The 40,684-nt window shown below is 66.9% G+C and carries 35 protein-coding genes; 19 read left to right on the forward strand and 16 right to left on the reverse strand.

Translation table 11 applies throughout. The features are described from left to right. Positions 1-222: 222 nt before the first annotated feature. Positions 223-1,302 (reverse strand): TM2 domain-containing protein, encoded by a 1,080-nt coding sequence (locus ACFQ50_RS18550; protein ID WP_377997108.1) that lies wholly within the window; start codon positions 1,300-1,302, stop codon positions 223-225. Between the two features lie 414 nt (positions 1,303-1,716). Beyond that, positions 1,717-2,133 (reverse strand): ester cyclase, encoded by a 417-nt coding sequence (locus tag ACFQ50_RS18555; protein WP_377997109.1) that lies wholly within the window; start codon positions 2,131-2,133, stop codon positions 1,717-1,719. A gap of 182 nt (positions 2,134-2,315) precedes the next feature. Between ACFQ50_RS18555 and ACFQ50_RS18560 the strand changes: the two genes are divergently transcribed. From ACFQ50_RS18560 to ACFQ50_RS18590, 7 genes are all read left to right on the forward strand, one after another. After that, on the forward strand, positions 2,316-2,606 hold the full coding sequence (locus ACFQ50_RS18560) for a YegP family protein (protein ID WP_377997110.1): 291 nt from the start codon (positions 2,316-2,318) through the stop codon (positions 2,604-2,606). A 113-nt stretch (positions 2,607-2,719) separates the two neighbouring features. Continuing rightward, positions 2,720-4,495 (forward strand): RecQ family ATP-dependent DNA helicase, encoded by a 1,776-nt coding sequence (locus ACFQ50_RS18565; RefSeq protein WP_377997111.1) that lies wholly within the window; start codon positions 2,720-2,722, stop codon positions 4,493-4,495. A gap of 139 nt (positions 4,496-4,634) precedes the next feature. Continuing rightward, entirely contained in the window at positions 4,635-5,342 is a 708-nt protein-coding gene (locus tag ACFQ50_RS18570) for a FadR/GntR family transcriptional regulator (protein ID WP_377997112.1), read from the forward strand. A 242-nt stretch (positions 5,343-5,584) separates the two neighbouring features. Continuing rightward, positions 5,585-7,000 carry an aspartate ammonia-lyase gene (locus ACFQ50_RS18575; protein ID WP_377997139.1) on the forward strand — a complete coding sequence of 472 codons (1,416 nt, stop codon included), beginning with the start codon at positions 5,585-5,587 and terminating at the stop codon, positions 6,998-7,000. A gap of 206 nt (positions 7,001-7,206) precedes the next feature. After that, a complete protein-coding gene (locus ACFQ50_RS18580) occupies positions 7,207-8,487 on the forward strand; it encodes a dicarboxylate/amino acid:cation symporter (protein WP_377997113.1) in 1,281 nt (426 codons plus the stop codon). A gap of 195 nt (positions 8,488-8,682) precedes the next feature. Continuing rightward, entirely contained in the window at positions 8,683-9,438 is a 756-nt protein-coding gene (locus tag ACFQ50_RS18585; protein WP_377997114.1) for an ArsR/SmtB family transcription factor, read from the forward strand. Between the two features lie 161 nt (positions 9,439-9,599). Beyond that, a complete protein-coding gene (locus tag ACFQ50_RS18590) occupies positions 9,600-10,796 on the forward strand; it encodes a TerC family protein (protein WP_377997115.1) in 1,197 nt (398 codons plus the stop codon). A 21-nt stretch (positions 10,797-10,817) separates the two neighbouring features. Here the strand turns inward: ACFQ50_RS18590 and eda are convergent, their stop codons facing one another. From eda to ACFQ50_RS18620, 6 genes are all read right to left on the reverse strand, one after another. Continuing rightward, positions 10,818-11,447: a bifunctional 4-hydroxy-2-oxoglutarate aldolase/2-dehydro-3-deoxy-phosphogluconate aldolase gene (gene eda, locus ACFQ50_RS18595; protein WP_377997116.1), complete on the reverse strand. Its 630-nt coding sequence runs from the start codon at positions 11,445-11,447 to the stop codon at positions 10,818-10,820. Further along, entirely contained in the window at positions 11,440-12,825 is a 1,386-nt protein-coding gene (locus ACFQ50_RS18600; protein WP_377997117.1) for a mannitol dehydrogenase family protein, read from the reverse strand. The genes eda and ACFQ50_RS18600 overlap by 8 nt, the downstream gene beginning before the upstream one ends. A 68-nt stretch (positions 12,826-12,893) precedes the next feature. After that, positions 12,894-13,835, reverse strand: a complete 942-nt coding sequence (locus ACFQ50_RS18605; protein ID WP_377997140.1) for a PfkB family carbohydrate kinase — start codon at positions 13,833-13,835, stop codon at positions 12,894-12,896. Between the two features lie 38 nt (positions 13,836-13,873). Next, positions 13,874-15,085: a D-mannonate dehydratase ManD gene (manD, locus tag ACFQ50_RS18610; protein ID WP_377997118.1), complete on the reverse strand. Its 1,212-nt coding sequence runs from the start codon at positions 15,083-15,085 to the stop codon at positions 13,874-13,876. Between the two features lie 86 nt (positions 15,086-15,171). Then, positions 15,172-16,206 (reverse strand): L-idonate 5-dehydrogenase, encoded by a 1,035-nt coding sequence (locus ACFQ50_RS18615; protein ID WP_377997119.1) that lies wholly within the window; start codon positions 16,204-16,206, stop codon positions 15,172-15,174. Beyond that, entirely contained in the window at positions 16,203-17,624 is a 1,422-nt protein-coding gene (locus ACFQ50_RS18620) for an MFS transporter (RefSeq protein ID WP_377997120.1), read from the reverse strand. Before ACFQ50_RS18620 ends, ACFQ50_RS18615 begins: the two co-directional genes overlap by 4 nt. Before the next feature lie 143 nt (positions 17,625-17,767). On the opposite strand from ACFQ50_RS18620, the gene ACFQ50_RS18625 reads away from it, so the two are divergent. Continuing rightward, positions 17,768-18,499 (forward strand): GntR family transcriptional regulator, encoded by a 732-nt coding sequence (locus ACFQ50_RS18625; protein WP_377997121.1) that lies wholly within the window; start codon positions 17,768-17,770, stop codon positions 18,497-18,499. 84 nt (positions 18,500-18,583) lie between these two features. Here the strand turns inward: ACFQ50_RS18625 and ACFQ50_RS18630 are convergent, their stop codons facing one another. Next, on the reverse strand, positions 18,584-19,129 hold the full coding sequence (locus ACFQ50_RS18630; protein ID WP_377997122.1) for a YceI family protein: 546 nt from the start codon (positions 19,127-19,129) through the stop codon (positions 18,584-18,586). A 321-nt stretch (positions 19,130-19,450) separates the two neighbouring features. Between ACFQ50_RS18630 and ACFQ50_RS18635 the strand changes: the two genes are divergently transcribed. After that, positions 19,451-20,188: an HNH endonuclease family protein gene (locus ACFQ50_RS18635; protein ID WP_377997123.1), complete on the forward strand. Its 738-nt coding sequence runs from the start codon at positions 19,451-19,453 to the stop codon at positions 20,186-20,188. A 7-nt stretch (positions 20,189-20,195) separates the two neighbouring features. On the opposite strand, the gene ACFQ50_RS18640 is transcribed toward ACFQ50_RS18635, so the two are convergent. Continuing rightward, a complete protein-coding gene (locus tag ACFQ50_RS18640; protein WP_377997124.1) occupies positions 20,196-20,492 on the reverse strand; it encodes a hypothetical protein in 297 nt (98 codons plus the stop codon). A gap of 143 nt (positions 20,493-20,635) precedes the next feature. Further along, positions 20,636-21,847 (reverse strand): formaldehyde dehydrogenase, glutathione-independent, encoded by a 1,212-nt coding sequence (gene fdhA / locus ACFQ50_RS18645; RefSeq protein ID WP_377997125.1) that lies wholly within the window; start codon positions 21,845-21,847, stop codon positions 20,636-20,638. A 396-nt stretch (positions 21,848-22,243) separates the two neighbouring features. On the opposite strand from fdhA, the gene ACFQ50_RS18650 reads away from it, so the two are divergent. After that, positions 22,244-22,546 carry a DUF1540 domain-containing protein gene (locus ACFQ50_RS18650; protein ID WP_377997126.1) on the forward strand — a complete coding sequence of 101 codons (303 nt, stop codon included), beginning with the start codon at positions 22,244-22,246 and terminating at the stop codon, positions 22,544-22,546. Positions 22,547-22,694: 148 nt separating this feature from the next. Next, a complete protein-coding gene (locus ACFQ50_RS18655) occupies positions 22,695-26,510 on the forward strand; it encodes a TM0106 family RecB-like putative nuclease (protein WP_377997127.1) in 3,816 nt (1,271 codons plus the stop codon). Here the strand turns inward: ACFQ50_RS18655 and ACFQ50_RS18660 are convergent. Beyond that, complete coding sequence (locus ACFQ50_RS18660) at positions 26,503-26,805, reverse strand: acylphosphatase (RefSeq protein ID WP_377997128.1); 303 nt, start codon at positions 26,803-26,805, stop codon at positions 26,503-26,505. The genes ACFQ50_RS18655 and ACFQ50_RS18660 overlap by 8 nt on opposite strands. A 159-nt stretch (positions 26,806-26,964) precedes the next feature. Then, the gene (locus tag ACFQ50_RS18665) at positions 26,965-27,819 is read right to left on the reverse strand and encodes a glycosidase (protein WP_377997129.1); all 855 of its coding nucleotides are present in this window, start codon (positions 27,817-27,819) and stop codon (positions 26,965-26,967) included. 256 nt (positions 27,820-28,075) lie between these two features. On the opposite strand from ACFQ50_RS18665, the gene ACFQ50_RS18670 reads away from it, so the two are divergent. After that, positions 28,076-28,375, forward strand: coding sequence for a hypothetical protein (locus tag ACFQ50_RS18670; RefSeq protein WP_377997130.1), 300 nt, complete (start codon positions 28,076-28,078; stop codon positions 28,373-28,375). Between the two features lie 55 nt (positions 28,376-28,430). Here ACFQ50_RS18670 and ACFQ50_RS18675 read toward each other — a convergent pair whose 3' ends face one another. Continuing rightward, positions 28,431-28,715 (reverse strand): DUF2630 family protein, encoded by a 285-nt coding sequence (locus ACFQ50_RS18675; protein ID WP_377997141.1) that lies wholly within the window; start codon positions 28,713-28,715, stop codon positions 28,431-28,433. Positions 28,716-29,028: 313 nt separating this feature from the next. Between ACFQ50_RS18675 and ACFQ50_RS18680 the strand changes: the two genes are divergently transcribed. From ACFQ50_RS18680 to ACFQ50_RS18690, 3 genes are all read left to right on the forward strand, one after another. Beyond that, positions 29,029-29,922 carry a glucose 1-dehydrogenase gene (locus tag ACFQ50_RS18680; RefSeq protein ID WP_377997131.1) on the forward strand — a complete coding sequence of 298 codons (894 nt, stop codon included), beginning with the start codon at positions 29,029-29,031 and terminating at the stop codon, positions 29,920-29,922. A gap of 227 nt (positions 29,923-30,149) precedes the next feature. Further along, a complete protein-coding gene (locus tag ACFQ50_RS18685; RefSeq protein ID WP_377997132.1) occupies positions 30,150-31,124 on the forward strand; it encodes an aldo/keto reductase in 975 nt (324 codons plus the stop codon). Between the two features lie 75 nt (positions 31,125-31,199). After that, on the forward strand, positions 31,200-31,562 hold the full coding sequence (locus ACFQ50_RS18690; RefSeq protein ID WP_377997133.1) for a DUF6457 domain-containing protein: 363 nt from the start codon (positions 31,200-31,202) through the stop codon (positions 31,560-31,562). A gap of 72 nt (positions 31,563-31,634) precedes the next feature. On the opposite strand, the gene ACFQ50_RS18695 is transcribed toward ACFQ50_RS18690, so the two are convergent. Then, positions 31,635-33,938 carry an FdhF/YdeP family oxidoreductase gene (locus ACFQ50_RS18695; protein ID WP_377997134.1) on the reverse strand — a complete coding sequence of 768 codons (2,304 nt, stop codon included), beginning with the start codon at positions 33,936-33,938 and terminating at the stop codon, positions 31,635-31,637. Between the two features lie 316 nt (positions 33,939-34,254). Here ACFQ50_RS18695 and ACFQ50_RS18700 point away from each other — a divergent pair, with 316 nt between their 5' ends. After that, positions 34,255-35,064 (forward strand): CPBP family intramembrane glutamic endopeptidase, encoded by an 810-nt coding sequence (locus ACFQ50_RS18700; RefSeq protein ID WP_377997135.1) that lies wholly within the window; start codon positions 34,255-34,257, stop codon positions 35,062-35,064. A 92-nt stretch (positions 35,065-35,156) separates the two neighbouring features. Then, positions 35,157-35,780, forward strand: coding sequence for a hypothetical protein (locus tag ACFQ50_RS18705; RefSeq protein ID WP_377997136.1), 624 nt, complete (start codon positions 35,157-35,159; stop codon positions 35,778-35,780). A gap of 3 nt (positions 35,781-35,783) precedes the next feature. Here ACFQ50_RS18705 and ACFQ50_RS18710 read toward each other — a convergent pair whose 3' ends face one another. After that, positions 35,784-36,752 (reverse strand): adenosine deaminase, encoded by a 969-nt coding sequence (locus ACFQ50_RS18710; protein ID WP_377997142.1) that lies wholly within the window; start codon positions 36,750-36,752, stop codon positions 35,784-35,786. A gap of 186 nt (positions 36,753-36,938) precedes the next feature. Between ACFQ50_RS18710 and ACFQ50_RS18715 the strand changes: the two genes are divergently transcribed. Further along, positions 36,939-39,641, forward strand: a complete 2,703-nt coding sequence (locus ACFQ50_RS18715) for an ABC transporter (protein ID WP_377997137.1) — start codon at positions 36,939-36,941, stop codon at positions 39,639-39,641. Positions 39,642-39,846: 205 nt separating this feature from the next. Then, positions 39,847-40,524, forward strand: a complete 678-nt coding sequence (locus ACFQ50_RS18720; protein ID WP_377997138.1) for a transglycosylase family protein — start codon at positions 39,847-39,849, stop codon at positions 40,522-40,524. Positions 40,525-40,684 lie beyond the last annotated feature (160 nt).

The raw sequence follows: 40,684 nt of genomic DNA on the forward strand, positions 1-40,684 counted from the left end.
CCATGCCGTGATAAAAAAAGAATAATTTCTCATTTGATTACAAAATCTTATTTTTGTGAACCCAACTGGGTAGCTGCAGATGGCGTTCTCAGCGCTGGGAACGCCCTGTACTGCTACCCAGTTGGGCCCTCACCCGACAACGACGGCGGCCGCCCCCATTCCGGGGACGGCCGCCGTCGGCATATGCGCCGCGCGGGAAACGTCAGCGCGGATGCGGGAAGGTTACTTCGCGGTGATGGTCCAGTCGCCGTCGGAGTTGACCTGGATGAAGCCCGGGGTGAGCTTCACGGTGCCGCTGTAGTCACCGATCTTGTTCACGGCCAGCTCCGGAACCTCACTGCCGAAGCCCTGCACTACGAAGTTGCTTTCGCCCTTGTTGGTGATGGCTGCCTTGTCGGTGGCCACGTCCCAGTACAGGACCCTGTCGCCGTGGCCGGTGACCTTGTCCGTGGAGGAGGGAACGCTGTCGATGTCCTCGATTTTCAGTGTCCAGGCGGAATCGGCGCTGACGTTGAACTCCGTGGTGGGCGCGCCCGCGCTGGTGTCCACGAGGTGCGAACCGGCGTAGGCGCCCGTGGTGTTGACCAGCAGTATCTCGGCGCCGTTGGTTTCCAGGACGGTGTTGCCGCTGCAGGCCTTGCAGGTGAAGGTCACCACGGCGGGAAGTCCCTTGAGATCAACCGACTTGACGGCGTCGCCCGTGCCCGTCAGCGTCCGGGCCTCCAGGTGCTGCCGGTCTTCCCCGGCAGCTGCTTCCTCGGTGGTCTCCGGCGCCGCCGGTGAACCCGCGGCGCTCTCCTGGGTGACAGGTGCGGCCGAGATGATCGGCGGGGTGGCGGCCTCCCGGACCACAGCCGCAGCGGCGATCCCGCTGAACACGCCAACCACCAGGTTGACCACCAGAAGGACCACCGTGACCACAACGGCCACCGTCTTGTGCTGCGCATACCCTGCCAGCGGCCGGCCGTTCTTGTCCGTCTGCTTCCCGGCCAGCGTCATGATCAGGTCCACGAGCGACCAGACGCCAACACCGCCCAGCGTCAGCAGCTTGGCAATGCCCGTGCCGATCTTGCCGAGGTAGAAGCGGTCCACGCCCAGGCCGCCAAGGAGCAGTGCGAACAGCCAGGTGACCAGGAAGGACTTCTGCGGTTCTGCCCCGTACTGCCCGGGGAACGCCCCGTACGGCCCCGGATACGCCTGCCCAGCGTTCTGCCCGTCCAGCAACTGCCCGTTCGCATACTGCGGCGCGCCGTAGGTGGTGTAGTCGGAGGGCGGCGGCGGGGTTGGGCCGGGGTGGCTCATTGCGGTCCTTTCAGGGCAGGCGACAGCAGGGGTCGCCGAGGTGGCGGAGTGAGAAAGAGGTGGGCAGTGCGGAAGGGGGTGGTGCGGAAAAGGGGTGGGTCGAGCGGATAATCCCCCTGCCAAACCATCGCCCGGGTGGGCGGAGATTTGCGGTGGATGACACGTCGCGTGACAGCGGGCACACGGCTTCAAAAAGCCCGTTACTTACGGCTTTATGGTTTGCACATCTGCTGCTGTCCCCCAGTTTGACGCTTTGGCGTCACCGCCCCCTGAAGGGATAATACAGGGCTTCCGGAGGGCAGGCCGGGACGCCACGGCGCGTCCCCAAAGACGCGCCGGAAAGACGTTCGACGACGGCGGCGGCCGCCCGCCGTCGTCGTGCTTTAGTTCCCGAAACGGGCAGCTGTTGCGGCCCTACTTCGGCGCAGCTCCGATCTGCTGCATGAGGCTCAGCGTGTCCGTCGATCCCCAGTGCTCGGCGACCTTGCCGTCCTGCACGCGGATGATGTCGATGCCCGAGAATTCCACCGACTTGCCAGTGGCCGGGATCCCCGCGAACTCGCCCTGGTGCGTTCCGGTCAGGATCACGTGGGCCGCCTCAAGGTCCCCGTCGGCGAGCGCCGGCTCGCTGGTCTTGACCGCGAGGTCCGGGAACGCCGTCCGCACCGCGTTCACATAGAACTTCACGCCCTCCTTGCCCGGGGGCTGGCCGGGAAAGCCCTCCTCGTGGTCGACGACGTCGTCCGCCACCATCTCGTCGATGATCGCCAGATTTCCGCCCGTCAGCACCTCATCGTAAAAACGCTTGATCAGTCCGTTTCCGCCAGCCATCTCCGTCTCCTTTGAGGTTGTGGCTCTATATGGCAGTTGCATTGTCCTCCTGCCCGGAGGGGGCTTCAATGGCCGGTTGCTTACGGAATCCGGCGGCCATCCCGGGGCTCCTTCATGGCGGGAAAGGTCCAAAATGAGGTATGGGGACATGCCAGAACCAGCAACGAACGAAGGGGTTTGCCATGGCCGGCTACTTTGAAATCACCGATGCCCCGGACGGAGGCTTCCGCGTCAGGCTTCTGGACGGGACGGGAACGCTCGTGGCGGTCTCGGTCAAGTACCCCACCAAAGAGGCTGCCGTCGCAGGGATTTCCTGGACCAGGGAGGTGGCCGGGACCGGCCTCATCCGCGACATGAGCCGGGGCGGCCACGGGGAGATCATCATCCCCAAGTCCAGGGTTGCCCATGCGACCACCAGAATCCACTCCCATACCCGGTTCCAGACCACGGCCAGAGGGGTCCATTCCCGCTGACCGGACGAGCGCGGCCTGGCCAAGGGGGACATGACGGCGGCCGGACCTCACACTAGGGTGGGTTCCACGGCTGAAGACACCCGGCCTCGGAACGCCCCTACGGAGCTGCCACCATGACCGACGCCCTCGCCCCCAGTGCCGGAAGCCCCAGCGACGGAAGCCCCAGCGACGGAAGCCCCGCAGCCGAAGCCACCCTGCGCCGCATCGCCGCCGACAGGCTCGGCCTCCCCCACCTCCGGGACGGCCAGCTCGCCGGGATGACTGCCCTGGCTGCCGGCCGGGACGTGCTCGCGGTGATGCCCACCGGCTACGGCAAGTCAGCCATCTACCAGGTGGCCGCCCTGTTCCTCCACGGCGGCCACGAAAGGACGAAGCACCCCGACGACCCCGCGGCCGACAGGGCAAGGCGCGGTCCCGCCGTCGTGGTTTCCCCGTTGATTGCGCTGCAGGAGGACCAACTGGACGGCCTGCTGGAGGACCTGGGCGGGGAGTCCGCCGTCGCCATCAACTCGGGACGGAAGGACTCCGAGGTTGAGGACGCGTGGGAGGCGGCCGGGCGGGGTGAGGCCGCGTTCCTCTTCCTCGCCCCTGAGCAGCTGGCCAAGGTCGAGACGGTGGAGCGGCTGGCGGCCATGGACGTTGCGCTGTTCGTGGTGGACGAGGCCCACTGCGTCTCTTCCTGGGGGCACGACTTCCGCCCCGACTACCTGCGGCTGGGCGAGGTGCGCCGGCAGCTCGGCCATCCTCCCGTCGCCGCGCTGACCGCCACCGCCTCTCCCCCGGTCCGCGACGAGATCCACCAGCGCCTGTGCATGAAGGATCCGCTGGTGCTGGTCCACGGCTTCGACCGCCCCAGCATCCGGCTCGGCGTGGTGCGGCACGTCGGGGACCGGGACAAGCAGCGTGCCGTGGTGGAGCAGGCTGCCGAACTTCACGCCGGGCTCAAGGGTCCCGGCCTGCTGTACGCCGCGACGCGCAAGGACACGGAATCCTACGCGTTGGATCTGACCGGGCGCGGGCTTCGGGCCGAGGCTTACCACGCCGGCCGGAAGCAGAGCGAGCGGGACGAGGTGCACGAGCAGTTCCTCGACGACGAACTGGATGTGGTGGTGGCCACCACCGCGTTCGGCATGGGCATCGACAAGCCCAATGTCCGCTTCGTGATCCACGCCGACATCCCCGAGTCCCTCGACGCCTACTACCAGGAGATCGGGCGCTCAGGCCGCGACGGGCAGCACGCCTCCGCCGTTCTCCACTACCGGCCGGAGGACCTCGGCCTGCGCAAGTTCTTCGGTACCCACAAGCCGGACGAGGACGCGCTGCTCACCGTCCTCACCGCCCTGCGTGCTGCGGACGGTCCGGTCACCCAGAAAGCGCTCGCCGAGCAGACCGGCATCCCGGCCCGCCGGCTGACCGGGCTGCTGAATCAGTTGCAGGAAACCCGCTCCGTGAAAACCGGCAAGCGCGGCGTCCGGCTGGAAGCCGGCGCCAGGCTGCCCAAGGTGGTGGAACACGCCGTCGAACTCGCCGAAGCACGCCAGCGCGTGGACCGCTCCCGGATCGAGATGGCGCGCGGCTACGCGGAGACGGACGCCTGCCGGCGCCAGTTCCTGCTGGGCTACTTCGGCGAGGACCTGCCCGAGCCTTGCGGCAACTGCGATAACTGCGCCGACGGTTCCGCGTACGAGGAGGATTACGACGGCGCCGCGGCGGCCGCTGGCGGGGAACCGTTCCCCCTCCAGGCCGCCGTGGTGCACAAGGAATGGGGCGCCGGCATCGTGATGCGGCACGAGGAGGACGTGATCACCGTGCTCTTCGAGCAGGAGGGCTACAAGACGCTCTCCCGCGGGGCCGTAACGGACGGGAAGCTGCTGACCCTGGCGACGTGACGCCGTCGTACGCCTTTCCCCGCCAAGTATGTATCAGATCAGGGCGTTTTCAGCGCTGGGAACGCCCTGATCTGCTGCTTACTTGGGTCTCCACGGCAGCACGTTGACAGGCCCTCGTGACGCGTGCCATATTGATTGCATGAACCTGTTGGACAGCTGGACAGTTGGACAAGAAAAAGTAGTGCGGGTCGGTGCGGCCGAGGCCGTGTTCGCATCTCTTCGAAACGCCATTGAAGCCGGCAAGATCCCTGTGGGTGCGCGGCTGGATTCCGAGGCTTCCCTGGCCCAGCTCTACGGGGTAAGCCGATCCATGGTCCGTGAAGCACTGAAGTCGTGCAATGCGCTCGGTCTGACGGCAACGTTCACGGGCAAGGGCACCTTCGTCATCGCGGACCGGGTTGTGCAGGACCTGAAGCTCGGCAAGTATTCCGCCCGGGACCTGGTGGAGGCGCGGCCCCACATTGAAGTACCTGCCGCTGCCCTTGCCGCCGAACGCCGGACTGCCGAAGACGTGGAGGCACTACGCGAAATTCTCGAGGCCATGTCGGACGAAGACGATCTCCAGCAGTGGATCCTTCTTAACGCTGAATTCCACGCCACCATCGCCCGGTGCAGCGGCAACGGCGTCTTTGTGGGCGTCCTGACGGACATCCGCGAAGCCATGGGCGACCAGTCGAATACCCTGAACCTCGTAGCTGACCGGCGCAAGGAATCCGACCGGGAACATGCCCGCATTTTCGCTGCCATTGAACGCGGGTCCGCGCAAGAAGCGTCGAGGGCCATGACGCGCCACCTGCACGGGGTGGAGTGCGCGTTGGGCAGCCTTGTGCCCGGCGGCGAGAACTGACCGACGATCGCCGTCTCTGATACGTCCGCGCTGCCCATGCTGCGGCCTGACCGCGGCCGGCGGTAGCCTCAATTTGGATTGCCCCAGGGCCACTCAGCTGCCGGCAATGGCCATGCCCGGTCGCTGCGCAACTCGAAACGCTACTGTTCCCGCATTTGCGCTCGGCATGCCATAGACCATGCCCACAGCACACCTATTTTGCCGTCCAATCCCGTCAACGAAGCCGTGAGGACCCCTTGACCATCACCATCCCCGCCCCTGACCTGGCTGTCCGTTCCGAGCATGATCTGCTCGGTGACCGCGATATCCCCGCCGGCGCGTACTGGGGCGTGCACACCCTCCGCGCCGTGGAGAACTTCCCCATCACCGGGCAGCCGCTCTCCACCAACATGCACCTGGTCCGCGGCCTCGCCGCCGTCAAACTCGCCGCCGCCCGCACCAACCTCGAACTCGGCCTCCTGGACCCCGGACGGGCCGCAGCCATCGAAACCGCCTGCACCGACGTCATGAACGGGCACCTGGCCGACCAGTTCGTCGTCGACGTCATCCAGGGCGGCGCCGGAACATCCTCAAACATGAACGCCAACGAGGTCATCGCCAACCGGGCACTGGAAATCCTCGGCCACCCCAAGGGCGACTACGCACGGCTGCACCCCAACGACCACGTCAACCTCTCCCAGTCCACCAACGATGTCTACCCGACTGCGGTGAAGCTCGGCACCATCTTCGCCGCCCGGGAACTCCTCTCAGCCCTCGCCGAACTCGAAGAGGCCTTCGCCGCCAAAGCCCTCGAATTCCGCACCGTCGTCAAAATGGGCCGCACCCAGCTCCAGGACGCCGTCCCCATGACCCTCGGCCAGGAATTCGGCACCTACGCCGTGACCATCGGCGAGGACCGGCAGCGGCTGGCCGAGGCGGACCTGCTCATCCACGAGATCAACCTCGGCGCCACCGCGATCGGCACAGGGCTGAACGCCCCCGCCGGCTACGCCGAGGCCGCCTGCCGGCACCTGGCGGAGATCACCGGGCTGCCCCTGGTCACCGCCGTCGACCTCATCGAAGCCACCCAGGACGTCGGCGCGTTCGTGCACCTCTCCGGCGTGCTCAAACGCGTCGCCGTCAAACTCTCCAAAATCTGCAACGACCTCCGCCTGCTCTCCTCCGGCCCGCGTGCCGGCCTCGGCGAGATCAACCTCCCCGCCGTCCAGTCCGGATCCTCCATCATGCCCGGCAAAATCAACCCGGTCATCCCGGAAGTGGTCTCGCAGGTCGCCTACGAGGTCATCGGCAACGACGTCACCATCACCATGGCCGCCGAAGCCGGGCAGCTCCAGCTCAACGCCTTCGAACCGGTCATCGTCCACAGCCTGCACAAGAGCATCACCCACCTCGAAGCAGCCTGCCGCACCCTCACCACCCGCTGCGTCCGCGGCATCACCGCCAACACCGAACACCTCCGCCTCACCGTGGAACAATCCATCGGCCTGGTCACCGCCCTCAACCCCCACCTCGGCTACACCACCGCCACCGCCATCGCCCAGGAAGCCCTCGCCACCGGCCGCGGCGTCGCCGAACTCGTCCTCGAACACGGCCTGCTCACCCAAACCCAACTCCAGGAACTCCTCAGCCCCGAACGCCTGGCCAACCTCAGCAAATAATCCCCACCTGCCGGGTTCCCGCAACCGCCGGTTGAGCCTGCCGAAACCAGGTCAAGCTCAACCAACGACCCCAGCCCCGCCCGATCAGGGCGCCGGGGCACGCCGTCGTGCCCAAAATCCCAACCGACCACGGAGAAAACGGAACCCGATGACGAGATCCGTTCCAACACCGGGCCCCAGGCCCGGCCGCTACGCAAGGACTGAGTATGAAAAACAAATCAACAATGTGGATTCTGGCAGCGCTCGTGTTCGGAATCCTCAGCGGCCTGCTATTCCACTGGCTCCTGCCGGGTGACGCGCGCGAATCCGTCGTGACTGTCCTCGACACCGCCACGCACATGTTCCTGAACCTCATCAAGATGATCATCGCCCCGCTCATCTTTGCCACTCTGGTCTCCGGCATCGCAGGAGCGGCCAAATCCGCCGGGGTGGGCAAGCTCTTTGGCCGCTCGATGATCTGGTTCCTGTCCGCCTCGGCCCTGGTGGGCGCCTTCGGTTTCATCACGGCCCACGTACTCAACGTCGGTGACGGCCTCCATCTGGTGCCGGGCGGTGGCGCGGGGATGGAAACGAAGGCCCTCGATTACCAGGAGTTCATCACCCACATCATCCCCACCAGCGTTTTCGCCGCCCTCACGGAAAACAACCCGCTCCAGATCCTCGTCTTCGGCGCCCTCTTCGGCATCGCGCTGCTGAACCTTCGGAAGAAGGGCCGCTCCTCCATTGCTGATGCCATCGATGAGCTGATGGGCGTCATGCTGAAGGTCACCGGGTATGTGATGCTGGCGGCACCCGTGGGCGTATTCGCCGGCATCGCGGCAGCCTTCACCGCACAGGGCTTCGACGCGTTTGCCACCTACGCATCATTCATCGGCGGCTTCTACGTCTCCCTCTCCGCCCTGTGGGTCATCATGGTCGGCGTCGCCGTCGCATTCCTTGGACGGGCCGCCTTCCGGCTGGTCCGGATCGTGCGCGAACCCATGGTCATTGCCTTCGCCACCTCCAGCAGTGAAGCCGCGCTGCCCAAGCTCATTGAAGGCCTGACCAGGTTCGGCATCGAAAAGCGCACCACCGGTTTCGTCCTGCCCCTGGGCTACTCGTTCAACGTGGACGGTTCCATGATGTACATGACCTTCGCGTCGGTCTTCCTGATCAACGCCTACGGCATCGACATGGATCTTGGGCAGCAGATCGCGATGACTGCCATGCTCCTGCTCAGCAGCAAGGGCATGGCCGGCGTGCCGCGCGGCTCGCTCGTGGTGGTCGCCGCCGTCGTCCCTGCCTTCGGCATCCCTGCCGCAGGCATAGGTGTCCTGCTGGTGATCGATCAACTGCTGGATATGGGACGCACCGCAACCAACATCCTGGGAAATGCCATCGCCACCGCAGTCATCGGCCGGAACCACGACAAGGTTGCGCCCCAAGAGGCCCCGCTCCCGGAGCGGGAGGTGCAGGACGCCAAGGTGCTGGAGACATCGATTCACTGATGGGCTGGCCCAGCTGGCCGAGCCTGTGCCGATTCAGCAACGCACCGCCGCAGGCATCACGGGATGAAGCCCCCGACTAGGTAGCACATCAGGGCGTTCCCAGCACTGGGAACGCCCTGATCTGCTACTTAGTTGGGCGGCCACGAGTCTTCGGACCGTTGACATGTGACTAAATGGTCACCTATCGTTAATCCCGTGGACGCCGTATTCAAGGCCCTCGCCGACCCCATCCGCCGGGACCTGCTGGACGCGCTCTTCCGCGAGGACGGCCAGACCCTGGGTGCCCTGGAGGCGCGGTTCCAGATCACCCGTTTCGGCGTCATGAAACACCTGAGGATCCTGGAGGAAGCCGGCCTCGTGGTGACCCGGCGCCGCGGCCGCGAGAAACTGCACTTCCTCAATCCGGTGCCCATCAGGCTCGTCCACGACCGGTGGGTGAGCAAATATGCAGAACCATGGGCCGCTGCGCTCAGCGACCTCAAGACCCGATTGGAAAGTCCCATGGAAAAGATTTTCGAAATCTACATCAAAACCACTCCGGAACGGCTCTGGGAGGCCATCACGGACAGCGATATCCGCAGCAAGTACCAGTTCGGGAACACGCTGAAGTCGGACTGGACGCCGGGCTCCCGCTTCGAGATGGGCAACCCCAAGGCCGGGGAACTCCTGGGCGAGGGCGAAAACCTGGAGGTCGATCCCCCGCGCCGGCTGGTGCAGACCATGCGCGCGCTCTGGGGCGAGGACGTCAAGGCAGAGGGCACCTCCCGGGTCACCTGGGAGATCGAGCCCGTGGGCGAGGACTCCTGCCACCTCACTGTCACGCACGACCAGCTCCGCGAAGGCGCCAACGAACAGCTCTACGGCGGCTGGCCGATGATCCTCTCCGGATTGAAGACCTGGCTCGAGACCGGGCAGCAGCTCACCACGCCGGGCTCGCTGATGTACGGCTGAGCAGGGACCCGGTCAGGCACCCCAGCCCCCGCCTGCCCAACTGACTCGCACTTGTTGTCGTTTTGAGCCTTGAAAACGACAACAACTGCGAGTCAGTTGAGGAAGGCTGGGTAGGGTTGATTCCAAGCGCTCCCCCGAATCACATTCAGGAAAGAGGCAGCATGGAAGTTCCCCCTATCGTCTGGATTCTCACGATCGCCGGAATCGTCGCGCTCCTGGCCTTCGATTTCTTCTTCCACGTCCGCAAGGCACACACCCCGTCCCTGAAGGAATCCGCCACGTGGTCGGCCATCTATGTGGGCATGGCCCTCGTGTTCGGCCTCGGCATCTGGCTCTTCGGCGGCTCCAAGATGGGCACCGAGTACTTCGCCGGCTATGTGACGGAGAAGGCGCTGTCCGTGGACAACCTCTTCGTCTTCCTCATCATCATGGCCAGCTTCAAGGTGCCCCGCGCCGACCAGCAGAAGGTGCTCCTGTTCGGCATCGTCTTCTCGCTGCTCGCCCGGACCGGCTTCATCTTCCTCGGCGCCGCCCTGATCAACAGCTTCGCCTGGGTGTTTTACATCTTCGGGCTGATCCTGCTCATCACCGCCGGCAACCTGCTCAAGCCGGACAACCACGACGACGACAGTGAAACCCTGGTGGTCCGGCTCGCCAGGAAGTTCCTGCCCGCCTCCGAGCATTTCGACGGCGACAAGCTCTTCACCGAGGTTGACGGCAAGAGGGTCCTCACCCCGATGCTCCTGGTGATGGTGGCCATCGGCGCGACGGACATCCTCTTCGCGCTCGACTCCATTCCGGCCATCTTCGGCCTGACGCAGAACGTGTTCATCGTGTTCACGGCGACCGCGTTCTCGCTCATGGGCCTTCGGCAGCTGTTCTTCCTGATCGACGAACTCCTCGACCGCCTCATCTACCTCTCCTACGGCCTTGCCGCCATCCTTGGCTTCATTGGGGTGAAGCTGATCCTGCACGCCCTGCACGAGAACAACCTGCCGTTCATCAACGACGGCGAACACGTGAACGTCCTCGAGATCAGCACCGGCCTGTCGCTCACCGTGATCCTCGGCGTACTCGCCGTCACCATCATCGGGTCCCTGCTCAGCCCCAAGGGCAAAGCCAAGACCATGGTCTCGGGCGCGAAGCGGCACGCCACCACCTACGTGGACCTCAACTACGAGACGGACATTGCCGAACGCGAGCGGATCTTCGACAAGCTGGTCCGGGAGGAGCAGGAACTGAAGAAACTCCCGGAGAAGTACAAGCGGCTCATCCGGAACGAAACCGAGTTCATGGACCTCATCCGCCAGGCCCACACTGAGCACGACCAGGCACTCGAGCGCGCCGGCGAGAAATAGCCCTCAAACAGCAACGCGTAGTCAGCCGTCAGCCAGCCGTGCCGCTTCCCGCGCCAGGTCAGTGATCCGCTGCCAGTCCCCACTTTCGACGGCGGCGCGCGGCGTCAGCCAACTTCCCCCGACGCAGCTGACGTTGGGCAGCTTGAGGTAGTCCGGCGCCGTCGCCAGGCTGATGCCGCCGGTGGGGCAGAACGTCACCTGCGGGACGGGTGCGCCGATGGCCGCCAGGTACGACGGTCCGCCGGCAGGGCCTGCCGGGAAGAACTTCATGGTGTCCAGCCCGCGTTCCAGCACGGCCATCACCTCGCCCACCGTGGCCACGCCCGGAAGTACCGGAAGCCCGAGGGACAGCATGTGGTCCAGCAGCGACGGCGTCACGCCGGGGCTGACCAGGAACTGCGCGCCCGCGGCCACGGCGGCGTCGGCCTGGCCGGGCGTGAGGATGGTGCCCGCGCCCACCAGGATGTCCGGGACCTCGTTGGCGATGGCCTTCAGCGAGGTGAGCGCCGTGTCGGTCCGCAGGGTGAGCTCGATGATCCGGACGCCGCCGTCGGCCAGGGCCCGGGCAACGGGAACCGCGTGCTGAGGCTCCTCGATGGTCACCACGGGGATGACCGGGGAAACGTTCAGAACGCTGGTGCCGTCAGCCATGGTTGATCTCTTTTCTCAGGCCGTCCAGCCCGTGCGTGTCGATAATGCTGTACCAGTGGATGAGGAGGCCGGCGAGTCCGGCGTGCGCTCCGAGTTCGGGCTCGAAGACACTGCGGCAGCCCAGCAGCGCGGGGACCACGACGGCGGCGGACCGCGATGCCGGCAGGGCGGCGTGGAGTTCGGCGGCCAGCGGATCGTCCAGTTCGTCTGCCGGCGTGGTGGCCACGTGCCGCATCCAGGCAGCGACGGCGAGCGCCGCCCACCGCGGTTCGCGGCCGGCGTCGAGGTTTCCGCGCACGGTGCTGAGCAGGCGCAGGCCGATCTTCTGTGACCCGTCGCTGCACACCTTGGCCGTGGTGTGGCCGAGCGCGGGGTTGGCGAACCGCTTCAAAACCTGGGCGCAGTACTCATCCGCGTCGAGCCCTTCCGGGAGCTGGATGGTGGGCAGGACGTCCTCGGCCATCATGCGCCGGGCAGCGGTGAAGAACGCGTCCTCCCCCACGGCGTCGCTGATGGTCTCCTTGCCGGCGGCGAGGCCGAGGTACGCCAGCAGCGAATGGCTCGCATTCAGCAGCCGCAGCTTGGCCGCCTCCCAGGCCGCGACGTCGCTGCTGAACAGGGCGCCGGCGTCCTCCCAGCGCGGGCGGTCCGCGGCAAAGTTGTCTTCGATGACCCACTGCATGAACGGCTCGGCCACCACGGCGGCCTCGTCGCGCAGTCCAAGTTCACGTTCGACGGCGTCCAGGTCACCCGCCGTCGTGGCCGGCACCATCCGGTCCACCATGGTGCTGGGAAACGTGACGTTCGCGTCCAGCCATGCGGTGAGCGGTGCGGCTTCCTCGCGCGGCAGTGCTGCGGCGAAGGCGTGGACCAGTTTCCGGGTCAGTTCGCCGTTTCCGGGAAGGTTGTCGCACGAGACCACGGTGATCGGCCCGGCGCCGGTTCGCGAACGCTGCTGGAGCCCCCGGGCGATCTGCCCGATGGCCGTGAGCGGGGCACGGCCATCCAGGTCAGCCTGAACTTCCGCATCCTCCAGATTGAGCGAGCCGGTGCGGGGATCGATCCGGTAGCCCTTCTCCGTGATGGTCAGCGTGACCACCAGCGTCTCCCGCGCGGCGATACGGTCCACCACAGCGGCCGGGTTGTCCCGTCCGGAGACGGCGTTAACGATGCTGGACACCACGCGGAGCGGCGCCGCACCTTCTCCCCGCTCCGTCACGGTGAAGAGCCCGTCCTGCGGAGCGAGCTGCCGCTCCACAGTGTCCGAGCGCTGCGTTACGCCCGTGATCCCCCAATTGGGTTCTCCGCTGGCCAGCATGGCGTTCTCGGTGAAGACGGCGGTGTGGGCGCGGGCAAAGGCGCCCAGGCCCAGGTGCACGATGCCGGGCTTGAGTTTGTCCCGCTGCAGCGGGGGCTGATGGCCGCTGCTGCCCAGATTGGCACTGCTCAGGCGTGCGATGACAGCTCTCCTTCGGATGTCCTGCCGGAAGGGACAGACAGTGCGTGGGCGCGGGTCTGTTCGAAGCTCGGAATGAAGCCCGTGCCGCCCTTGCCGCCCACCACGAGCGACGCCGCTGCCGCGCCATACCGGGCGGCCTCGGAAAGGCTGTCGCCGAGCACCAGCCGCGCGGTGAGCGTTCCCACGAAGGCGTCGCCCGCGCCGGTCTGGTCCACCACGGCAGGAGCAGGAATGGCGTCGATCCATGCCGGCCCGGCGTCGCTTTCCAGCTGGATTCCCTCGGCCCCGCAGGTCACCGCGACGTTGGCGGTGCCGAGCGAGCGCAGCTTACCGGCCGCCTCGGCAGGCGAGGACGTGGCCAGCAGCGCCGACGTCTCCCCCGGGAACGACGGCGTCACCAGGAACGCCTTCGGTGCCAGCTCAAGTACGGCCGCCGTCGCGTCCTCCACGGAGGTGAGCCGCGGCCGGTAGTTGGGATCGAAGACAAAGCGGCGGGACACCTCGGCTGCCCTGAAGACGGCGGCGCGGGAGCTGGCAGAGATGGCGCAGGCGATGCCGCCCGCGATCACGGCGCCGGCGGCCGCGAACACGTCGGGGTCCACGTCGTCCGGCCCCAGGGTGGAGCCGACGCTGCCGCTGCGCGCGTAGGAGAATTCGCGCTGCCCGTCGGGGTCGCAGTGCACCAGGTACACGCCCTGCTGTCCGGGGCGGAACTTCAGGAGTTCGGCGGAGATGCCAAGTTCGGCGATCCTGGCAGCGACCGCCTGGCCGAGGTCGTCGTCGGGCAGTACTGCCAGCAGCGCGGTGCGGGCACCGGCCGCAGCGGCAGCCGCAGCGACGTTCAGCGCGTCGCCGGATATGCCGAGCTGCGCCGGAACGCCGTGCCCGAACGGGACGTCGGTGGCCACCTCGAGGAGGATCTCCCCCATGGCGACGACGTCAAACGGCGGTGCTTCAGTCGGGTTACTCACCAGTCATGCACCGACCCGTCGAGCCGGCGGTTGATGGGCAGGTACTTCGGGTCGAACGGGAACGCGGCCGCCGCCTCCTCATCGAACTGGACGCCGAGGCCGGGGGCGTCACCGGGGTGCATGTAGCCGTCGGTGAAGGAGTAGGACGTCTTGAACACCTCGTTGGCGGGGTCGCGGTGGCCCATGTATTCCTGGACGCCGAAGTTGGGGATGCTCATGTCCACGTGCAGCGCGGCGGCGAAGGACACCGGCGAAAGGTCGCCCGCGCCGTGCGAGCCCGAGCGGACGCCGTACAGGTCAGCCAACGAGAAGATGCGGCGCAGGTGCGTGATGCCGCCGGCGTGCGAGACGGACGTGCGGATGTAGTCGATCAGCCGCTCAGTGATCAACTGCTGGCAGTCCCAGATCGAGTTGAACACCTCGCCGACGGCGATCGGCGTCGTCGTGTGCTGGCGGATCAGGCGGAACGCGGACTGGTCTTCGGCCGGAGTGGGGTCCTCGATCCAGAACGGGCGGAACGGCTCCAGCGAGGAACCCAGCCGGCCGGCCTCGATCGGCGTCAGCCGGTGGTGCACATCGTGCAGGACGTGCACGCCGTAGCCGAACTGTTCCCGCACGTGGGCCATCATCTTCGGCGCGAAGTCCAGGTACGCCGTCGTCTCCCACAGGTCCTCCTGCGGGATGTTGCCGCTGGCGGGTTCGTAGGTCCTGCCGTCCACCGGCGCGATCCCGTAAGTCTTCTCCAGACCCGGCACGGCAGCCTGCGCGCGGATGGCCTTGTAGCCGAGGTCCAGGTGGTGCTGGAAGTCGGCACTGAGGTCCTCCAGCGAGGATCCGCTGGCGTGGCCGTAAACCATGACGCCCTCCCGGGCCGCGCCGCCCAGCAGCTCGTACACCGGCATGCCGGCGGCCTTGCCCTTGATGTCCCAAAGTGCGACGTCGATAGCGGCGATGGCGGTCATGGTCACCGGCCCGCGGCGCCAGTAGGCACCCTTGTAGAAGTACTGCCACGCGTCCTCGATGCGGCGGGCGTCGCGGCCGATCAGCAGCGGGCAGAGGTGCTCGGACAGGTAGGACGCCACAGCCAGTTCACGTCCGTTGAGGGTGGCGTCGCCGATGCCGGTAATCCCGTCCTCGGTTTCGATAACGAGCGTGACGTAATTCCGTCCTGGCGACGAAACCACTACGCGTGCGTCGGTGATCTTCACTGGTTGGTCCTTCTTATGTCTGGGTGGGAGGCAAGTAGCTCGCAGTAGATGTCGTTTTGAGGGCTCAAAACGACATCTACTGCGAGTCAGTTGGGTGAGGAGAGGCGGAGCATGACCTTGCTGCTGCCGGCGGCCGGATCCGCGGAGATCCGCATTGCTTCCGCGGCCTGGTCGATGCCGAACTTGTGGGTGATGACGGGTGCGACGTCCAGGCCGTCGGACATGGCCTTGAGCGCGTCGGTGATCTCGTCCGCGAACCGGTAGGAGCCGATCCAGGTGATCTCGCGGGTCACGAGGTCCCCGAGCGCGGCCGGGGCGGGGGCTCCGGGCAGGTTGCCCACCTGGACGATGGTGCCGCCCCGGGCGGTGGCCCGGAGGATGCCGCCCAGCACGGCGGGAATGCCGGTTGCCTCAAACACCAACTCCACGTCCTCCGGCAGCGATGCTCCGTCGGAGAGGTTGCGGATCTCGTCCGCGCCCATGGCAGTTGCGATCCGCAGCGAGGCGTCGTTGATGTCCGTGGCGATGACGGTCCGTGCGCCGGCGTACTTGGCGGCGGCGATCACCAGGGATCCGATCGGCCCGGCGCCGTTGACCAGCACGTCGCGGCCGGCGAGGTCACCGGCGCGGCTGACCGCGTGAAGGGCGACGGCGAGGGGTTCAGCAAGTGCCCCGCGGAGGGTGTCCACGCCGTCAGGAAGGGGACGGATCTGCGACGCGCGGACCAGCTTCCGTTCGCTGAAGCCGCCGTCGGTGTGCGGATCGAAAGCCGCGGAACCGAAGTACCGGATCCGGGGGTACAGGTTGGTCCGGCCGCTCAGCCGTTCCGGCATGATCCCGTCCCCCACGAGTTCGGCGGGATGGACGGTGACCGGCTGGCCGACGTCGAGGTTTTCGACGCCGTCGCCGAGCTGCGCGATCCGGCCGGCCACCTCGTGGCCGAGGACCAGCGGGGACTTCAGCTGCGCCGTTCCGGAGGCGCCGTGGCGCCAGTAGGAAAGGTCGGATCCGCAGATCCCGCCCCATTCGACGTGGAGGACAACCTCCCCCGGCCCGGCGACGGGCTCGGGGCGTTCGTCGATGCGGAGGTCGTTGGCGCCGTGGACAACAACGGCTTTCATGCGGCGTCTTCCAGGCGGACCAGGTCGCGGCCGCGGACCTCGGGGCCAACAGTTGCGGCGACCAGCGTGATCAGCGAGTAGCCGATGAGCATGGCGGCCAGCGGCCACCAGTGCCCGGTGACGGCGGTCAGCGTGGCGGCGAGGATCGGGCCGATGGCAGTGGCGAGGATGCCGCCGATCTCCTTGGCCAGGGCGAGCTGGGTGAAGCGGGTGCGGGCTCCGAAGAACTCGGCCATGGTGACGCTCTCCATCGAGAAGAGGCTCAGTACGCCCAGGTTCAGGCCGGCGACGACGGCGATGGTGACGAGGGTGGGGTTGCCGCTGGTGACCATGAGCATCATGGGAATCGCGAAGACTGCGGTGATGGCGCTCAGGATGATGTACAGGGGCCGGCGGCCGAAGCGGTCGCCCAGGAGGCCGATCAGCGGGATGGTGGCGAAGCCGATGATCGAGCCGATCATGATGGCTGTGGTGCCGACGGACTTGTTCATGAGCAGGACCGTGGCCAGGTAGCCGATGAGGAAGGTCTGGATGAGGCCGGAGTTGCCGGCCTGGCCGAACCGGAGGCCGAGGGCGATCAGGAAGGACTTGCCCTTGCGCTGGTGCAGCGCGGCTTCGATCGTGCTGGTCGACTGGCTCTTGTGCTTGGGCTGGTCTGCTTCGTTTGCTGCGGACGTGTTTGCGTCGGCGGTGAGGTCACGCTTGGCGAGTGCGACGCCGTCGACGACGTCCTCACGCTGTTCGAAGACCGGGCTCTCCTTGAGGGAGCGGCGGATCCAGACGGCGAAGATCATCAGCAGGAAGCTGGCAAGGAACGGCAGGCGCCAGCCCCAGGTCAGCAGCTGGTCCTCGGAGAGTACCGCCACCAGGATGGCCCAAAGCGCGGAGGCGGCGAGGGTACCGGAGTTGGTGCCCAAGCAGACGAGCGAGGAGATCAGGCCGCGGCGGCGGGCGGGGGCGTATTCCGCCAGCATCACGGTGGCGCCGGCGATTTCCGCGCCAGCACCAAAGCCCTGGATCAGTCGCAGTGCCACGAGCAGGATGGGCGCCCAGATGCCCACCATGGCGTAGGTGGGCAGCACACCGATGAGCGTGGTGGACGCGCCCATCAGGGCGATGGTGATGAAGAGGACCTTCTTGCGGCCGATCCGGTCACCCATGCGGCCGAAGTAGACGGCGCCGACCAGGCGTGCCACGTAGCCGACGCCGTAGGTTGCCATCGCTGCGATGAGGCCGATGACCGGGCTGACGTCGGGGAAGAAGATCTTGTTGAAGACGATGGCCGCGGCCAGCGAGTAGAGCTGGAAGTCCATGAATTCCATGGCCGTTCCCAGCCAGCCGGAGACCGCCACCTTCGCGAGGTCGCGGGTGGTCCTTGTTTCGGTCTTGGCCGTGGGCGGTGCGATGCTCTCGGTCATCAGTTGCTCCTTTGCAGGCGATGAAGAAGGGGGTTCTGCCTGAATATGGCCGGGGGTGGACAGGAGAGCAGTCCTGCGGCCGCTTACTGACTACCATACAAGCACTACCATTCTAGTTTGTCAACGGTGGCTACACTGGATGCATGGCAACCGGCAAACCCGAAAAAGGGCAGTCTCCGCGGCTTTCCGTGCGGGACCAGACACTGGATACGCTCCGGCGTCGCATCATCTCCCTGCAGCTCCCGCCCGGCGAGCCGCTGTCCGAGAACGAGCTCGCCCAGGAACTCGGCGTCAGCCGGACGCCGGTGCGCGAAAGCCTCATCCTGCTGCGCGAAGAAGGGCTGGTGCAGGTCTTCCCGCAGATCGGCTCGTTTGTCTCGCTCGTGGACCTGGGCCGCGTGGCTGAGGCCCAGTTCGTCCGCGAGGCCATCGAATGCGCCTCCCTGAAGGACGCAGTGGTCGACGCCACGGGGCTCGCCGGGCTGCGCGGGATCCTGGCCGCGCAGCATGAGGCGGAAGCCGCCGGCGACGTCGAGGAGTTCTTCCGGCTCGACGAGGCCTTCCACCGCGAACTCCTCCGCTTGGCCGGTCACGAGTCCGCCTGGACCGCGGTCAACTCCGCGAAGGCGCACCTCGACCGCGCGCGGCGGCTCAGTCTCATCGACACCCGCCCCGTCTCCACGCTGATCGAACAGCACACCGCCGTGGTGGACGCGCTCGAAGCCAACAACCGCCCCGAAGCCGACAGCTCACTGCGGGTGCACCTGCGCGGCGTGTTCGAGGACGTCAAGCGCATCCAGGCGTCGTCGCCCGAGCTCTTCTCGGACGGCACAGTCTCGCGGCCGGTCCGGCGCAGCATCGCCCGGCTTTCCTAATCCCCACCGTCTCCCTAACCTGGCAAGCTCGGCCAGGGAACCCTGACGGTGTGGGCCCAAGCAGCCCCGACGGGCCAGCGGCGCCTACGCCTGCTTGACCAGGGCGGCTTCGAGGTTGATCTTCACCTTGTCGCTGACCAGGAGGCCGCCGGCTTCCAGGGCGGCGTTCCAGGTCAGGCCAAACTCCTTGCGGCTGATCTCGGCTTCGGCCGAGAAGCCTGCGCGGGTGGCCCCGAACGGGTCGACGGCCACGCCGGTGAACTCGACCTCCAGCTCTACAGGCTTGGTGATGCCCTTGATGGTGAGGTCGCCGGTCAGCGTGTAGTCCTCGCCGTCGCCGTCGATGTGCGTGCCCTTGAAGGTCATCGCCGGGAACTGTCCGACGTCGAAGAAGTCCTCCCCCTTCACATGCGCGTCGCGGTTGGCGTCACCGGAATCGAAGCTGGCGGTGCTCACGGTGGCATGCAGCGACGAATCGGCCAGGGAGTCCCGCACATGGGCTTCGCCGGTGGCTTCCCGGAACCGCCCCCGGACCTTGCTGATCCCGGCGTGCCGCACGCTGAAGCCGATCTCGCTGTGGGACATGTCGAGTGTCCAGATGCCGGGGGTCAGGCCTGCGGGAAGAGTCATGACGCATCTCCTTTTGAAGGAAAAACCTGCTGGTCAGTGCGATTTCAACACTGGTTTAGCCCGGCAGTGAAGTCAAGGATGAGAACCTTCACCAAAGACTCCTAGCCAATTTTCAGGAAACTTCTCTAGCCTAGGAGCAGGCCCACCGCGTATCCCCCATCCGGGGTGGTCCTGCCGCTAGGAGAAGCCCCGCAAAGCCGTCTGGCAGTGCGGGGCTCTCTGCGTTTCAGCGCGTCATCCGCGTGGCACCGCGGGCTCCGTCCCGCCGGCCAGTACTATCGACCGTTGAATCGACAGCCAGCGCCACGGGAGTGAACCGCCTTGCACCAAGCACCGCCCCGCAGGAGGAACTGGCTTGCAGCCGGCGCCCTTGCCGCCGCCATCCTGGCCACCACCGCCTGCGGCGGGGTCATCAGCGCAACCCGGCAGCCGTCGTCGGACGCTGTCCCCGGCGGGTCAGCCGGCTACGCGCCCGGCTACGCCGTCAAAGCAGCCGACCTCCTCGCCAGCCTGCCCGTCAAGGGCCGCGCCCCGAAGACGGGCTACGACCGGGAGGAGTTCGGGCCCGCCTGGTCCGACACGGACCACAACGGCTGCGACACCCGCAACGACATCCTCGCCCGGGACCTCACCAAAACCACGCGCAAGCCGGGAACGAACAGCTGCATCGTCCTGACCGGCTCCCTGGCGGATCCGTACACGGCCACCACCATCGCCTTCACCCGCGGCAACAAAACCAGCAGCGCCGTCCAGATCGACCACGTCGTCGCCCTCAGCGACGCGTGGCAGAAGGGCGCCCAGCGCCTCAGCAAGGCCCAGCGGACCGCTCTGGCGAACGATCCCCTGAACCTGCTGGCCGTTTCCGGCCCCGCCAACCAGCAGAAGTCCGACGGCGACGCCGCCACCTGGCTGCCCGGCAGCCGCGCCTACCGCTGCCCGTACGTCGCGCGGCAGATTTCGGTCAAGGCGAAGTACAAGCTGTGGGTGACCCAGGCAGAACGCACCGCCATGTCCTCCGTCCTGGCCCAGTGTGGCGGCACTGTCGCTGGCGGCAAGTAGTCGCCGCTCAGCCCCAGTTCGGCTCCTCGGCCGCCGGCGGGTAGTCGTCCTCGTCGCTTCCGGGCGTGCCGGTGGCCTGTTCAAGGGCGTCAGCCTCGGCCGATTGGTCGGCGGAGAGGTCCGGGGCCGCGGCCGGGCCGTTGGACCTCAGCGGAGTCCTCTGCTCCAGGGCATCCGCCTCGGGAACGTCTTCCGGCAGCGGCCCCTGTTCCTCGTCCCCGGACTCCCCGCCCGCCGTCTGGCGCTGTTCGAACGCGTCGACCTCCGGGACTTCGAGCGGTGTTTCGTCAGGCTGGCTGTTCATGGATCTCCTCCTCCGGCTGGGTCGGTTGTTCCATGAGTCTGGCCCTACTCCATGACGACGGCAATGGGCCGCATGCTGCCCAGCCCCCAGGCCGGAACTCCATGCGGCCCGCACCGCTGCCCTGCGTCAGCTCCGTCGCTGCGTCAGCTGAGGTATCCGTTCGGGTTCAGCACGTACTTCGTGGCGGCGCCGGCGTCGAACTCGGCGTAGCCCTTCGGTGCCTCGTCCAGCGGAATCGGCTTCGCGTTGACGTTCTTGGCGATGTGCACGCGGTCGTTGAGGATGGCCATCATCAGCTGCCGGTTGTACTTCATCACCGGACACTGGCCCGTGGTGAAGCTCAGCGACTTTGCCCAGCCCGTGCCGAGGCTCAGGCTCAGCGCACCCTTCTTGGCGGCCTCGTCAATGCCTCCCGGATCACCCGTCACGTACAGCCCCGGAATGCCCAGTGCGCCGCCGGCCGCCGCGATGTCCATCAGGGAATTCAGCACGGTCGCCGGAGCCTCCTGCGCATCTTGGCCGTGGCCCTTCGCCTCGAAGCCCACGGCATCCACGCCGCAGTCCACCTCGGGCACGCCGAGGATCTGTTCGATCTGCTCGGCCGGGCCGCCCTTGCTGAGGTCCACCGTCTCGCAGCCGAAGCTGCGGGCCTGCGCCAGCCGGTCGCTGTTCATGTCGCCCACAATTACGACGGCGGCACCCAGCAGATGCGCGCTCGTCGCCGCTGCCAGCCCAACGGGACCGGCACCCGCAACGTACACGGTGGAGCCGACGCCGACCCCCGCCGTCACGGCGCCGTGGAAGCCCGTGGGGAAGATGTCCGAGAGCATGGCGAGATCCAGGATCTTCTCCATGGCCCTGTCCTTGTCCGGGAACTTGAGCAGGTTCCAGTCCGCGTAGGGCACCAGGACGTAGTTGGCCTGGCCACCCACCCAGCCGCCCATGTCCACATAGCCGTATGCGCTGCCCGGCCGGTCCGGGTTCACGTTGAGGCAGATGCCGGTCTTGCGCTCCTTGCAGTTCCGGCACCGGCCGCATGAAATGTTGAACGGCACCGAGCAGATGTCCCCGACCTTGATGAATTCGACGCCGGGCCCGACCTCCACCACCTCACCGGTGATTTCGTGGCCCAGCACCAGGTCCGGTGGCGCCGTGGTCCTGCCGCGGACCATGTGTTGGTCCGAGCCGCAGATGTTGGTGGCCACAGTCTTGATAATGGCGCCGTGGGGAACCTGGCGCCCCACGTTGGCCGGGTTTACGCCCGGCCCGTCCTTAAGTTCAAAAGTGGGGTAGTCGATATCAATGACTTCCACCTTGCCGGGTGCCTTGTAGGCAACGGCTTTGTTCCCTTCCATCTCTTTCCTCCTGGCGTCACGGACCCTTCCCGGGAAGGGCCGGCGGTGATTCATGAGTGATTGATGCGCCCTCCAGGGCATTCCCCAGAAAGGCCGGACGTCTCCGTCGGGGCCTTAAAGGTGGAGGGTCCTGCCAGTCTAGAACGGCGTCCGCAAGGGGTCCATGGGGCGCCGGCGGGAATTGAGAGCAAACACTCATGGCGTTGGTTCGGCTCCCTGGGGCTGCCTTGCGGACTCTGGTGATGTCCCGGCGGGGACCCTGCGGCACCCGCAGGACCCTTCCGGCAATTACGTCAATTACGCAACACAATTGGGTCTTTTTGATCCGGCCCATCCGGCCTACGTTGGGAACAGCGAGTCGCCCAGCCGGGGCGTCCGAAACCTTGGAGGAATCCCATGAGCACGCATGTAGCCGATTGCAGCGTCACCAACTGCTCCTTCAACGACCACTCCGAATGTAACGCCGAGGCCATCACGGTTGGCGGCAGCACTGACCATGCCTCGTGCGCCACGTTCATCGACACCGGCATCCATGGCGGCCTTCCGAAGGTCCTCGCCGGCGTCGGCGCATGCCAGCGTGCCGAATGCGTCCATAACGACCACCTCATGTGCAAGGCACCCGAAGTCCATGTTGGCCCCGGCCCGGACAACGCCGACTGCCTCACCTACTCGCACAACGGCAAGCAGCCCGTCTCCTAACCCGCGCATCCACTAACCTGCGCAGGCCTGCAGGGTTCCCATTGGCCCGGCTCCCGGCCGCTTCGGCGTGATTGTCATAGCCTCTTGCTAGATTCAAATCAGCGCACCGGGAACTGTCCCGGAGCGAGGCTGCCAATGGGGAGGCCCCATGTTCCTGCTCAACCCAACAACGCCGGGAGCACCAGCGGATCTGGTGTTCTCAGCCAGCGACCTCGTGGCCGCAAGTGAGTGCGAATACCGCACGCTCCGGATCCTGGACGAGAAGCTGGGACGCTCCCCAAAAGCCGATTTCCCGGCCGACGAGATGCAGGCCCGGGCAGGCAAGCTGGGCGACGTCCACGAGCACAAGGTACTCGCCGGCCTCATTCACGACTTCGGCCCGTGGGACGCGTCCCGGGGCACCGGGGTCTACTGCGTGGACCGCGGAACGACGGACCGCGCCGACCTGGCGGACAAGGCCAAGGAAACCGCAACCGCCCTCCGCACCGGAGCCGACATCGTCTTCCAGGCCACCTTCTTCGACGGCGAATTCCTCGGCTATGCGGACTTCCTGGTCCGGGAGGAGTCAGAGCTGCCCGGCACCGGCCTGACCGGCGGCCACCGTAGTGCCCGGCGGTATGCCGTCTGGGACACCAAGCTGGCGCGGCATGCCAAGGTGGGAGCACTGCTGCAGCTCGCCGCATATGGCGACCAGTTGATCGCCCTCGGGCTGGAGCCCGCCCCGCGCGTCACCCTGGTGCTCGGAAATATGGAGCGCAGCTCGCACTCACTGGACGATCTGCTGCCGGTATACCGCGAGCGCCGGGCCCGGTTCCGTGCGCTCATCACCGCGCACCGTAGCGGTGAGGCTCCGGTTGCGTGGCTACAGCCCGGAGTCAATTACTGCGGCAGGTGCGACTACTGCGCCGAGCAGGTGGCCCGGCACCGGGACCTGCTGATGGTGGCGGGCATGACCTCCGTCCAACGCAGGAAGCTTGTGGCGGATGGCGTCACCACCATCGATGCCCTCGCTGGACTGCCTCTGCATCTGGCCACGGGTTCGCGGCGGCGCCTGCGGGACCAAGCCAGGATGCAGACCGGGCTGGAAGCAGCCGACGGCTCACGTACCTTCATGAAGGAGGGCCAGCCGCACACGGTCACGTACAGGGTGTTGGCAGACAACGCGCTGGCTGGCATTCCAGCCCCGAGCGACGGCGACATCTTCTTCGACTTCGAAGGCGACCCGCTTTGGCAGGATCCCGCGGGCCAATGGGGCCTGGAGTACCTCTTCGGTGTGGTTGAGGCCCCGCTGCCCACTGACCCGCCGGGCCAGGAACCGGTCTTCCGGCCGTTCTGGGCTCACTCGCGAGCGGGCGAACGGCAGGCGTTCCTGGACTTCCTCGCCTACGTGGAGGAACGCCGGGCAAAGTATCCGGACATGCACGTCTACCACTACGCCCCCTACGAAAAGACGGCCCTGCGCAACCTTTCGCTGAGCCATGTGGCGGGCGAGGATGTGGTGGATTCGTGGCTGCGGGACGGGCTCCTCGTGGACCTCTACGCCACGGTCCGGCATTCACTCCGGATTTCCGAGGCCTCGTACTCCATCAAGAAGCTCGAGCCCCTGTACATGGGAGATAACCTGCGGTCCGGGGACGTCAAGGACGCCGGCGCTTCGGTGGTGGCGTACGCCGCCTACTGCGAGGCACGCGACGCTGGCCCCGAGACGCAGGCAGAGGCGGCTGCCATCCTCGCCTCCATTTCCGACTACAACCAGTACGACTGCCTTTCCACGCTCCGCCTCCGGGACTGGCTGCTGCAGTTGCGTGGTGGTTCGCCTGTGGCTCCTGGCGAGGCTGGCGCCTTGGCGGCGGCCGGAGTAGGGACCACGACTCCCGGCGGGGCGGCGGCGGGCTCCCAGCCGCCGTCGGACGCAGTTGCGGGCTCGGAACCTTCGCCGGAGGAAACAGGCCTGCGCGCCTTCCTCGACGCCATTCCGGAGCACCGCGAACTGACGGCCGATGAACAGGCGGTAGCCATGGTCGCGGCGGCCACCGGCTACCACCGCCGGGAGCGCAAACAGTTCTGGTGGGAGCACTTCGACCGCCTCGAGTCCGAGGTGGACAGGTGGCGGGACCAGCGCAACGTGTTCATCGTGGAAGCGGCCGAGGTGGTCTCGGACTGGGCGCCACCCACCTCCCGGGCCAGGACCGAGTCCCGCACTCTGCGGCTCACCGGGATCATGAGCGAGGGCTCGGAATTCAAGCCCGGTTCCAAGTGGTTCCGGATGTTCGAGGACCCCCTGCCCGACGGGCTCGGGGAGGTCGACGGCGGGCGGACACCGCGGCGCGCGCCAACAGTCCAGTCAGCTGGTGCGGGCACGGGCACGGGCGCGGCCAGGTCTTCGGCTGGCGCCGTTGCACCACCCAACGAAGCCACCATGCCGCCCTCACGCGACGGCATTTTCGGCACGCTCGTGGAAGCCGTGGAGGATCATCCCGACCAGCCCGGCCGGACCGTCATCACCATCACGGAAAAGTCCACGGGCAAGGTACCGCCTTATTTCCAGCTGCCGTTGGCGCTGACGGACGACCGCCCCATTGCCACCGTCAGCATCGAGGCTGCGCTGGCGGAACTGGCGCTGCTCGTCGGCTCCTCCCTGCCAGCACTTCCCAAGCATCCCGGGGTGGACATTCTCCGCCGGACGGCACCCCGGCTCGCCGGTCTCCCGCATCTGCCTGCAGTAGGCACGGACGAAGCGGGCCACGCCGACTACGTCTCTGCCATTGCCCGGGCGCTGGAACACCTGGACCGGTCCTACCTCGCTGTGCAGGGGCCTCCGGGAACCGGCAAGACGTTCGTCGGCTCCCACGTCGTTGCCCGTCTCGTGGAGGCCGGATGGAAGGTGGGCGTGGTCGCCCAGTCCCATGCCGTCGTCGAGAATATGCTCTGCACGGCGATTATGAAAGCCGGTGTGGACCCTGCCGTTGTAGCCAAGAGACTGGCGCAACCGCACGACGTTCCGTGGACCAGCGTCGCCGACGAGGACATCGCGCGGCTTCTGGACGCCGACGGCGGTTGCCTGGTCGGCGGAACCGCCTGGACCATGACAGGCAAATGCGTGCCGGCTGGTTCGCTGGATCTGCTGGTCATCGACGAGGCAGGGCAGTATTCGCTAGCCAACACGCTTGCCGTGGCCCGCTCTGCGAAGCGGCTCCTGCTGCTCGGTGACCCGCAGCAGCTTCCGCAGGTCACGCAGGGCTCCCACCCGGAGCCGGTCGACGAGTCGGCGCTAGGCTGGCTGTCCGCCGGGCATGCCACCCTGCCCGCCAAGCTGGGCTACTTCCTCGCCGATTCCTGGCGGATGCATCCCGAACTGTGCAGCAAGGTGTCGGTGCTCAGCTACGACGGCAGGCTGGAATCCGCGCCGGCAGCATCCCTGCGCCATCTCGACGGCGTGCCGCCGGGGGTGGGAACCGTTCTGCTGCCGCATGCCGGCAACACCACGAGTTCGGCCGAGGAGGCGGCAGCGATCGTCGGACTGGCGCGGGAGCATGTCGGGCTCAAGTGGACGCCGGGCAAGGACGAGCCGGTCCGGCGGCTGGAAGCCAAGGACATCCTGGTGGTGGCCGCGTACAACGCCCAGGTGCAGGCCATCCGGCACGCCCTGGACCAGGAGGGACTGTCCGCCGTGAGGGCCGGAACGGTGGACAAGTTCCAGGGCCAGGAGGCTCCCGTGGTGCTGGTGTCCATGGCGTGTTCGGCGATTGCGGAGGCACCGCGCGGGGCTGAGTTCCTGCTCAACCGCAACCGGATCAATGTGGCTGTATCGCGGGGCCAGTGGCGGGCCGTGATCGTCCGCTCCCCCGAACTCACCAACTACATGCCGTCACGACCGTTCGCGCTCGAGGAACTCGGGGCATTCCTGGGGCTCAGCCCGGGAGAACTCAGGCCGGGAGAACTCAGGCCTGATGATCTCAGCTGACGACCTGAAAGTCCCTGAATCCGCCTTCGGCCGGGGAGACCTTCTCGTCGACGTGCGACACCCTGCCCGGTGCACGGGATGAGCCGAGCCAGCGCCTGAATTCGACGATGTCGGGCTGTGGTCCCTCCGCGACGACGGCCACCGAACCGTCGTCGTCGTTCCTGACCGAACCGGTCAGGCCCAGCTCGTCGGCCTTGCGGGCGGTCCAGTACCGGAAGCCGACGCCCTGGACCGCTCCCGTAACGCGTGCGGTGAGGCGGACGCGGTCCGGGTCTGCTGCCTGCGAGTCAGTCATGGAACCAATGTAGCGCCGGCGGCCTTGGTCTCGACAGGCGCGACCAGCGGGGTGAGGCTCGACCGGCCGATGTCGGACCGGCCGATGTGGGACCGGCGGCCCGGGAACGGCGAAGCCCCGCTGCGGCAGGTGCAGCAGCGGGGCTTCGGCTGGACGGGATCAGTTGACGGTGATGTCCCGGGTCCGGTGGTCGTAGCGGATGGTGAGCTGGCCGCCGGAGTGGTGCAGTTCGTGGTTGGCACCATCGAACGCGCCAAATGCGCCGTAGTTCTCTTCCCAGGAACGGTTGAGGGCGATCTTGAAGTTGTAGTAGCCGGCCGGGATCTCAGCCGACAGCTTCCACAACTGGTCCAGCTCATCCAGCTTCATCTGCGCTTCGTCGTACTGCGGTGCCCAGTTCTCCGGGGCGCCCAGCAGGGTGTTGAAGTCGCCGGCCACGGCCACGGCGGCGGGCTGGTCGATGGTTGCCGCGGAGTTTTCGGCGTCGGCCTGTGCCTTCTTCAGGACCGCCTTAGCCACGGGAGCCACGGCGTCCTCGATCAGCTTGGCCGCCTTGTCGACGACCTTCGCTGCCTTGGACGGAGCCTTCTCGGTCTTTGCCGCGGCGGCCTTCGCGGGCGCCTTCTTGGCTGCCGGCTTGGCAGATGCGGCTACCGGAAGGGGCGTGTCGGCAGGGACCGGAGTTCCGGCGTCGAGCGCGGCCGAGAAGCTGGCTGCGTCCGGGAAAGCGACCGTTGCGCGCTGTCCGTCCTCGGTAATGGTCCAGCCGGAGCGTCCCTTGACCAGCCAGCCGGCCTTGACCAGCTTGGCCGTGGCGGTGGTCAGCGATTTGTGGCCGCGGGGAATGCCGCCGCTGAGGAGTTCAGCTTCGTAGGCGTTCAGCGGAACCCGGACCAGGGCTTCAGCCAGCACGACGCCGGCGTTCTGCGATTCACCCGACAACACCCCCTCTGCCAGAACGTCCAGCACGGCCTTAAGGCGGATGTTGGTGTTTTCGGCGGCAGTCTTGCGCATGGTTCCCCTTACAGAGCGATTGTTCCCACAGTAGTTTGCCAAGTGCTGGGCAAATCTGACGACTTTGTTTGGTAAACATTGTGTGTCGTGACCGACTATGACGGGGATTACACCAGAACTGAGCGGGAAGTCTCGGTTTTTTCGGCTCGCACAACCGCTTCCGCGCTCCACCTTCCCGCTCGCATGCCAGACCGTTTCCCGGTGGCGAAAATAGAAAGTAGGCTTACCACATAGAGCGAGGCACCAAACAGAAGGGATGAGTTCAGTGAGTGAACACAGCAGCAAAGCAGATGGCTTTATCGTTCCGGACCCTTCGAAGCTCCGGGACGACGTTCCCGGCGACGCCGGTGATGACGCCAACGCCATCCGCTTCAGCGAGGAGCAGGCCCTCATCGAGGAGCAGTCGCACGGCATCCGCCCGGAGCGCTACAGCGTCCCCTCCGGCGGGCCAACCATGGAGGAAGCCCGCGGCAACATGGACCTCTCCGACGACACCGGCGACGCGGCGTCCGCGGACAGCAGCGACGACGGACTGCACAGCGGGCAGGAACAGTAACCATCAACCCGCAAGGGCGGCTGCCGGCGGCGGCCGCCCGTGCGGATGGCCCTTCTTACTGGACGTACCCCTCCACCTCATTGACGGGGCGGGCATCCGCCTCGTTGGGATCGTCGCCGGCCTTCACCTTTGCCCGCCGCTGGCGCAGCAAGTCCCAGCACTGGTCCAACGCCTCTTCCACCTGCCGCAGCCTGGCGCGGCGTTCGCTCCGACCGTCATCATCCTCGCCGGATCCGTTCTCACCGGAGCCACCGGCCGGGACCGAAGCCGCGGGCTCACGCAGCTGGTGCTCTTCGTCAACCAGCGCCTGGATGCGTTGCAGAATGTCCTGGTTGTCCATCGCCTTCACTCCCTGGTACCGCCTGCCGGATTCACTCTTGGGGACCGCCGCTGGCGACTGCTCGCGGCGGGGTTGGACTGCCAGCCTAATCATGTGATGCAGTCCAGGAAAGGGGCAGCCACTGGCGGTCGCATGCAGTACCCAGACCGCTCCTCCGCTGCCCGATTTTGCGGCACCACTGGCGGCACCGCCGTCGTCTCATTAGGGTAGACGGTAAGCATGCTTAGCATTACCGCCATGCCAGCACCGCCCGGAGCAAGTTGATCCTGTCCGCGTTCAATACCACCGTTCAACACCGCCACGGAGGAGAACCATGACCGACCAGTACACCTTCAAAAATCCTGTCACCGCCTACGAGCACATCTCGCCGCCCAAGCAGCACCAGCCCGAGCCCGGCCTGGACGCCAAGCTTGAACCCAAAGCGGATCTGGGCGAGGACAGCTACCGCGGCACCGGCCGTCTCGACGGCAGAAAGGCGATCGTCACAGGCGCAGACTCGGGCATCGGCGCAGCGACGGCGATCGCCTTCGCCCGGGAAGGGGCCGACGTCGTACTCTCGTATCTTCCCGAGGAGGAAGAAGACGCGGCGAAGATCGCGAACCTGATCGAAAAGGCCGGCCGCAAAGCCGTGAAGGTGCCCGGCGACCTCAAGGATGCCGCCACGTGCCAGAAACTGGTGGACACCGCACTGCAGGAACTGGGCGGGCTGGACCTCCTGGTGAACAACGCCGGCAAGCAGGTGGCGCAGGAGGACATCGGCGACATCACCGACGAGCAGTTCGACCACACGCAGAAGACCAACGTCTACGCCATGTTCTGGCTCACCCGGGCCGCGGTACCGCACCTCCCCGCCGGCTCCACGATCATCAACACGACCTCGATCCAGGCCTACAACCCGTCGCCGACACTTGTTGACTACGCCACCACGAAGGCGAGCATCAACAACTTCACCAAGGGGCTGGCCCAGCAGCTGGCGCCGAAGGGCATCCGCGTGAACGCCGTGGCTCCCGGCCCGATCTGGACGCCCCTGCAGGTCAGCAGCGGACAGCCCAAGGAAGCCCTCCCCGAGTTTGGCAAGGACACACCGCTGGGCCGGGCCGGACAGCCTGCCGAACTCGCCCCGGCGTATGTGTTCCTGGCCTCGGCGGAATCGAGCTTCGTGGTGGGCGAGACCCTGAACGTCAACGGCGGCAGCCCCACGCCGTAGGTGTTTGTCCCCCCGCGCCGCCGTGTGCCTTGGATAGCGCATTTCTGCACCACTTCAGGAAGCAGCCCCGCCGCCAGCCGCCGGGAAAACCGCGTCAGCATGCGGCAGAGCCGGGGCGGGGGTCTTTCGGCGCCCCGAAAGTGGAGCAAAAATGCTGCTAACCGACTTATAGTGGCGACTACACGCACCCCCTGAGCCACTCCCGCAACCTAACTGAGGAGAGCCCCATGGAATCCCGCACACTAGGCACACTTTCGGTCTCCAGCCTCGGCCTCGGCTGCATGGGCATGAGCGAGTTCTACGGAACCGGCGATGACAGCGAGTCCGTCGCCACGATCCATGCCTTCCTGGACGCCGGCGGAACCCTGCTGGACACCGCGGACATGTACGGCCCGTTCACGAACGAGTTGCTGGTGGGCAGGGCCATCTCCGGCCGGCGCGAAGATGTGGTCCTGGCCACGAAGTTCGGCAACGAGCGGCGCGAGGACGGTTCCTGGGTGGGCATCAACGGCCACCCTGAGTACGTCCGCTCCGCCTGCGACGCCAGCCTGCAGCGTCTCGGCGTGGACCACATCGACCTCTACTACCAGCACCGCGTGGACAAGACTGTCCCCATCGAGGACACCGTCGGAGCCATGGCGGAGCTCGTCGAGGCCGGCAAAGTCCGTCATCTGGGACTGTCCGAAGCCAGCGCTGAAACGATCCGCCGGGCGCACTCCGTCCATCCGATAGCCGCACTGCAGACCGAGTATTCGCTCTGGGAGCGGGAGCCGGAGACGAAGGTTTTCCCCGTGCTGGCAGAACTGGGAATCGGATTCGTGCCCTACAGCCCCCTTGGCCGGGGCTTCCTCACCGGCCAGCTTCGCAGCCCAGACGACTTTGCAGCAGATGACTTCCGGCGCCAGTCTCCCCGATTCCAGGGCGAAAACTTCACCCGAAACCTGCAGCTTGTGGACAGGGTCAAGGAACTCGCAGATGAGAAACAGTGCAGCCCGGCGCAGCTGGCCCTGGCCTGGCTGCTGGCGCAGGGAGAGCACATCGTGCCCATTCCCGGAACCAAGAAGCGCGAACGCCTGGCCGAGAACCTGGGCGCGGCCGCCGTCGAGCTTTCAGCCGGGGACCTCGCCCGCCTTGATGAACTTGCCCCGGCCGGCGCTGCCTCGGGGGCCCGCTACCCGCACATGACCTCGATAGATACCTAACATCCCGCCCCGGCGCGTCCGCCGGAAGCGTCGGCACCAACCGGCACCAGAGATGAGCAATCGAAAGGAAGTCCAATGACGGGCATTACAGAAGGCGACGGCGGCTCCGCCTCCTCCAGGGAGGCCGGCACCGGCGCCGCAGACCAGGACCTCGCCCACTGGAGCCAGCGGCTCACCCAGGCGCTGCAGATCCTTGACCTCAAGGTGGACCAGCAGCTGGTGGCGCGCCTCGCCGACGAGTCGTCCCGTGCGGTGAACGGGCAGGCCGGTCCGGTCACCGCACTGCTGGTTGGCTACGCAGCAGGGCTCCGGGCACACGGCAGCAGCGCGTCGCCACTGGAGGCGGTGCAATCGGCGGCCGACGTCGCCCTGCGGCTCTGCGAGCACGGCCCCGAAGGCGGCCCCGACAGCGAGGGCTGGTCAAGCACCGCCCAGTAGGAGTCTGGCTCCCGGGCGGGAGCCACTGCAGGGCGCGCTTCAGGGCGCCCTGCTTTGGGGAAAACCCCGGCGCTACACGGTCTCCGCGCTGGGCTCCAACCGCACGAGCACAGCCTTGGACGCCGGCGTGTTGCTTCCCTCCGCGACGCTGTCCAGCGGCACCAGGACATTGGCCTCCGGGTAGTACGTGGCCGCGCAGCCGGTCGCCGTCGGATACGAAACGACGCGCAGCTTCCTCATCACCCGCTCCACGTTGTCCCCGTAGACACCATGGATATCCACGAACTGGCCGTCGCTGAGGCCCAGTTCGGCGATGTCCTCAGGGCTGACGAACACCACGTCCCGGCCCTTTTTGATGCCGCGGTAACGGTCGTTGTGCCCGTAGATCGTGGTGTTGAACTGGTCGTGCGAGCGGACGGACTGCAGGATCAGCGTGCCGGCCGGACGCTCGATGCCCTCCAGGTGGTTCACCGTCAGCATGGCCTTGCCGGTGGGCGTGGGGAAGGTCCGCGAATCCCGCGGGCCGTTGGGCAGGACGAAGCCGCCTTCCTGCCTGATCTTGTCGTTGTAGTTCTCGCAGCCTGCCACCACGTGGGAAATGTGCTCGCGGATGAGGTCGTAGTTCTTCTCGAATCCGGCCCAGTCCGCGCTGGACTTCCCCGTCACCGTCTCGCGCGCTATCCGGCAAACGATCGCCACCTCGGACAGCAGGTTCGGCGCCACGGGCTCCACCCTCCCCGCCGACGGGTGAACGGCGCAAACAGTGTCCTCTACGGAGACGAACTGGGGACCCGACTCCTGCAGGTCGATTTCCGTGCGCCCCATGGTGGGCAGGATCAGGGCTTCCCTGCCCGTCACCGTGTGCGAGCGGTTCAGTTTCGTGGAGATTTGAACGGTGAGGTCGGTGTTCTCCATAGCCGCTTCGGCGGCATGCGTGTCCGAGATGGCGGCCACCAGGTTTCCGCCCAGTGCCACGAAAACATTGATCCCGCCGTCGCGCATTCTGCGGATGGTTTCCACGGCGTCAGCACCGTGCTCGCGCGGCGGGTCGAAGCTGAACTCCTTGCCGAGCGCGGCGAGGAACGCTGGCGGCATCTGCTCCCAGATGCCCATGGTCCGGTCCCCCTGCACGTTGCTGTGCCCGCGGATCGGCGAGGCGCCGGCGCCGGGTTTGCCGATGTTTCCGCGCAGCAGGAGAAGGTTGATGATCTCCTTGATGGTGGCCACACCCTTCTTGTGTTGGGTGATGCCCATGGCCCACGTGATGATGACGCGGTCCGCCTTCAGGTACCGGGCCGCCAGCTCGTCGATTTCGTCGGCGCGGAGCCCGGTGGCGGCCAGGACGGCCTCGTCATCCAGCCCGTCGAGGTGCGCCCGCAGTTCGTCAAGGCCTTCGCAGTGCTCTGCCAGGAACGAGTGGTCCAGCACGGTCCCCGGATTCTTCGCCTCGGCGTCGAGGACCCGCTTCGAAATGGCCTGCAGCAGCGCCATGTCCCCGCCCACCCGGATCTGCAGGAACTGGTCCGCCAGGTCGGTGCCGTGGCCAATGATGCCCTTGACCTTTTGCGGGTTTTTGTACCGCAGCAGCCCGGCCTCAGGCAGCGGATTGACGGCCACAATCTCCGCGCCGGCCTCCTTGGCCTCCTCCAGCGCTGTGAGCATGCGCGGGTGGTTGGTGCCCGGGTTCTGCCCCATGATGATGATGAGCTGCGCCTTGGCGAAGTCATCGTAGCTGATGGTGGCTTTGCCGATGCCGATGGTCTGGCCCATCGCCCAGCCGGACGATTCGTGGCACATGTTTGAGCAGTCCGGCAGGTTGTTGGTGCCGAAGGCCCGCACGAACAGCTGGTAGATGAAGGCGGCCTCGTTCGACGTCCGGCCGCTCGTGTAGAAGGCGGCCTCATCCGGATTTGCGAGCCCGTTCAGCTTCCGCCCCAGAATTCCGAAAGCTTCGTCCCAGCTCACGGGCCGGTAATGGTCCTCCCCGGCCGGCTTGTAGACCGGCTCCGTCAGGCGGCCCTGCATTCCGAGCCAGTACTCGGTTCTTTGGCGCAGCTCGCTGACCGGGTGCTCCGCCCAGAAGTTCGATTCAATCACCACCGGCGTGGCTTCCCAGGTGACGGCCTTGGCGCCGTTTTCGCAGAACTCAAAGGTCTTCCGGTGGTCCGGGTCCGGCCAGGCGCAGCTCATGCAGTCAAAGCCGTGCTTCTGGTTCATGGCCAGCAGCGTCTTCTCTGTCCTGCCCAGGCCCATATGCTGGATGGCTGGCTGCATCGAGTGCAGGACGCCCGGGATGCCGGCGGCCCATTCCTTCGGTTTACCTACCTCGAGGCCCTTCTCGTCGGCCTCTTCAACGTCTGGGTTCTTGCGCGGCATGCTGCACACTCCTTGACTCGGCATCGTCCGGGTACTGCTGTCCGCGGCACCAACGCCGCAGGTTTGCCTCCCTCACAGGACTAGCAGTTATGGCAGGTGCCTGCAAGCATTCGGCCCGGCGGCGCCCGGTTCGGCCCGCCGGAGCCCGGCGGTCCGCTGGCCCGGCGGTCCGCGAGCCCGGTTCGGCCCGGTGGAGCCCGGCGGAACCCCGTGGAGCCCGGATGCAGCACTGCAACGGCTGCTGGCGCACCGGAGCAACAGGGGCGGACAATGGGAGCACCTGCAGCGACCGTTTGGAGCCGCAATGCGCCGTTCAATGGACTGGCTAAAACACCACAGGCTTACGGCTTTCTTTGTCCTGGCCTACGCAATTTCCTGGGCCTCGTGGCCGTTCTTCGCGGCCGGGCTGATGCCGCGGATGGAGTTCCTGTCAGTGGGTCCGCTTGCCGCGGCGGTCATCGTCATAGCCCTGGCGGAGGGGCGCGCCGGGTTCCGCGCCTGGGGACGGCGGCTGATCCGGTGGCGCGTCGGATGGATCTGGTACGCCGTGGCTCTCCTCCTTCCCGCGGCCCTGGTCCTGGTCACCGGATTCATCACCATGGCACTCGGCGCCGCCGCCCCGGGCCTCGAACGGCTGACGTGGGGCGGATTGATGACCGTGTTCGCCGTCCGGCTGGTGAACCCGCTGGACGGGGCACTCGGTGAAGAACCCGGCTTCCGCGGCTACGCCCTCCCGCTGCTCCAGGCATCGCGCCCGCCGCTGCTGTCCGCGGCGGTCTTGGGCGCGCTGGTGACGCTGTGGCACCTGCCGCTGGTCCTCTTCAGCGGCCTAAGCGCGATCGGACTGCCGACGACGTTCGCCATCACGTTCCTCTACGTCTGGCTTTTCAACCGCACCGGCGGCAGCGTCCTGCTGACGCTTCTGTTCCACAACAGCCAGGGCACCTTCACCGTCGGGTCCTTCGGCTTCACCGCCACCGACGCAGGGAGAGCGGAGCTGATCTATTTCCTGGCCGTCGTCCTCGCGGTGCTTGCCACCGTGGTCCTGGACCGCCGGGCCTGGCGCAGGGCACCCCGCTCGGCCACCGCCGTCGGCCGTTTCTCCCTAAGGATGCGCCCCCTGTGAAGAACGACGGCGAGTGGCTGGCGCCGGGCGAACGGCGCCAATCGCTCCCGCTCAGGAACTGACAGCATCACCATCCAAGTCAGGAGGAAACAATGTCCTCACCGCTAGCCAGGGCCGCCGGTCCCATCGCCCTGGTGTCCGGCCTCGTCTTCGCCGCAGTCGACTTGGCCCGCCTGCTCGCTGCCGACCGGGGCCTGGACCGGATCGAGATGATGAGGCAGACGCCCTTCCAGGTCACGAACGCCCTCTACTGGGTGGTCTTCATCGGGCTCACGCTCGCGCTGGTCTCCGTCTACTTCCGGTTCGGCGGCCGGACCGGCGGACGGGGCGCTGTCGGCTTCTGCTTCGCACTGGTGGGCACCCTGGACATGGCCGGCAACATGTGGTTCGACGGCTTCGCCGGCCCCTGGATCGCCGACGTCGCCCCCGGCGCGATCCTCGCGGGCGGGTCCGGGATGCTGGTCGTCGGAGCGCTCTCCAGCTACGTGCTTTTCGCCCTGGGCTGGATGGTCTTCGGCTTCACCGGCTGGCGCTCGCGCACGTTCCCCGCGTGGATCGGTTGGGCGTTCGTCGTCGCCGGATTCCTCGGCTACAACGCCGGCCTGCCGCCCTACGGGATTCCCATCGGGCTGGTTATGGCAGCGCTGGGATGGTGGATCATCCGGACGGGCGCGCCAGTCGTTTCCAGCCCGCCGGCCGCCCCATCCGAAGGTTAGAACCTAGCCCGACAGCTCGGCCAGCAGCTCGTGCTTCCGCTCCTCGCTGGCGAAGGAGGACCTGATGGAGTTCGCGGCGAGCCGGACGCGGTCGAACTCGGACAGCCCCAGGACCGACTCAAGCTGGGCAAAGTTGGTGTCCACGTAGCCACCGAAATACGCCGGATCATCCGAGTTCACGCTGACGTTGAGCCCGGCGGCAAGCATCGCCGGCAGCGGGTGCGCAGCCAGCATGTCCACGGCGCGGAGCCGGACGTTCGACAGCGGACACACCGTCAGCGGCACGCGGTCATTGACCAGCCGCTCCACGAGCTCGGGATCCTCCATGCACCGGATCCCGTGGTCGATCCGCTCCACGCCCAGCACGTCCAGCGCCTCCACGATGTACGACGGCGGTCCCTCCTCCCCCGCGTGCGCAATCCTTCGCAGGCCTGCTTCGCCCGCCCGGGCAAAGAGCCGCGTGAATTTCGACGGCGGGTTGCCCACCTCTGCGGAATCCAGGCCGATTCCGGCGATCGGTGCGTTCATTGCCAGGAGACCCGCCAGGACCTCAAGCGCCGAGTCCTCGGACAGGTCGCGCAGGAAGGCGGCGATCAGCAGCGTGGAAATCCCGAACTCCTCCTCGGAGGTGGCGAGCACCGAGGCCACACCGTTGAGGCACGTCTCCAGGGCGACACCCCGCGAGAGGTGCGCCTGCGGATCCATCATGATTTCCGCGTGCCTCACCCCGGCCGCTGAGGCCCGTGCCAGGTAGGCCCGGGTCATGTCCGCGAAATCCTGCTCGGTCCGCAGCACTGCCATGTTGGCGTAGTAGAGGTCGAGGAAGGACTGCAGATCGGTGAACTCGTAACGGCTCCGCAGCTCGTCCAGGTTCGCGTACGGCAGCTCGATCCCGTTCCGGTCAGCGAGCGCAAAGATCAGTTCCGGCTCCAGCGTCCCCTCAATGTGGAGGTGGAGCTCCGCCAACGGCATCGGCGACGGGGCCGCCACCAGCTCCTCTTCGCCTGTTGGCGCGGTTTCTTGTGTTGGCCCAGTTTCTTCTGTTGGCCCGGATTGACGCGGAAGAGCCGTGGGATCGATAGGTTCGGCGGCGGCATCGTAAGTGTTCACCCCGACAGAATAGTCCCCGGACCGGCCATGACCGCTAGAGTCGAACAGATGCGGACTGAAGAGTATGCTGCCCCGTTGGCCCATCCGGATCCTGGCCTGGCAGACGGCCCCCTCGCCGGCCATGCCATTGGCGGCCACCATTCTGCAGACGGTTTCGTCCGGGTGCGCGGCGCCCGCGAGAACAACCTTCGCAATGTGGACGTGGCCGTCCCGCGCGACGCGATCGTCGCCTTCACCGGCGTCTCGGGATCGGGCAAGTCCTCGCTCGCGTTCGGCACGATCTACGCCGAAGCCCAGCGCCGGTACTTCGAATCCGTAGCGCCCTACGCCCGCCGCCTCATCCAGCAGGGCCACAATCCCAAGGTGGAGATGATCACAGGGCTGCCTCCCGCCGTCGCGCTTCAACAGCGCCGCGGCACACCGAGCAGCCGTTCCACGGTGGGGACGGTGACCACGCTGTCCAACTCCCTCCGGATGCTGTTCTCCCGGGCCGGCAGCTACCCGGCCGGTGCCGGCCCGCTGGACTCGGACGCTTTCTCGCCCAACACGGCCGCCGGAGCGTGCCCCGAATGCCACGGCCTCGGCGTTGCACACACCGTCACCGAAGCCTCTCTGGTCCCCGATCCTTCCCTGAGCATCCGGGAGGGAGCCATTGCCGCGTGGCCGACGGCATGGCAGGGCAAGAACCTGCGCGACATCCTCACGCACCTGGGCTACGACGTCGACGCCCCCTGGCAGAAGCTGCCCCGGAAGGACCGCGACTGGATCCTTTTCACCGAGGAACAGCCGGTGGTGGAAATCACCCCTCAGCGCGACCGGGTGGCCAAGCCGTACAAGGGCAAGTTCTGGAGCGCCAAAAGCCACGTGCTGCACACGCTGGCAGATTCAAAGAGCAACACCATGCGCGAACGGGTGCTCCGCTTCATGGAGACCGGCCCCTGCCGGCGGTGCAGCGGGAGCGGGCTCACGCCCGAGGCCCTGGCCGTAACTTTCGCGGGCATGACCATCGCCGAACTCAACGCAGTGCCGATGGCCGAACTGGCGGACATCATCCGGCCGACGACCGAGCTGAAGGACGCCGGAACCGCCTCCCGCAAGCTGTCCTCAGGCGAAGGCAACGAGGTGGCGGTCGCCATCACGCGCGACCTCCTCCAGCGGATCACGGTCCTGCTGGATCTGGGGCTTGGCTACCTCGCCCTGGGCCGGTCGACGCCCACCCTCTCCCCGGGCGAGATGCAGCGCCTCCGGATCGCCACCCAGCTGCGCTCGGGGCTGTTCGGCGTGGTCTATGTTCTGGACGAACCCTCCGCCGGCCTGCACCCCGCCGACGCCGAACCACTCCTGGCGGTGCTGGGGCAGCTCAAGTCTTCGGGCAACTCCGTGTTCGTGGTGGAGCACAACATGGACATCGTGCGGCAGGCCGACTGGCTGGTGGACGTGGGGCCGAGGGCAGGCGAAGGCGGTGGCGAAGTGCTCTACAGCGGCCCGGTTTCCGGTCTCGCCGCCGTGGAGGCTTCCGTCACGCGCCCGTTCCTCGTGCTGGATAATTCGGCCGCCGGCACGCCCGGCGCCGGCTCGCCTGGCGGCAGTGAGCCGGGCAGCACCCGTACCGGCCGCCGTCGGGAGCCTGGTGCTTGGCTGGAACTGAACGGCATCACACGCCACAACCTCCGTAGCCTCGACGCGTCCTTCCCTTTGCAGGTCCTGACGGCGGTCACCGGCGTCTCCGGCTCGGGCAAGTCGACGCTGGTCAGCCACGTCCTGGCGGAGGTGGTCGGATCCGAACTGCACGGCGACGCGGGCACTGACCGCGCGGGCGCGGGCGGCCCGGATTCCGCAGGCACCGCAGGCACCGCAGGCACCGACGAGGACCAGCCCGGGAACGCCGGCGATCCCGCAACCCCACTTGAGGTCGGAACCGTGACCGGCCTGCACCACGTTGACCGGCTGGTGACGGTGGACCAGAAACCGATCGGCCGCACGCCACGGTCCAACCTTGCCACCTACACTGGACTCTTCGACGCCGTGCGCAAGGAGTTCGCCGCCACGGACGAAGCCCGGGCGCGCGGCTACGGTGCCGGACGCTTCTCTTTCAACGTGGCTGGCGGGCGCTGCGAGACCTGCCAGGGCGAGGGATTCGTGGCCGTCGAACTGCTCTTCCTGCCCGGCAGCTACGGCCCGTGCCCGGAATGCGACGGTTCCCGCTACAACCCCGAAACCCTTGAGATCACCTACCAGGGCAAAAACGTGGCCGACGTCCTGGCCATGACCGTGGACGCAGCCGCCGAATTCCTGCAGGGCGTCCCATCAGCAGCCCGCAGCCTGCAGACGCTGCAGGAGGTTGGGCTGGGCTACCTGCGGCTCGGACAGCCAGCCACCGAGCTGTCCGGCGGCGAAGCCCAGCGCATCAAGCTCGCCACCGAGCTGCAGCGGGCACGCCGCGGCCACACGCTCTATCTGCTGGACGAACCCACCACAGGGCTCCATCCGGCCGACGTCCGGCTCCTCATGGCCCAGCTGCACCGCCTCGTGGACGCGGGAAACACGGTGGTTGTGGTGGAACACGAAATGGATGTGGTGGCAGAAGCGGACTGGGTGATCGACCTCGGACCGGCCGGCGGGGACGCGGGCGGCAAGATCGTTGCCTCCGGAACGCCCGCCACAGTGGCCGGTTCACCAGGCAGCCGGACGGCGCAGTACCTGGCTTCTGCACTCGGTCGAAAGGCACCTGAACCGCTTGACTGTCAATAATGATCTCGATTTGATAACGGCGCGCGACACCTTTAGGGTGGGACACATGCCCGCGCGACGCGGGCCCATGAATGCCAGGTGCCGCCTCCACCAGTTACTGCCCGGCCGGCGGACACCGAAATGACCTCTAGTTCGTCAGGGGCGGGCAGTAGCGCGAAAACGTCCGGGGACGGACCGAGCGCGGGTGGCCTCAGGAGCATCCCAAATGAACAAGTCCACTCTCAGCACTGCCGCGCGCCGTGGAGTCACCCTGGCCGCCGTTTCCGCCGCAACCCTGGCTCTCTCCGCCACTGCCGCCAACGCTGCAACGCCCGCCGCAACGAGCGCCTCCACCTGGGACTCCCTCGCCCAGTGCGAGAGCGGCGGCAACTGGTCCACGAACACCGGCAACGGCTTCTCCGGCGGCCTGCAGTTCACCCCGCAAACCTGGGCCGCCTACGGCGGAACCGGCTCGCCCCAGAACGCTTCCCGCGCCCAGCAGATCGCCGTGGCCGAGAAAGTCCAGGCCAGCCAGGGCTGGGGCGCATGGCCCGCCTGCTCCGCCAAGCTCGGCCTGAATGGTGGCGGTGGCGCTCCTGCACCGCAGATCCTGCCGCAGAGCGCGCCCGTTCAGGCCGCACCCGTCCAGGCCCCGGTTCAGACAGCACCCGTCGCCCAGGTACCCGTAGCCGAAGTAGCGCAGGCGCCCGTCCAGGCCCGTCACGCTGCCGCCATCGCGGTGAGCGGCCAGACCTACACCGTCCAGGACGGCGACACCCTCAGCAAGATCGCCGACAAGCTCGGCATCCAGGGCGGCTGGCAGCACCTCGCCGACGCCAACGCTGACACCATCAGCAACCCGAACCTCGTGTTCGTGGGCCAGGTTCTGCAGCTCCCTGCATAACCTGCCTGGTCAGGCCGCCTGGCGGCGCTGCACTAAAGCTCGACGCCGGGCGGTCCCCTTTCGGAGGCCGCCCGGCGTTGTTGTGTCTGGCGGTCTTGCGTCCGGCGTTTTGCGCCGGTCTCCAGAAACTACGACGCCGGGCGCCCCCTGAGTGGGGACG

This window comes from Arthrobacter sp. NPDC056493, assembly GCF_042795115.1.
Classification (GTDB): Bacteria; Actinomycetota; Actinomycetes; order Actinomycetales; family Micrococcaceae; genus Arthrobacter.

Bases quoted from the DNA above. Each gene is read 5' to 3' on its own strand.
- ACFQ50_RS18615 (WP_377997119.1), bottom strand. From the start codon at position 16,206: ATGAAAGCCGTTGTTGTCCACGGCGCCAACGACCTCCGCATCGACGAA.
- ACFQ50_RS18710 (WP_377997142.1), bottom strand. From the start codon at position 36,752: ATGCCGTTGGCGGAGCTCCACCTCCACATTGAGGGGACGCTGGAGCCG.
- ACFQ50_RS18700 (WP_377997135.1), top strand. From the start codon at position 34,255: ATGGACTGGCTAAAACACCACAGGCTTACGGCTTTCTTTGTCCTGGCC.
- ACFQ50_RS18640 (WP_377997124.1), bottom strand. From the start codon at position 20,492: ATGAACAGCCAGCCTGACGAAACACCGCTCGAAGTCCCGGAGGTCGAC.
- ACFQ50_RS18680 (WP_377997131.1), top strand. From the start codon at position 29,029: ATGACCGACCAGTACACCTTCAAAAATCCTGTCACCGCCTACGAGCAC.
- ACFQ50_RS18720 (WP_377997138.1), top strand. From the start codon at position 39,847: ATGAACAAGTCCACTCTCAGCACTGCCGCGCGCCGTGGAGTCACCCTG.
- ACFQ50_RS18675 (WP_377997141.1), bottom strand. From the start codon at position 28,715: ATGGACAACCAGGACATTCTGCAACGCATCCAGGCGCTGGTTGACGAA.
- ACFQ50_RS18620 (WP_377997120.1), bottom strand. From the start codon at position 17,624: ATGACCGAGAGCATCGCACCGCCCACGGCCAAGACCGAAACAAGGACC.
- ACFQ50_RS18630 (WP_377997122.1), bottom strand. From the start codon at position 19,129: ATGACTCTTCCCGCAGGCCTGACCCCCGGCATCTGGACACTCGACATG.
- ACFQ50_RS18580 (WP_377997113.1), top strand. From the start codon at position 7,207: ATGAAAAACAAATCAACAATGTGGATTCTGGCAGCGCTCGTGTTCGGA.
- ACFQ50_RS18660 (WP_377997128.1), bottom strand. From the start codon at position 26,805: ATGACTGACTCGCAGGCAGCAGACCCGGACCGCGTCCGCCTCACCGCA.
- ACFQ50_RS18705 (WP_377997136.1), top strand. From the start codon at position 35,157: ATGTCCTCACCGCTAGCCAGGGCCGCCGGTCCCATCGCCCTGGTGTCC.
- ACFQ50_RS18665 (WP_377997129.1), bottom strand. From the start codon at position 27,819: ATGCGCAAGACTGCCGCCGAAAACACCAACATCCGCCTTAAGGCCGTG.
- ACFQ50_RS18670 (WP_377997130.1), top strand. From the start codon at position 28,076: ATGAGTTCAGTGAGTGAACACAGCAGCAAAGCAGATGGCTTTATCGTT.
- eda (WP_377997116.1), bottom strand. From the start codon at position 11,447: ATGGCTGACGGCACCAGCGTTCTGAACGTTTCCCCGGTCATCCCCGTG.
- fdhA (WP_377997125.1), bottom strand. From the start codon at position 21,847: ATGGAAGGGAACAAAGCCGTTGCCTACAAGGCACCCGGCAAGGTGGAA.
- ACFQ50_RS18605 (WP_377997140.1), bottom strand. From the start codon at position 13,835: ATGGGGGAGATCCTCCTCGAGGTGGCCACCGACGTCCCGTTCGGGCAC.
- ACFQ50_RS18550 (WP_377997108.1), bottom strand. From the start codon at position 1,302: ATGAGCCACCCCGGCCCAACCCCGCCGCCGCCCTCCGACTACACCACC.
- ACFQ50_RS18715 (WP_377997137.1), top strand. From the start codon at position 36,939: ATGCGGACTGAAGAGTATGCTGCCCCGTTGGCCCATCCGGATCCTGGC.
- ACFQ50_RS18650 (WP_377997126.1), top strand. From the start codon at position 22,244: ATGAGCACGCATGTAGCCGATTGCAGCGTCACCAACTGCTCCTTCAAC.
- ACFQ50_RS18555 (WP_377997109.1), bottom strand. From the start codon at position 2,133: ATGGCTGGCGGAAACGGACTGATCAAGCGTTTTTACGATGAGGTGCTG.
- ACFQ50_RS18570 (WP_377997112.1), top strand. From the start codon at position 4,635: ATGAACCTGTTGGACAGCTGGACAGTTGGACAAGAAAAAGTAGTGCGG.
- ACFQ50_RS18685 (WP_377997132.1), top strand. From the start codon at position 30,150: ATGGAATCCCGCACACTAGGCACACTTTCGGTCTCCAGCCTCGGCCTC.
- ACFQ50_RS18625 (WP_377997121.1), top strand. From the start codon at position 17,768: ATGGCAACCGGCAAACCCGAAAAAGGGCAGTCTCCGCGGCTTTCCGTG.
- ACFQ50_RS18655 (WP_377997127.1), top strand. From the start codon at position 22,695: ATGTTCCTGCTCAACCCAACAACGCCGGGAGCACCAGCGGATCTGGTG.
- ACFQ50_RS18560 (WP_377997110.1), top strand. From the start codon at position 2,316: ATGGCCGGCTACTTTGAAATCACCGATGCCCCGGACGGAGGCTTCCGC.
- ACFQ50_RS18695 (WP_377997134.1), bottom strand. From the start codon at position 33,938: ATGCCGCGCAAGAACCCAGACGTTGAAGAGGCCGACGAGAAGGGCCTC.
- ACFQ50_RS18590 (WP_377997115.1), top strand. From the start codon at position 9,600: ATGGAAGTTCCCCCTATCGTCTGGATTCTCACGATCGCCGGAATCGTC.
- ACFQ50_RS18690 (WP_377997133.1), top strand. From the start codon at position 31,200: ATGACGGGCATTACAGAAGGCGACGGCGGCTCCGCCTCCTCCAGGGAG.
- ACFQ50_RS18565 (WP_377997111.1), top strand. From the start codon at position 2,720: ATGACCGACGCCCTCGCCCCCAGTGCCGGAAGCCCCAGCGACGGAAGC.